Below are 57,671 nucleotides of genomic sequence, written 5' to 3'. Positions count from 1 at the left end.
ACAAAGCAGGGATGAAGGAATTCATATCAAAAATATTAGAAATTAATGGTGAATTCGTAAATATCAAAGCAACCACAGCGGAAAAATTAGGTTCTATTGGAAGAAATGAGGGAATAGCAACGTATGCTTCTGTGCTATTGCGTGCAAATTTTTATTGAAGGTAGAAACGAAATAACTTACTTGACAAACTCCACCATTTCACTTCCATTGCAAGGAAAGTGGGAAGGTTTGTCAAGAAATTTCTATGAGCTACTTTCGACATTAATAGCTGATTCAAGTCTTCTATTCAAAATTTTCAATATAAAATCCAATTCACTTGAGTTGTTATAACGTATCATGACTTTACCCTTAGAATTACTGTCATTAATTTTGATCTTTAAACCAAGTTGAGAAGATATAGCCCCTTCTAGTGCTGCCATATCTTGATTTTTAGTATATTTATGCTCTTTTTGATCGTTATTTTGTTGTAAGTCTTTTATCAATTTTTCAGTTTGTCTAACGCTCAGGCCCTGAGAAACTATTCTTTCTGCAAGACTTTCCGCATTTTCAACATTAATCAACGCCCTTGCATGGCCCATAGACAGTTTTTTCTCGTTGATCATTGTTATCACTCCATCAGGGAGTGATAACATTCGAGTCATATTGGTTATGTGACTGCGGCTTTTGCCTAACGTTGAAGCTAGTTCTTCGTGTGTATAGGAGAATTCATCTATTAGTTTCCTATACGCTTCACCTTCTTCTATTGGATTAATGTCTTGCCTCTGTATGTTCTCAATTATCGATACTTCTAAGCATTCCTTGTCATTTAAATCTTTTATGATGACTGGCACACTATCAAGATTTGCAATTTTACTTGCCCGCCAACGACGTTCCCCTGCTACTATTTCATAATCGTCATCATTTGGATCTTTGCGCACCACAATAGGCTGTATAATGCCATTTTTCTCTATCGAACTTGCAAGTCCTTTCAATGACTCTTCATCAAAATATTTTCTCGGCTGAAATTTGCTCGGATGCAGTAATGCAACGGGTAACCGATCTTCCTTATTATCATAATTATCGCCTATGAGGCCGGCAAGACCTCTACCTAAGCGCCTATTATCCTTCACGCCGTACCCTCACTTACCAGCTTTTTCTCTTTACAGATGCTCATGCGTTTCTTTAAAATTTCTTTTGCCAAACTTATATATGCTTGCGCACCAGGACACTTAAAATCATATACAATAGCGGGTTTTCCATGAGAAGGCGCTTCTGATAACCGTACGTTACGTGGAATAATGGTCTCATACAATGGGATGATAGTTTTATATACTTTATCATTTAAATACTGGCAAATATCATTTTTTATCTGCTCACTAAGTTTGTTGCGTCTGTCATACATTGTGAGCAATATTCCTTCTATTGCCAAGAAAGGGTTTAGGTTATTTCTTTTTATCAGCTCTACAGTCTTAACTAAATGGCTCAATCCTTCCAGAGCGAAAAATTCACACTGAAGAGGAACAATAATAGAGTTAGCAGCGGTCAAAGCATTGATAGTAAGTAGACCAAGTGATGGAGGGCAGTCGATGATTATGTACTCATAATTATCACGCACTTTCTCTAGAGTGTCTTTTAGTACGAATTTTCCCTGCTCAAGTTGTGATAGCTCAATTTCTGCAGCTGATAAGTCAACCACTGATGAAATTAACGATAAATTTGGAATTTCCTTTATATGAAAAATTGCCGACTCTACCAATTCACTTTCGTTGCTCAGCAGTATTTTGTATATATTTTTTTCTTCTCTACTACGATAAGAAACCCCGAGCCCTGTACTAGCATTCCCTTGGGGATCAAGATCTACCAATAAAGTAATTTTTCCTACAGCAGCAAAGGCTGTCGATAAATTTATACTAGTTGTGGTTTTACCAACTCCACCCTTTTGATTTACTATTGCAATGATCTTGCTCACGCCTTTTATCTTATGTATAAAATAACTCTATTGTATATATGCAAGAAATTTTTGCATTAGAAAAATTTTTTTGTTGCCAATCATGCTCAAAGTAAACTGCCTTTTTTTGTATTGTGTAACACACTTTGAACCTTATTTCCTAACTCATTCAGAGTAAATGGTTTGGGTAAAAAATGGAAGTCTTCTATATTGATTTCATCGCTCTTTAAAAAAGCATCCTCTGCATAACCAGAAATAAAAATAACTTTGATGTTTGGCCTATGTATCAATGTTTCTTTAACTATTTCTGGACCACTCACCTCTGGCATGATTACATCAGTGATTATTAGATCTATGTGTTGATTTTTTTTTCTAATGATCTCTAGTGCCTCGCTGCCTATACTCGCTTCTATTACATTAAATCCTTTTCTTGTAAGAGCCTTAGCAGTAAATTCCCTTACTGAATCTTCATCTTCAATTAATAAAATTATACCATTACCTTTAATCTCTACCGGTTTCTCTATTTCTTGACTATCTTCCTCTTTATCATTTTCATCCGATATGTAAACTATGGGCAAAAATATGCTAAATTTAGTTCCATGATTCACTTTGCTAGCAACATAGATGTATCCTTCGGTTTGTTTAATAATGCCATATACAGTAGAGAGGCCAAGACCTGTACCAGAAGTAATATCTTTGGTAGAAAAAAATGGATCAAATGCCTTTTCAATTATATCACTCGTCATTCCACATCCAGTATCAATCACTTCAATCACAACATAATTCCCATGTTCAATCGTTTCCTTATCTGGAGAAAACATATCTTGAGGTGTAGAATTTAATGAATCAACCTTTTGATTAAAGGTTCGTATAGTTAACTCTCCCCCCTTTTCCATAGCAGCACCAGCATTAACTGCTAAGTTAAGCATCACTTGCTCTAATTGTCCTTGGTCAGCCCTAACAGCACCCAAATCGCTACCATAATAAATATTAAATTTTATATTTTCACCTATTAATCTTTTGATCATTTCATAAAGATTAGCTATCGTACCATTTACATTCATAATCTTTGGCTGCAAAGTCTGTCTTCTTGAAAAAGCAAGCAGTTGTCTTACCAAATTTGACCCACGTTTTGCATTTTGCTGTATCTGTATTATATCTCCAAAAGATGGATCGCTAGCTGAGTGCTGGAGTAAAAGCAAATCACAAAATCCTATTATTCCGGTTAATATATTATTGAAATCATGTGCAATACCACCTGCTAACTGCCCTATAGCTTGCACCTTTTGATAATGCTCAAGTTTTATCTCTAGTTTTTTACGTTCAGTATTATCAATAAAATAACAAAGTATGAACATCACTTTATTATGAAGAAACTTATTAAAATATATTTTCATGTTATTACCGCCATTGAGCTGCACATCAAAGGACGCATTATTTATCCTATTACTTGAAAAATATTCACGCACTTTCATATGATAACCATCTGATATCAATGCAAAGATAGAACCATTATTTGACCCCGCAAGTTTTACTAATGCTATATTTTTCTTTATAAAATTGCCATTTATGTCGCATTGTGCAATAGCAATTGACGAATTTGTAAAACAAGGGTGTAGTTGATAATCAACAATATTTGATTCAGTTGGTGTTATAAAGCCGTGTATATAGCTATGATTATATTTATCACAAAATGTAGCAGTACTCATATAAGCCTTAAATGGAGCACCGCTTATAGTAAAAAACATAATTTCATTTTTGGTTATTGTATCGTCATACTTCGATTGAGATATAAAATCATTGATTGAGCTACCTTTTTCCAATTTTTTTAGTTCAAACATGTCTAAAAATCTTTTATTTACAGATAAGATACCTCCTTTTGTATTTGCAACGTAAGTTGCTATATTGTGTTTCTCTATCAACTCTTCATATACCTGCTCTTTGTTTACCTGTGTTGCCTTCAGTACAAAATATCCATTCGGTCTTGCTATTGGGGCTAATGATAAATTTAAAGTCTTATTACTATTTATAGCAATTTGTGGATTATCCGGTATTGGTTCAGAGAGCAAAAGAAAGTTAGATATTCTACTCTTCTTGCTTAAGGAAATGCATACTTTTACAGAAGTGTTATTTCTTAACGCATGATAGAGTGATTTTCTGTCTTTTTCTGAAACATCTCCTGCTTCAAGAATTTTATCTAGCGTAACATCATCGTTTATGTGATCTTTAAACCTTTCGTAGAACCTCGCATCAGCATAAATAATACCCTCATCTTTATGTAAAATGAGACAAAACTCTGTATTATGATTCAGCGCATTTGCAAATATTGCATTTTGAAACTCTATGATATTAAGTAGATGCTTGTAACGTTTTATATTATATACCACAAAGAGAGTCATTAGAGTGCTAATTAATAAATTAATCTCTATATTAACATGCTGACTATATACATTAGAAAAATAGAGTACTGATATTGCTATTGGAGGTAAGAACATAATGACTGCCATCACAATAATTGACATCCCATAATTTCTTAGTATGAAGTCAACTCTGTTCTCTTTTTTGTTATCTATGTATCTTTTACTCATTATTATTGCTTGGCATCCTTGCACATATAAAAATATTCTACTATATTGATTTAATTATTATAGATTTATTAACATCCTTGATGGGTAGTTACTATCCCAATCTAATTAAGTCCTGTAAATATAGAGTACAATAATATTAATAAGCCAACAGAAGGCATTATGGAAAAACAAAAGACACAAGCATTTGAATGGTTCTGCGCACTGAGAAACAAGATCACCGAATCTTTCTTATCAATTGAGGTACAGTCATTCACAAAACCAAAAATCGAAAAAAGAAAGTGGAACCGACCAGGTGGAGGAAGTGGTGAATCTATAATTATCTTTGGTAATATTTTTGAAAAAGTTGGAGTAAACGTTTCAAGGGTATACGGAAAGCTCGCAGACTCAGCCATTAATGAAATTCCTGGTGCAAGTGAAAGCAATGGAGAGTTTTGGGCAAGCGGTATATCTTTAGTGTCTCACATGCAATCTCCCCTTATCCCTGCAGCACATATGAACACAAGGCTGATATATACCTCAAAACAATGGTTTGGTGGAGGAATGGACTTTACTCCAATTTATAAAGATGAGGGAGATTGCAAGTATATTCACGAATCAATTAAAGCAACTTGCGATGAGTTCAACATCGAATATTATCCGAAATTTAAAAAGCAATGTGATGATTACTTTTTTTTACAACATAGAAAAGAGCCACGTGGTATTGGTGGAATTTTTTATGACAATCTAACTTCTGGCAACTGGAAAAATGATTTTGAGTTCACAAAAGCAGTAGGTGAAGCCTTTTTAGAAATTTACTTACACATCATACACAAACATATGCAGAAATCTTGGACAAAAGAACAACGAGAAGAACAATTGATAAAACGTGGCAGATATGTGGAGTTCAATCTTCTTTATGATCGTGGTACAAGGTTTGGTTTAATGACTAATGGTAACCCCGATGCAATTATGATGTCGATGCCGCCTCTTGTTAAGTGGGTGTGAAAAGCGGTTATTAATATAAAATAAATCATTATAGTTTAAAATTGTACCACAATGGTGAGCTTTTATATAGAGGGGTACAATCATGGGTATAGTAGATAGTTTTTTAATTAAATCCGCTAGAAATAGCAATATAAGAGGCGTGAGGCTAGCTTTAAGTCTTCATAATATAGTAAACAGCTTTGAAAAACTCTTTTCTAGAATTAATCCTTTTAGGAACAAGGGGTCATTTGACTTGAATAATGATCAAACTTTAAATCGAGCTTTAGAGTATGCAGTAACAAATCTTGATCATAATGTAATGACGTTACTTATTAGTGCTGGAGCAAATATTAATGAAATAAATAATAGTATAGGAAATGTAATCCTTCAATACAAAAGAGCATCAGAAGCTATGCAGTACGGAGATAAGGACAGTCTCAAAGATCGTAAAGAAAAATGTTGTTTAGTGCTTGGTGAGCTAATAAAAAAAGAAAGAAAAGAAATATTGGAGATTTTGAAACAAACGGAAAGTTGTGACAAGCTTAAAGAGGAAGTAGAGCTAAAATTTAAGGCCAACTCACCTAAAAAACCTCCTAGAATTTTTGAGCACGATGATATTTTACTTTTAAAAGAGCCCATTTATGATGAGGTATATGACGCTAAGGTTAGTAACTCATTAGAAGAGTTGAGCGTATCGGAAGAATCCATTTATGCTGAAGTATATGATTTGCATAAAAGATCTACTGAAAATTTATCATTGAAAGATAGTGGTTGTTCTAGTATATCAGGAGAACCTATTTATGAAGATGTAGATGATTTCTCAGAGCAAAAAAAGCCCACTAGCTTAAATCATAAAGAGCAACCAGAGCCTATTTATGCTAAGGTAGATTTATCGAAAAAGAGATCAGAAAGACAAGCAAAACATATAAAAGATAATTCTGGGACTTATCATGGATTAGCGCAGGATAAAGTGAATAATTTGCAAGTAAAACTAAATGAGCAAAGTGCTAATAAGCCAGCGAGTCAGCAAATCAAGACCAAGGCTGGCTTTAACGTAAAAGAAATAAGGCAAAATTTTGAGCGTAGAGATTCTGGATACGATTCTGGCTATGATTCAGATACAAAAGTTGAACAAAAATTAGAATTAGGATCTAAAGCTCCTAAATCTGAGATAGGTTCAGTAAGCATTGAACATGGGGTAATAGGAGGCTGTCGATATAAAATCACTGATATATCACTCTAACTGTGTGATTCAAAATAATTGAATTGACTTTATATGTATAATCGATATAACTCAGTTAGATTCAAGTCGACTCTTTCGTCTAGTGGTTAGGACACCACCCTTTCACGGTGGTAACACGGGTTCAAATCCCGTAAGAGTCACTCAAACAGAATGCAAATAACTAAAGTTTTGAATGAAAAAAATTAGGCTTTATGTTGAAGAAGCTTTATCACAAAATGTAAGTTTGGCGCTTCATCCACGACAAAGTCACTATATTTACAATGTAATGCGGCTTAAGAAGCATGATAACATCTATCTTTTTAATGGAAAGGATGGAGAATGGTTAGGAGGAGTAGTGAATATATCAAGTAAATCGACAAAAATTATAATAAAAGAACGCACTAAACAACAACAACATGAAAAAAATCTATATTTGTATTGTGCTCTGGTAAAAAGCGGCGCCTTAAGCAACATAGTAAGACAAGCAACTGAAATGGGAGTAACCTGCATTCAATTTATTTCAACAGAACGTACAGTAGTAAAAAACATTAACCTAAGTAGAGCGAAATTACAGGCAATTGAAGCTGCGGAACAATCTGGTAGGATAAGTATACCAGAGATTTTGCTTCCCATTGATTTTTATGAATTACCCGATTCTCAGAATAAAAATTTTGTTTTGTGTGATGAAACAGGTGAAGGAAAACCTCCTAACAAAGTTCTAAAAGGCAAGAAAAACGTTGCTATTATTGTGGGCCCCGAAGGTGGTTTTTCATCTTGCGAACTTGATTCTGCCAATAAATTTTGTCAGAAACTGAGTCTAGGAAAAAGAATTTTGAGAGTTGATACTGCTGTAGTTGCTGCATTAACCTTCACCAATTGGTATAGCTAGATTTTTTAATATGGCTAGTGCAACTTGACACTCTATATAAAGAAATCTGCATTATATTTTTCCTAAAAGAAATAAATGAAACTTGCATTTTTCCGAACTATCGATACTCTTAGTAAAGAAGTCGGGGCGTAGCGCAGCCTGGTAGCGCATTTGGTTTGGGACCAAAGGGTCGGGAGTTCAAATCTCTCCGCCCCGAGATTAGAAAAATTACAAGAGCACTGTAACCTAAGAGCAATTTTTATCAGCAAGTAAATGATTGACAGCAGAATGAAGCTTTTTTCATATAAATCACTGCATATCATATTCTATCGCTCAAGTTTATAAAATAATTGACAATGTTAATTTTCTAATTTATAAATGGATTTTGAAGTGATTACCGAAGGAGGTATAGAGTTTGATTGAAGTATCAGTCCATTATGGTGATGTAGATAGAGCTTTTCCAGTGTTGAAAAAAATAATTCAAAAGGAAGGAAGAGGGCTCAAAATGAAAAAAAAATATCACGAAAAGAAATCAGAGAAAACAGCTAAAAAAAAAGCTGAAGCAAGGAAAAAGAGATATCAGCAAGAATGCAGAAGACAGCGTTATGGTTGGTAGTTTTTACTAAGGTTAATAATTAGTTATCTTATGAATATTCACGAATATCAAGCAAAGGAAATTTTACACAAGTTTAATGTTCCGGTACCAAAGGGTTTTGTTGCTACATCTGCAGAAGAAGTAGCAACTCAAATAAATCAACTAAAATCTGACGTGTTTGTGGTTAAAGCTCAGATTCATGCAGGTGGTAGGGGTAAGGCTGGTGGCGTAAAGCTGGCAAAGTCAACTAAAGAAGCTCAACAACTTGTAAAGGACATGCTTGGCATAACTTTAGTTACTCATCAAACAGGGTCAAGCGGACAGCAGGTAAAGAAAGTATACATTGAAGAAGGTTCAAGCATTAAAAAAGAGTACTATTTGAGTCTAGTAGTCGATCCAAAGCTTAGTAGGCTAGTATTTATATTTTCTTCAGAAGGTGGAATGGATATCGAAGAAGTGGCAAAAAATTCTCCTACAAAAATTGTGAAATTTGATATTGACCCTGCTACTGGTTTTACAAATCTTGATAGCAGTAAACTTGCCAATAATTTTAATTTGAATTCAGAACAAATAGAAAGAATAACAAATATTGCAAAAAATATATATGATGCGTTTATTACAACTGATGCAAGCCAAATAGAAATTAACCCACTAGTTGAAACAAATTCCGGGGATTTTGTTGCACTTGATGCTAAAATTAATTTTGATGACAACGCTTTATATCGTCATCCAGAAATCGTGCAGCTTCGTGATTATGATGAAGAAGTTAAAGACGAGATAGAAGCTTCAAAACATGGACTTAGTTACATCAAAATGGATGGCAATATTGGTTGCATGGTGAACGGTGCAGGTCTTGCTATGGCAACAATGGATATAATAAAGTACTATGGAGCAGAGCCTGCTAACTTTCTAGATGTTGGTGGTGGAGCAAGTAAGGAAACTGTCACTGAAGCATTTAAAATTATATTATCTGATAGTAATGTACGAGGAATTTTGGTTAATATATTTGGCGGTATAATGCGTTGTGATATCATTGCAAATGGAATAGTTGAAGCTGCAAAAGAAATAGATATTAAGGTCCCTTTAGTGGTTAGATTATCAGGCACTAACTTTAAAGAAGGAAAAAGAATTTTAGAAGAGTCAGGGCTAAATATTATTGCTGCAGACGAACTTGACGAGGCTGCACAGAAAATAGTACAAGAGGTGAAGTAGAGTATGTCTGTTTTAGTAAATAAAGATACAAGATTAATATGCCAGGGTTTTACTGGTGCACAAGGTACGTTCCATTCAGAACAAGCTATTGACTACGGGACGAAAATGGTTAGCGGTGTAACTCCTGGAAAGGGTGATAGCACTCACCTTAATTTACCAGTTTTTAATACTGTAGCAGAAGCTAGAGAAAAAACTGATGCGAATGCTACGGTAATATATGTACCTGCTAAATTTGCAGCTGATGCAATACTTGAGGCAATAGATGCAGAGATAGAATTAATAGTTTGCATCACAGAGGGCATTCCTATACTTGACATGGCAAAAGTGAAGCATGCACTTACTGGCTCAAAAAGCCGATTGATTGGGCCAAACTGTCCAGGAATTATTACACCCGAAGAATGCAAAATAGGAATTATGCCAGGACATATTCACAAACGTGGACATATAGGAATTATGTCTCGCTCTGGAACTTTAACTTATGAAGCGGTAGCACAAACAACAGCTGTTGGTTTCGGTCAATCAACATGTATAGGAATTGGAGGCGATCCTGTTCATGGCATGACGTTTGTTGACTGTATGGAGTTATTTTTAAAAGATGACGATACTCATGGTATTGTAGTTATTGGTGAAATAGGTGGAAATGAAGAAGAGGATGTATCACATTTTATAAAGGCGGAAAAAACTAAAAAACCAATCATTGGATTTGTGGCAGGCCAAACAGCACCTCCAGGAAGACGTATGGGGCATGCTGGGGCTATTATCTCTTCTAGTGGCGGAAGTGCTGGTGCAAAATTAGAAGTTATGCGGAGTGCTGGAATTGCAATTGCAGAAACCCCTGCAGTGATTGGCAAAAAGGTGTTAGAAGTAATGAGTCAATGCCTGGCCTAAGTCATAAGAACCCTATATCGCCAGTCATAAATATATTTCCTGGCCACTCAATCAGTAACTGACCTCCTGGTAAATGCACTGAAGTTTGTTTAGTAGCCAAACACTTACGAAGTATAGATGCAACAAATGCTGCACAAGCCGCACTACCACATGAAGCAGTAATACCTGTTCCTCTTTCCCAAACTCTTAAGTTTATTTCTCCAGATTTTTCTATTTGTGCAATACTAACATTTGTTTTCTGAGGAAATAATTCGTGATTTTCTAGCTTTGGTCCTAAATTCTGCAATGGTATTTCGCTTATGTTATCAACAAAAAAAACTATATGAGGGTTACCAATATTTACTGCAACTGGCTCTTTCAGTATTTCAAGCTCTATAGGTAGATAAAGGGGATCGCATTCACAAGAAAGAGGAATTTCATTCCATTTAAGCAGTGGTTTACCCATATTGACCTTTATTGATTTATCACCTACTTTAAAACATTCTAAGATACGATTATTTAGCAGCTCAATAGTGATATATTCAGTACCTTTTTCTAACATTATCAAATATCCAACACAGCGTGCTGCGTTTCCACACATTTCAGCTCGACTACCGTCAGCATTGTAGATATGCATAAAGCAGTTTGCAGCATTAGACATTGTTATAATTATCACTTGATCACAACTGCCTTGATCAGCAATTTGTCTATAATTCCAGTCTAAATTATTTGCTGAACGTGAGTCTATGATAACAAAACTATTGCCAGTACCGTGCATCTTTACAAACGGGATCTTGTCTGTTAGGTTACTTACCATTATAGCAAAATTATATAAGTGAAAATCTTTCTTCTAATTACAGCTGTTTTGTATTCTATAGTTTTCTGTAATGTGAGTGCTAAGTCAATACCGGAGAACGGCAAAATGCTCTTTTGGCAAACTGGAGTTAGAAAGGGAGCAAATTTTTTCAATAGAAAAGTTGATAGTGACTTAATCAAAGCAGCAAAGGAATACAAAATTGGTTTTATTCGTCTTGCTCCTGACAAATTTGAAACTACGCAACGTGACTTCCTCTTAGGAAATGCAGACAATTATCCGGGCCTGATTTCCAAAGACCTGAAAGTTCTGAAAGATGTTTTAGATGCTTTTCATCAACAAAAAATACCAGTAGTATTAACGATGCTTAGTTTACCTGGATCTAGATGGAAGCAAAATAATAACGATAAAGATGATTTACGTTTATGGTCAGATCAAGCTTTTCAAAAACAAGCAGCAAAATTTTGGCAAGATCTTGCGAAAGAGCTTAAAGATCATCCTGCTATTGTTGGATATAATATCTTAAATGAACCACATCCAGAAAGGCTTTATAATACTGCAGATTCGGCTATTTATAACGTAGAACAAAGCAAAGTTCAGAAGAATCTATTTGGCTTTTATAGCAGCGTGGTAAACAGTGTCCGCCAAGTTGACTCAGAGACCCCAATAATACTTGATAGCAGCAGTTATGCTGACTCTAATACTTTTGATAAATTCAAACCAGTTGATGATTCTAATATTCTTTATTCTTTTCACATGTATGAGCCCTTTGCTTATACAAACTTAAAATTAAACCAGGGTAACTTTGCCTACCCTGGGCATATTCAATCTTCTGATACAAATAAAATGGAGCATTGGGATAAGAATCAGTTAAAATCATATATAGAACCAGTCAAAGTTTTCCAAGAGAGATATAATAATATACCAAATTATAAGATCTTTGTTGGAGAGTTTGGCGGGCATCGCTGTTCAAAAGGATTAAAGAACTATTTTCGAGATCTTACTTCTATTTTTAATGAATATAATTGGCATTTTGCTGTTTATGGCTTTCGAGAAGATATGTGGGATGGATTATGAACTTGGAAGTAAGAAATTACCGTGGAAAGATTGGCAAGCAATTGAAGAGGGTAGGATGAAAAAAAGTTATTTGCCAGATAATCCAGTTTTTAAGATATTAAGAGAAGAATGGTCAAGTCAGCTCGCTGGCCATTCGTCATAAAAGAATATTTCTTTTATTGATCTTCTTTGTTTTTCTTTGACTTCAGCACCCTCTTTTTCGTAACCAACTGCTATCACTGACATTACATTAAAATCATCAGGTATATTGAATCTCTTAACTATTTTATCTCTATCAAATCCACCCATTTGATGAGCCATTAAGTTCATATCTGCAGCCTGCAGCATAAGTGCATAATTTGCTGCACCAGTATCATGCTTAGCCCAAAAATTTTCTCCTTTACCTTGTTTACGGAAGTTCTTAGCGCTTAGAGATATAATTAGTATTTGTGCATCTTTTGCCCACTTTTGATTAGATTCATCAAGGCAATCGAGCAATTTTTTCCATGCGCTTTGATTGTTCTGTTTGTTGCATATCACATATCGCCAAGGTTCATCACCAAAACACGAGGGTGTTAGCCTTACAGCTTCTATTAAAATATCCATTTCTTTCTGAGATATTGCTCTTGTATTATCGTATGAACGTCCGCTGTGTCTTGCTTTCATCAACGATAATAGATCTTGTTTACTCATCATTTTTAAATAGTGCATAAATAATTCATTGTAGCGCAATATAAGTAAAATTTAAATTGCAAAACCTCTTATACACATATATTACATTTAGTAAGTTATTTTTATTGGGAAGATATGTTTATAACACAATCAAGCAGTAGGTCAACACTGGCTGAAATATTGTCTTGCGTTTTACTTTTATTCTTGATGGCTCAAATAAGCATACCATTGCAGCCTGTGCCTATCACATTGCAAACTTTAGGATTAATGCTTATTGGGCTTAAATTTAACCGCAGAACAGCATTCTATTCTGTGCTTACATATCTATCACTTGGTGCAGCAGGATTTCCTGTTTTTGCGAATTTTTCTGGTGGTCATTACATTTTTCTCGGGCCAACAGGTGGATATTTGATTGGCTGTTTAGTTGCTGTTGTAGTAATGAGCAGAGTAAATGAATTACTGAACTCTAAATATAAATTATTTATGTGTAATTCTTTAAGTTGTCTGGCGGGTACAGTCGTAATCTTTATTTGTGGTATTAGTTGGCTTACTATTTACGTGGGTCTGAAACAAGCAATAATGGTAGGTGTTTTACCATTCATCCTTCCTGGTTTGGTAAAAATTTTTCTACTTGTAGCAGCTTTGCAGTATTTGAAAAAGTGATAAGGTTTCGTCCTCATCATTTTATGTGCACCCTTGCATTTCAAGGGTATGGGTATTCTCAGGGTTTTGTAGAAAATTATAAAAAGATAGCAAGTGAAGTGGTTAGCGATCCCAACACTCAAATCGAAGTAGTCGGCAATCTTGATAGTATCTGTAGTGCTTGTCCAAATCAGACAAAACAAGGTGAGTGCACCACACAAGCTAAAGTTTTAGAGCTAGATAGAAGGCATATGGAAATTTTAGGAATAAAAATTGGCAAAATTTTGACCTGGAGTGAAGCAGTAAAAAGAATTAGAAAGAAAATGTCTTTAGAGAAATTCGACTACGCATGTGAGGGGTGTAATTGGCAACCATATGGAATGTGTAGAAGTGCTCTTTTAACTCATTCTAAATAGTATCTGCCAATTAATAATATCTTTATTATTATATTAGATAAGTAATTTAGCATTTATGAATTTGTAATGTGTTACGTATAGTTCAAAGAAATAAGATTTACTGGTTACGCGCTGCAGCCAATGCCACAATACTAGGATCTATGTTTGTCTGCATGTTAATTTGCGTTGTGATTTTATGGAGGTCTTCTGTTACCTATGCTAGTGAAAATTTGGAGATACAGAAGGTCTTTGATAGTGTTGTCAAGCATATAAAAGCTGATAAACAATATAAAGATCTTGATGTTATCGAGAGAAAAAGTGACAAATTTAATATCAAAATTTCGCAGAATTCTGGCAAGAATTTTGACATATACTCTATTTTAAAAAAAGCAAAAGATTCCTTTGAGTTAGGAGATAGTGAAACAGCTACTTCTCTCCTCAATCAGATTATCGCAAAATTTCCTTATCATGAAAGTGCTTTAATTGGACTAGGGAATATCTATTACGCTAACAAAGAATTTAAAAAAGCTGTAGAGATTTACACAAGATTGTTAAAAGAATATTCTAGCAACCCTTATGTATTAAAGAATTTTCTGACGATAATCTCACAATATGATCCTAATTTAGCATTGAGTGAAATGTTGAAATTGTATGATATACTCAGAAATAGCGCCCCTTTATCAGCAAATTTAGGTTTGATCTATATGAAAAAAGGGGATTACGTAAAAGCTAAAGAATATATGAAAGCAGCAATTTCTTTAGATCAAAACAATATTTTTTATACCTATAATTTAGCTGTTATTCTAGATAAGCTCTCAGATTTTAAAAATGCCACAGCATGTTATTCAAAGTTGTTGAACATGTCAAAAAATGCAAGTGAAAGAATACCTTTATACAAGGTAGCAGCAAGGCTAAAATTTATACAACTCCATAGTGCGCACCCAGCGATTCCATAAGAGTTGCTTGTATCGCTATTTTTGTTTACAACAACAACATTGAACTATAGAATTATATCTAGAGGGGCAATTAGCTCAGCTGGTAGAGCATCTCGTTTACACCGAGGAGGTCGGCAGTTCAAGTCTGTCATTGCCCATTAGCCTAGTTGAATATTAATATTACAATTATTTCAATCAAAGTATAGAAAATGCAAGACAACATAGTACCAGTTTCAATAGTGAAAGAGCTAGAGGATTCTTATCTCTCCTACGCAATGAGTGTGATCATAAGTCGAGCTATACCTGATGTGCGAGATGGATTTAAACCTGTTCATAGGCGCATATTATACGCAATGTCGAGGGCTGGGTTCGATGCCGGTAAACCGTATAAAAAAGCAGCTCGTATAGTCGGGGATGTAATGGGAAAATATCACCCACATGGTGACATGGCTATCTATGACTCCTTGGTCAGGATGGCTCAAGATTTTTCTCTTCTTTTACCACTTATTGATGGGCAAGGTAACTTTGGTTCGATAGATGGAGATCCGCCAGCTTCAATGCGATATACAGAAGCAAGGCTCCACAGAGTGTCGCATTTTTTACTAAATGATATTGACGAAGATACAGTTGATTTTAGGCCAAACTATGATGGAAATGAAACAGAGCCTGTTGTACTGCCTGCAGAATTTCCGAATCTATTGGTAAATGGTGCAAGCGGTGTTGCAGTTGGTATGGCAACCAATATTCCTTCTCACAACCTTGGAGAAATAATAGATGCTTGTATGTTATATATAGATAATCCTGAAGTTACTTTGGATGAGTTACTTGAAGTGATGCCAGGACCGGATTTCCCAACTGGAGGAACGATTCTTGGAAGGTCTGGAATAAGATCAGCATTTGCAACTGGTCGTGGCTCAATTGTTGTGCAAGGCAAGACTCACATAGAAGACCTGCCACAAGATAGGCAAGCAATAGTGATTGATGAAATACCTTACCAGGTAAATAAAGTAAAATTAATTGAGAAGATAGGTGAGCTTGTAAAAGAAAAAAGAATTGATGGCATAACAGAAATTAGGGATGAGTCTGATAAGTCTGGTATTAGGGTAGTAATTGACCTCAGAAGAAATGCTGAAGCAAGTTTTATACTTAATCAAATATTAGGACTAACTCCTCTAAGAAGTAGTTTTAGTGTTAACACTCTAGTCCTCAACAATAACAGGCCTGCTTTGATGTCATTAAAAGAAATCATAGCTGCTTTTGTTGATTTTAGAAAAGAAGTATTAATCAGGAGAACAGAATTTCGTCTAAGAAAAACGAGGGAAAAAGCTCATATATACATAGGGCTCTACATTGCGGTCCTCAGCATAGATGAAGTGATAAAAATCATCCGTGGTGCAAAAGATCCTGTGGAAGCAAGTAGAGAACTTTTAAATAAAGAATGGAAAACTTCAGCTGAGATAAACACAATTATTGGATTAATCTCAGATAGCATGAGCTTTTTGAAAGACGGAGTGTATAGATTAACTGAGCTGCAAGCGAAAGCTATTCTTGACATGAAATTGCAACGTTTAACAGGCCTTGAAAAAGACAAATTAGAAGCTGAGCTAAGTTCAATGATCAACCTGATAAAAGAATATATCGCTTTTCTTGGCTCAGGAGAGAAGTTGATGAAAGAAATAAAAAACAATCTACAAGAAATAAAGAACAGATTTGCTGTGCCGCGAAAAACTTCAATAGAGGAATCAGATACGGACATTGAAGCTGAAGATCTAATTCCACAAGAGGATATGGTGATAACCGTAACTATGAATGGTTATATCAAGCGTGTGAAGCTTTCTCATTATAGAACTCAGCGTCGTGGTGGAAAAGGAAAGCTAGGACAAGGATTAAAAGAAGAGGATGTAACCACAAAATTATTTGTTGGGAATACCCACACTAGCCTTTTATTCTTTTCTAATATTGGCCGAGTTTATAGATTAAAAGTTTATAAGTTACCTCTTGCAGAGCCAACTGCACGTGGAAGAGCACTTGTTAATATATTCCCGCTTAGCGATGGTGAAACTATAACTAATATAATGCCATTACCAAGTGAAAATGACGAAAATCAAAACATAGTTTTTGCTACTGCTCATGGGAACATAAGGCGCAACTCTTTAGCGGATTTTCACTATATTCCAAGCAATGGAAAAATAGCAATCAAGCTCGATGAAGGAGATAAGTTAATATCAGTTAAAGTATGCAATGAAATTGATCATGTTTTTCTTTCAACAAGATTCGGCAAAAGTATCAGATTTGTTGTAAGTGATGTGCGTCAATTTAAAAGTCGCAATTCAGATGGCGTAAGAGGTATCAAACTTGCAAAGAATGACAGCGTGATATCTATGACCATATTAAATGGGATAGGTGTAGCAACAGAAACAAAAGAACTTTACTTAAAAGTTCCACTTGCAAAAAGACTGGGGACTGCAATTAATAACTCCTTTGATTCTAAATTGGAAAAGACTTTGAATGATTTAGGAATAGATAACGAATTATTCTTAAAACTTGCAGTGAATGAGGAGTTTATATTAACTATTACCGAAAATGGCTTTGGTAAAAGAACTTCTGCGTATGAGTATAGAATAACTAACAGGGGTGGTGTTGGTATCACCAATATTCTTACTACCAACAGAAACGGTAATGTTGTTGCTAGTTTTCCAGTTGAGCAGGGTGATAATATCATGCTTATTACAGATAAAGGAAAGTTAATTCGTATTTCAGTAAATGATATCAGAATTGCAGGACGTAGCACTCAAGGAGTCACTCTGTTTAAAACAGAGAGTAGAGAAAAGGTGGTGTCAGTAGCGAAAATTGAGGATCCCGATTCCACTGAAGATAGTATTTCCGAAATTGAAAACTCTGTTTCTTCTTAACTGTATAGCAAAGGTTAAGCAAATAGTGCAAATTTCTATTGATTAATCTATAATATTTAAATTAAAATATATGTCTATGTTCAAGTAGAGATTGATGGATAAGAAGTTAACTAAAAATAAAAAATCATTGACGAATGAGAAGAATAAAAAAACATCTCTTGTTAAAGATTTTGCCAAAAATAAGAGTAGAAGAGATTTTATCACATTAACTACGTGTGCCATGGCAGGTATAGGAGCTGCAAGCGGTCTTTGGCCATTGGTTAAGTCTATGAATCCTTCTGCTGAGGTTTTAGCGATGTCTACGGTTGAGGTTAATCTATCTGATATTCAAGAAGGACAAGGAAAAAAGGTAAAATGGCAAGGTAAGCCAGTATTTATCCGCAAGCGCACAAAACAAGAGATTGAGGCTGCAAGAGCCATAAATGCAGAAAATTTGAGAGATCCTGAATCAGATGAAAAAAGAGTATACAAAGGAAAAGATGAATGGTTAATTATGATTGGAATATGCACCCATCTTGGATGTGTACCAGTTGATCACGCTACAAAAGACGGCAACGGTTGGTTCTGCCCTTGTCACGGTTCATATTATGACACATCAGGCCGAGTAATTGGCGGTCCTGCACCAAAGAACATGGCTATACCTGACTACTTTTTTCCAAGTGAAAATATTGTAGTAATTGGCAAGAAGGCTTAACGGATTTTCATAATTAAAGTAATAAAAGTATATTGCATTTCAAGAAGCACACTGACTTCATAGGCAAAGCTCTTGAAGTCTATCAAGCTAATTTTATACTATGCACATATTCGGGTGATAATTAAGAAACTTGCCTGCCAAATCTTCAGAGTTGACAGCTAAATTTAAAACTTGCTCCTTTACGTCAGAAAAATTCTGACTAACTTGCTTAAAGTTATTTTCTAACTCTTCGAGGATGGAGCTGAAATTAAAAAAACTTTTCTGCATTTTATCAAGATTTTGAGTTATATAGCTTAATACATAAAGATAGAGACAAGAGGGGAAGAGATATGGTAAAGCAAGAAAAAGCTGAAAGTGAGGTTCTGGTTAGAAGTGTTAAACGACCTAAAAGAGAGAGGAGTAGAGGGTATTCTGATTGCATGTGTTAAAAAGTTTTCCTGCGTTATAAATAGCTAAAGCAGAAATGTATAGTACATCAGATAAGAAACTTACTGAAGCAGCAAAAACTTTCATAAGTGATCTGAAGAAAGTATATCAGGCTTCAAGCAGAGAAATCGCTGAAAATTATTTGCTTGAGCTGATGGGTGAAAAATATCCTTTGGTCATAAAATCGTGGCAAAACAATTGGAAAAATTTGTCTAGTATTCAGGGCCAGTTAGGCGGCTCCACTAATTCTATCGAGGAAGAAAATTTGCTAAAATCAAAGGTTCATTTACCAGCTTGTACAAGTTGGTATATTGTGCTATAAAAAGACAGAGCAAAATGGACTACAGCTTTGCCTTTTAACTATCTCTCAGCTCAATATTTTCTTTCCTAATAGATTAAAAATTGAGTTGAACTAAAAATCCGGTTTGAACACTCCCAAAAAGTAGCGTGCCACCCTTTCGATAGTAATTTTCACATCAAAACGCTCCTCAAATGTATCAACTCAGTCCACTCGATCCTATGATTCCTTCTCCACTCGCTCGTTCAGGACTTGGAATACCTAATTCAGAACTTGGCTTCATTGCTTCAACTTTCTCGTTAACCTTTTTTTCTACATCTTCTATGTCACTACCAATGAACATAATTGCAGATTGAAAGTCATTCATAAGTTCCTCAAGTGCTCCTTGATCATCTAGATGAGTACTAAGACCTTTGTTCAGAAGTCTACTCATATTATCTTCTGAAAATGTTTGAATAGTTCCATTCTTTACTAACTCTTGTATAGCAGATCGCTGCTCTTCATTTCGGAGCATTTCTATTATTTTTACTTTATTATTAAGAGTTGTTCTTTCTTCTCCAGTAGCTTTAAGACCCTGTTTTGTCAAATTGCTTATTAACTTTCCAAAATTATTCTCTCTTGCTTGAATTGTAGGTAATTTATCGATCACATCTTTCACAAAACTTTTCACTGCTTTTCCTGCTTCAACCGCACCTTCTTTTATCTCACCTCTATTCTGATATATAAGATAACCAATAGCAGCTATAGCAACTAGTGCTACAAACCCTAAGAACCTGTACGTGATCTCAAAAAAAGGATAGAATGAGAGGATAAAGTATATAAAGTAGGATATGCGAAATTTATATCCAAGTGATATAAGTCGAGAAAAGTTTGAGATTATTGTAGCAGATCTGGAGTCTTGCAGGAAGAGAACAAAGCCAAGAACACTTGATTTATATGATGTATTTTGTGGAGTATTATACGTCTTAAAAAGTGGCTGCCAGTGGAGAATGTTACCAAAAGAGTTTCCAAAATGGCGGAATTGTTACGACTATTTTAAGAAGTGGAGTGAAAAAGCAGATGCAAATAAAGAAAGTGTTCTGGAGCTGGTATTAAAAAAAAATAGTTGGCGTGGTCCGACAAAACAATGGTCGGAAAGAAAAAACCAGCTTCTGCATAATTGATGCACAAAGCGTAAAAAATGCAGATACTGCTGAAGAAAAAGGCTATGATGCAGGCAAAAAGTTTCAGGAATAAAACGCCATATTGCGTTAGATACGCAAGGTTTACCCCACGCAATTTATATAACAACGGCAGAAATAACTGATCGTAGTAGCGCTGTGAGAATGGTTAAAAATGCTAAAGAAAACCTATCTGAAGTTAAAAATATACTAGTTGATGCTGGCTACACAGGAGAAAATTTTGCAACACAAATAAAAGCAACTATTGGCGCTACCGTTGAAGTAATAAAGCGAAACGAATTACACACCTTTGTCGTATTGCCGAAAAGATGGGTTGTTGAGAGATCTTTTGCTTGGTTGCAAAAATGTAGGCGATTGTGGAAAAATTGCGAGCGGAAACTCAACACTAGCCTGCAAATGGTCGTTCTTGCTTTCGCTGCTTTGCTTCTGAAAAGATTATGAACAGGCTCTAAGAATGCTGCCCCACCAACAATTAATGCACCGGTCACTCCTCCTACTGTTAATAAACCTGCTAGTGCACCTGTTAGTGTTGTCACTGCTGCTCCACTTATCAATCCTTGAGCTAACAGTTGATTGCCTAAAGTTTCAAGCTCTTTCTCCATGCCTTTTACTTTATTTACTTGTTCAAGAAGTGTTTTTAATTGATTATCGTCTTTCTCAAGATGATCCTTTACAATATCTATTGTGACCTTCAAAAGATCTGGATTTTGCACCAGCAATTGAGACACATGTTTGATGGTTGATTCATTAAAAGTTTCACCTTTTTTTTCAAAGCCTTTCAGTGTTAATTGATCCTGCAATTTTTGTAACAAATCTTCTTTTTCACTAATATATCTTACTACATTTTCAATGAACCCGTCCGAATTGGTTGGATTTGCTGTACCACCTTGTACCATATTCAATTCCCATCAATTATAAATATGCCTAATTATACATACTAATTATTAATTATATTATAATTAACATAAAATAATTACTCCTTTCCAAATATGGAATTTATATTACAATACCTAGATTATATGAAATCAAGGTATTTTATGGGTGAGAAAAAATTAAGAGCTGCTGTGGTTTTATCAGGATGCGGCCACCTCGACGGTACAGAGGTGAGAGAAGCAGTCTTAACTCTGCTTGTATTTGATCAGCAGGAAGTTGAAGTCACGTGCTTTGCTCCTGATGTTGATATTACACAAGTTATGAACCACAAAACAAAAGAGGCGGTAAAAGAAAAAAGGAATGTACTTGTAGAATCAGCAAGAATTGCAAGAGGTGAGATAAATGATTTAAGAGAAGCTAAAGCTGAAAATTTTGACATGCTAGTCGTACCTGGTGGATATGGAGTTGCGAAAAATTTATCTGACTTAGCTGAAAATAAAACAGTAATGCCTGAGTTTGAAAGATTAGTCTCAGAGTTCTTTGTTGCAAAAAAGCCAATAGGAACTATATGTATATCTCCAGCCATTATTGTTTTAATTTTAAGTAGCAAGATAGGTAAAGAAGAAAGTAAGATTAAGGTAACTATAGGAGACGACAAAGACCAGTTGATAGAGAAGCTCGGCGGCGAACATATAACATGCGATACAAAGCTATCAATAGAAGACGAGAAGTATAATATATTTTCCTGTTCTGCTTATATGCGTAGTGATGAAAGTACATACTCTGTATATCAAGGAATAAAACACATGATTGACAGCATGGTGAAAAAAATTAATAAAAAAACCAAACAACCGTTTCTCTAAAGTGTAGTTTCTTATACAGTTAATTATGTTATACTTCCAGTTGCATTATTGTTATAGCCAAAGTAATCTGTAATTGCTTATTAAGGGCAAGCTATATTTAGTATGTAAGTTTAGTTCTTTTTTTATAGATGTAAATATGTCAGATCTTTTTTATATTGAAAGTGAGTGTTGTATAGATGGTCAGTGTGATACTTATGAAGGAAAAGTGAGTTTTAATGATGTCATGTTAGGCAAGTTTAGTCTAAATTCAGACAGTGAAAAAAAAGCTATAGTAAATCTAGACATCATTACATTCGATATCCATATTGCCATGGATGACCAAGATGGAAGGACAATAACAAGAGACCTCAAGGATCCTGAATTTGTAATTAAAGATGACGGTTCCTGGTATATTAATAAGAATCTTGGTAATGATAAATTTGAAATTATAGTAAAGCAGCTATGATATGAAACATAGTGAGCGGAGCTTACTTTTTAGCAATGTTTACATACTTACTTAAAAAATGGAGATTATCTTAGCTGAACCACGTGGTTTCTGTGCAGGAGTTAAAAGAGCTGTAGACATATTAGCAATTACTTTAGAGAAATACAAAAATGAACGCCAAGTTTATGTACTACACGAAATCGTTCATAATAAGTATATAGTAGAGGACTTCAAGAAACAAGGAGTGGTTTTTGTAAGCAGCATAGAAGACATTAAAGACAATAGAGGAATATTGATCTTTAGCGCACATGGAGTATCGAAAAGCATAGAGGATGAGGCAAAAAGAAAGGGTGTTCAAGTAATTGATGCAACATGTCCACTAGTTAGCAAAGTACATAAAGAAGCAAAAAGGTATGAGGATAGTGGTAAAGAATTAATTCTAATTGGACATGCAAATCATCCAGAAGTTAAAGGAATTATAGGAAGAGTAAGTAATCCTATATCTCTAGTGCAAACTATGCAAGACGTATACAATTTACAAATCAAAGATCCAGATAATTTATCTTATGTAACACAAACCACGTTAAGTATTGACGATACCAAAGAAATTATTGCTACACTGAAGCTCAGATTTCCAAGCATTACAGGCCCCGACTTAAAAGATATATGCTATGCAACACAAAATAGGCAGAACGCTGTTAAAAAATTGGCTAAAATTACAGACGTAGTGTTAATTGTAGGAAGCAAAAACAGTTCAAATTCAAACCGTTTATTAGACCTGTGCATTTCCACAGGAAAAAGAGCCTATTTGATTGATAATTATAAATGTATGAACAAAAATTGGTTGCAGGGCGCAGAAAAAATAGGAATTACTGCAGGTGCTTCTGCTCCTGATATATTAGTTGATGAGCTAGTAAATTACTTAAAAATAAATATGAATACAAAAGTTTCAGTCATGCCAGATGGATTCACTGAAAATGTTCAGTTCAAGTATACTAAATGGTAATGTGCAACAACGTGCGTCAAATCAAGTCTTTAGCTCAATTCAATTTTCAGTCTGTTGGAGAATAAAATATCAAGCTGAGATATAATTAATCCTCGTTTGTCAGGTTAAGTTGTGTCTAGCACAAATATAAAAAACCTTCATCATACAAAAGGGTTAATATTACTACTAATTTTATCAAAAACTTATAATATAAGTAATATTGTCATCTAATGTTTAATGAATTTCAATAAATTACCTTTTTAATTCTAGATGAGTATACACTTTGTTAATATGTTTGGGTCAAAACCCAAAAGTAAGTTTATGCTTTCTATAGGAAAAGAAGGCACAATGTTACTATATTTTAAAAATGATACTTTAAATAAAAGATATTTTGCTAAGGACAAAAATAATAAAGTTGTTTCTGACTTAATTTCATGTCTCTCATCAGATAAAAAAGCACCCTTATATCTGGTTCTCAATCACACTGATCAGAACTATTTGCTACAGTCTATCCCAAGAGTAAATAGGATTAGTGCTTATCTATCAGCAAAAACAAAAGTAGAGCATTTTGCTCATAATAACGATATAAATTCTATTCTCTTGGTCGAAAAGCCGAATAAATTTAATCAAAACTGGTGGTATCTACTTGTTTCATCAAAAGCAAATCATCTAATAGAATATTGGTTGGACGTGTTTGTTGAAATAGGATCTAACTTTAAAGGAATATTAATGTTTCCTATAGAACTAGTCAGTATAGCAAAAAAGATTCTACATAAAGATCCTAGTAACTGGAAAATTATAGTTGCTGCAACTAAAACAGGTGGCTATAGACAAGTGGTTCTTAAAGAGAACAAAATGATATTTACACGTTTAATACCATTTACTAATGATAATTTACCAGGAATCATTGCTGGTGAAATATATCAGGAAGTGAAAAATACAATTCAATCTTTAACTAAGTTTGGATTTGAAAAAAATGACCCTGTTGACCTCTGCATTATAGTATCAGAAGCTATTAAATCTAGTTTATCAGTTATAAATTTTTCAGAGAATAGTGTGAACATATTGACTCCATATGAGCTAGGTAAAATATTGGGAACAGAATTAGCTATAAGCGAAAAAGATAGCTTTTGTGATACTATAATTTTGTTCCATAGCTTTAAGGATAAGCCAATAAATATTTTTAATACAAAAGAAACTAAAGAATTTTATCTATTTAATTATCTTTATTTAAATTCTCCTCAATTTTTTCTATACCTTGTCTTGGTTCTAGTTATAGTTAACACCTTTTGTTTGCGAAATTTGTATTCTAATTTCAATATTGCTGATAATTTATCTGCGAGACAGAGCATTTTAAATAATAAACTAGCAAAACTTAGTCAAAGCTATAATGTAAAAAAGATAGATGAAGTTTATGATTTTATTAATATAAATAATATTTTAGCAAAAATAGAGTACTCTCCTCTCACGCAAGTTAAGTATGTAGAAAAGTTAAAAGTATCAGGTGTAGAGCTTCAATTATTTGAGTGGAATTATAATGAGGCAAAAAGTTATATTACCACAACTTTAAGGTTTAATTTTCAATCTGGTAAAGACATTTCTTATCAATACGAGAAACTACAGGAAAACTTAAACGATAATTTTCGTACCCATGATGTTAGTATTTCTAGCTTACCTACTACTAAAGAGAAAAATCTATCTATTGATATTGAAATAGGAGAGGCAATGTAAACTGATGATTATCTCTCAATTAAAAAGAAAAGCCGCAATTCATTTTATATCTTACTTATCGTTATCTATTGTATTAATAGGGTTATCAACGTGCTTTATTATCTATAACAAGAAGGTTTATAATAAAAATCAAGTTGCGATCGAGGAAATACGTTCTATTAACTTACAGATTACTGAAATTCAAAAAAAGGAAGTTATTCTAAATAAAAATCTAGATTTATGGAAAAGAATTTCTTCTTCAAATTTGCATAGTAGTAGATATATTGCAAATTTAAATTTTGAGCTTAACAAGCTATATAAAAGATACTACATATTAGAACCTGAAATATCAATTTCTATACCTAAAGAAGCCGGATTCCACAGTAAAAATGAACGCACAAAAGTAATAAGAAGTGAAGTGGTTCTAAGTTTAAGCTCAATTAGCGATAAGCATATTTTTTTCTTTCTACAGTCTATTCCAAATCTGCCTGGTTATGTTATGATCAGATCTCTTACCTTGAATAAGCAGAGAAATATAGATGCTGCAATTATAAACCAGATTTTAAGTGGTAATATGATAGAGATAGTGAGAGCTAGTATAGTTTTTGATTGGTATACCATATTAAGTAAATGAATATAAAGTTGTTTTTTATTTTTACGCTGCTATTTTTTAATGTTAGTGCATATTGCAATTGCGAAGATCTTGTAGAAAATATAGGGATTTGTAAAAAATATTCTTGCCAACAGCATATTAGTAATGAAGATTTTATTGAGCATAAAATATTAGGGTTAAATAGTGAAAATTTATGTGTCTATATAGAAAGACAAGGCAATGATGAAATGGTCTGTCATCATTCCAATAATGGAATGATTATAGAAAAGAAGTACTTAAAAAGTATTTTAAAAGTTGGAAATCAAGAAATAAATGACTTTATTGATATAGCAAATTTGCGTGCGAAGGAGTGTTTTTTTATCAACAATTATTATATAGATCGAGACGATATAATAAAAGAGGCAGCAGAGAGTACTTTATCGCAATATGGTAACATAAAAAGCATTTTTTTTGATGAAGAGCAGGTTAATAGAATAGTTAGTGAGATGGAAAAGTTTAACTTACAGTCTTCAGGAGTTACAGAGGAAGAAAATTTCAATTGTAAAGTAGTCAGTTTAGATTCAATTTTATACTTTTCCCCCGATACATGGAAAATATGGGTAAATGGAAAGTTGTTCATAAATACTAAGGATTTAAAAGTGCAATCAGTAACTGAAAATTATGTAACTTTTTCATGGGCTGTAGACCAAAAGATAACAAAAGAACGGATAAGCAATTCTAAAAATATACATTTTGGACATGGAGGTATTATGTTTACGCTTTATCCAGAACAAAAATTTGATTTAGATAGTTTATCTATTAAATAATCTAATATATCTGCGTTTGTAGCTCAGTTGGATAGAGCGTTGCCCTCCGGAGGCAAAGGTCGTGGGTTCGAATCCCTCCAAGCGCGTTTTTAATTAAATTTGACAATAATACTCTCACATAAGATAATAAAAAGATTTATTTTAAAGCATAATTATGTCCAGTGGTACTATAAATAAAGTCATATTAGTTGGTAATTTAGGAAAAGATCCTGAAATTAGGACTACACAAAATGGAAAAGAGATGGCAAGTTTTTCGATAGCCACGTCTGAAAGTTGGACTGACAAATTTTCTGGTACTCGCTCTGAAAAGACAGAATGGCATAATATTGTAATTTTTAGTGAAGGACTAGTAAAAATTGTTAAAGACTTTGCACGGAAAGGTAGTAAAGTGTACGTTGAAGGCTCTCTGAGAACTAGAAAATGGACTGACCAAAATGGTAGTGAAAGGTATACGACAGAGGTAGTGCTATATAACTTTAATAGTGCCCTTACCCTTTTAGATTCACGAAACAGTATGTCAAATTCTGATTACAAACCAAGTGAATACAAACAAAATGAAACAGAACAAAAAGATAAACACGGAAGTTTTGACAACGATATAAAAGACGAACTAATCGATGATGAAATACCATTTTAATAACTTCAATTGAAATCTACATTTTTATGGACTGCTTGTGTTACTCCTTTTAATTGCAATGGAGATAGTATAGATTACCAAAGCTTGCAGTGTTTGCTTACAATACAAGCTGAAGCTAGAAATGGTATAATATTACTGGGTAGTACCGGTGAAAGTTTATCACTTACTGATTATGAAAAGCGTACATTAGTTAAATTTGTATGTAAACTAAAATTAAATACGAAAGTCATAATTGGTGTACCAGGAGTGAATCTATATCAGACTCTTGAATGGCTTGATTTTTGCAAGGATATGCCTATTTATGGTTATTTAATGACAACTCCCATTTACACAAAGCCCGGAATCATGGGACAGACTTTATGGTTTGAAAAGCTGCTTGAAAAATCACATGTACCAGCCATGCTTTACAATATTCCATCAAGAGCGGGAATAAATCTTCATCCTGAAACTGCACATAACTTATCTGACCATAAAAAATTTTGGGCTATCAAAGACTCAAGTGGAACTGTTGATACTTTAACTCAGTATAAGAAAGTTGCTCCAAATATTGAGGTATTTTGTGGAGATGATAATATGATATCCGATATGGCTGCTGAGGGTGCGTCTGGTCTAGTTTCTGTTGTTGCCAATGTTTGGCCAAGTGTAGTACATAAATATGTTAAGCAATGCATGAGTGGCAAGAACCCTCAAGCAGACAGTTGGCAACAAGCTTGCAAAGCTCTATTTACTGCCAGCAATCCAATACCTACTAAAGCACTCTTGCATGATACTGGGCTCATAAAACACAAAACTGTTCGTCTACCACTCAGCACAGAAGACTTGCCTTCTGTTGAGAAACTGAGGCAAGTCAATAAAATGATTCTTGGATGGAAAGAACTGACTAATTAGTAGGACAAGGACTATGACCAGTACCATCAACTTTCACACCGCTGTCAACTGAACTACCTGGCTGTTTATTTCCTTCTGGAAAAAAGCACTCAATTGCTTTATTAATTAAGAAACTTAAAGGAATACAAGCAATCACACTCACTACAAAAGTTAAAGCACCTATAGCTGCGGGTGATGTAAAACCAAGAGCAACTAGTCCTGCTCCAACTCCAAAAAAAACACCAATACTACTGATAGTATTTGCATAATTTTTAATTTTATATTCAGCGCTGTTGCTATATTCTCTCAAAATTTGTTCATGTTCTTTGGACATGCCTTTTGGTATATCTTTGAGATTTGTAGTTTTTGAGAAAAAACAAGCCTTGATTAAGCCTACTAATAACATTGCAGAACCAATGATTCCACCTGCAATGAGAGGTGGCAAGTTAACATAACTTAGAGCTAAACCTGCAAGAGCCCCAGTAACAGCGCCCATTCCTAGTGCTATTGTTAGTATCACTATTGTGCCTGCTGCTAGTTCTAGTTTTATCCAATTTTCTTTTCTAGGTTACTTTTTGCTTGCCTCGCCTCTTTTAACTGTTCTCTTGTATAGCTCATAGTATGTACCTTTACTTAAAATTAATAATATAATACTAGCATTTTTAGTTTATATAGTCAATTTATTAAGTAATTTTAATTGACTTTCAGCAAACTTTAGCCTTATATGTATGGTCCCAGAGTGTAATGATATATAAAACATGAGAACAAAAGGAGAGTAGACCAGGAGAACTTCCCTCCTGGCCCCTTCCAGAACCCTACGTGAAACTCGCGCTTCATAAGGCTCCCACTAGTCATTGCCCTAACCCTATACTCAATTTCCAGTGCACAAACAGACTTGGTCTGCTCTTTGCAGTTCTTTCTAGTACCTTAGCTGCTTTGGTTTTGTGTCCTCTCAGCTTTTTGTACTTTGTCTGGAACCACTTTCTGAGTTTCCTATTAAACATTCTTATTATGCTATCTAGTGCAGTTATATGATGCTTCCCGTAATAGTTAAACCATCCTCTCAGGATTGGATTACATATTCGTGATATATCTTCTATTTCCAAGTTTGTTCTTCTAGCAAATTTCCAGCTTCTAATTTCTTTCTTCATCTTGTTCAGACTTTCTTTACTTACAGTTGGAGTAAAGCTTACAAACAGACTACTATCTTTTCTATTTCGTACAAGTCTTTTTCGAAATTCATATCCAAGAAATGTAAATGATACATTCTCATGATTATCCCTTCGTTTTCCATCTTGACAATAGATAATTTTGGTCTTCGTATGTTTTATTTCCAATTTGCAAATCTTCAGTCTCTGTTCAAGTTGACCAAGAATTAGTTGTGCTTGACTCTTGCTTACACAATGTATAACACCATCATCAGCATATCTTGCACACTTTACACTTGGATATTCTCTTCTCATCCACATATCAAAGCTGTAGTGCATAAATAGGTTGCTTAAGATAGGACTTACTACACCCCCTTGCGGCACCCCACTGAGACGCTTTATTTTTGTCCCATCTTTTTGCTGTATCTCTGCACTTAGCCATCTTTGTATATATAAGAGAACCCACTTATTTGTGGTATGCTTTCTGACTGCTTTCATCAGTAGATTGTGGTCTATGTTGTCAAACATTCCCTTGATGTCGAACTCTATTAACCAATCTTGGTCGAAGCATCGCCTTCTCGTTTTTCCTATGGCATCTAATGCTGACTTATTTGGCCTATAACCATATGAATCCTCATCAAATACCTTCTCAAGTTCTGGTTCTAAAACACTTCTCACCACTTCCTGTGCTATACGATCGGCAACAGTTGGTATCCCAAGTGTCCTTGTTCCTCCTTCTGTCTTAATTATATCACAAGCCTTGACTGCTGGTGGAAAATAACTACCAGAAGATAGCCTATTCCATAGCTTGTAAAGGTTCTTGCTTAAGTCTTGATCAAACTTTTCAATTGTTAGATCATCAATACCTGCTCCTCCTCTGTTTTCTTTAACTTTTTTATAAGCCGAAAACACTAGAGATTTCGGTATATCAAAAGGCTTTGTTCGTTCAATCATTTTCATCCTCCTTCAAGTTGAATGATTTACTAAAGTCGACTAGCTCAACCCCTTCGCTCCATAGTCATTACAACCACTTCTTCACTACTACAAGTTGATCCGCCCCAGTGATTTGCATTGCTACTCTAAAGCTTGAGGATTAGCCTCTTGCTTATCTCGCTTTTCATCAAATCGACTGGTTCCTGCAGTTCCTTATTAAAGCCCAGATCAGACTCGCGCCACCTTTATGCCGAACACCACCTACACAGTAATCAGGTTTCTTGTAAGCTCATTAAGAGGAGAACGACTCACTCCTCCTTTCGATGTTCACTTCCCTTTTCGACACGTTCATCAGTGGTTCACTTACGTTCGCCTTTCTGATCCACACCTTCCAGCTCTTACGCTGATTTTTCCTTAACGCTTATGACCCTATCTCTTAAATAGAGCCACTTAAGGTGGTTTGAAACCTGCTCCTGAAAACCGACTTCGAAGGACCTTCCTTCATCTTCAATAAAGCTTCTCACAAACATTACTTTGTTTGTTACTGCAGCACACTGCCATTAAAGGAGAACTTATGATTACTGGATATATCAGAACAACAGAGACAATTCATAAAGCAATGTAAACTTTCTAAGTACTATAACCTCAACTCTAAAACTATTGTAAAACAGAAAAAAGCATTCATTTAAAAGAAAAATAACAGCTCCATATACTATTAAAGTGATAATACTTATAATGTTAGATGTGACACCAAATCTAATTTGAAATATAACTTATTTACTCAGCTTCTTTTGAAACTACTGTGAACATAATATCTATAGATAAAACATCGCATTACCACGCCACTAACGAGTAGCAGAATGACAAGTTTTTCAAACTAGTCCGGTAAAAATCTCAGTCAGTTCAGCTGTATGCTTTTAACTTTCCCAAAAAGAGAATTAACCATATGAAATTCTTGTTGATATGACTTAATGAATAATTATTTTAGGTTACTAATTTATTTTAAGAAACTTTGATGATATTTAGCCCACTTATTTTTCTATTTTCCATGTCACGATGAGCCTCTATTATTTCATCAAATTTATATTTTTTATTAATTCGTACAATTAAAAGTTTTTTTCTTATCATTTCAAAAATTTCCATTGCAGTAAGCACTAACGTAAGTCTATTGTGCTTGTAGTGATATATCGAAGTTCCAGCTGCAAATAACGAACGCGAACTAAGTAAAGAGAAATTAATAGGAGCATTACCTGATATCTGCCCATAGGAAACATATATGCCAAACTTACCTAAAGATTCAAAAGAGAGCTTGCTTGTAGCGTAACCTATAGGGTCATACACCGCACCTACTCCTCTATTTTTCGTAATCTCCATGATTTTAGAAACGAAGTCTTTATCATTGTAGTTTATTGCGTATGTGCAGCCACTTTGTAAAGCTATCTTTATTTTTTCGTCAGAGCTTATAGAACCTATCACTACACCTTTTTTATCCTTTGCCCATTGGCATATTATTTGCCCCAAACCACCATTAGCTCCATGAACTAGTACAAAAGCACCAGGCCTGATTCTATAAGATTGATTAACTAAATAGTGAGCTGTCATACCTTTAAACAATACTGCAGCAGCAACTTCATCAGGTATATCATTCGGAATTTTTATCAAATATTTCTGGTGTACAATGCGCTTTTCACAATATGCCCCTGGAGGAGCTGTGCAATATCCAACTCTATCTCCAACCTTAAGTCCATCACTAATTTTTTTACCAAGCTTTTCAACAACTCCTACTGCCTCTACTCCAAGTACTGATGGCAGATCTTTAATTTTGCGTGTACCTTTTCTGTGTTCTAAATCATAACGATTTAAGCCGATAGTTGTATGACGTATTAAGACTTCCTCATCTTTTGGCTCACCTATGCTCTTATCTACAAATTCTAATACTTCTGGCCCCCCAGTTTTTTTAATTTGTATAGCTCTAACCATGATAAATGTAAGACAAAAACTTTAATTATGTTATCTAGCAATTAATATTTTGCAAAATGTTATTTAGAGTTTATACACTACATAAGCGTATTGTTAATAGTTTTGAGGCACAAATTATGACAAACAGAGAAACTTGGCTTTATGGTGTTTTATTCAATGTGTTGTGTGAAGTGGATGAAGATGACGATTTAGATACTAATAATAAAAATAAAAGAAAGGTTAAAATGTAAAATGCAAAAATCAGATAAAAAAGGAGACTATTGTAAATATTTATATACTTCTTGGGAAAAAAGGATTTGATATTAATCACAGATTTGACTTGAAAGATTATGATGGCTTTCCAATAGATAGTCTTTTTTCCATCGCCATTAACTATAAACCGTACACTTTAACAAATCTAGCGCAAGTTTTAATAAAAGCAGGAACTAATGTGCAAAACGAAAAGGATATTTACATATCTGTGTTTTGACCCATTCTCCGGACATATTAAAGGCTCTCATAAAAGCGGGAGTGAATGATAGCCCAGATGAAAACTACAATGGAAACACTGCTTTAGAGTGTGTTGCTGAATTATATTGTAAGGATAAGTCAATTGAACGCAAAAATTGCTGTGAGATTCTAATTAAGCATACATTAGAAAAAAATCCCAACATAGAAATACCAGATTCTGTAAAAAATAATAAGGAGTTGGCTCAATGTTGGAATGCTTGTGAAGCAAATAATGAAGGATGGGAATTAGCAACAACGAACACTGAAACACAAGTAGTCAGTGTGCAAAAAGCAAATAAGAGCTCCTGCTCAATTCAATAGACCTGTTGCATAACTATTATTTTAATCACAATAGGAAAAGGTTTGTTATTTAAGCTTAAAAAACGTATACGATAGTGTTATTTCACTTAAATCTTTTGTACTATTGTCACGCATTATCTCAGGATCTATGTAAAAGGACACTGGCATAGCTGCTTTTTGTTTTGGCTGCAAAATTTGTTCTTCAAAGCAGAAGCATGCAACTTTATTGAAATACTTACCTGCTTTAAAAGGTGTGACATTATACACTGCCATTCCAAGCGAAGGCTGATCAGATAAATTTTCTGCATAATAAAACACTAAACTTTGTTGCCCTATATTCGTATCAATGTAGTTAGTTTCTGATTTAAAATTCCAAGGCAGACCGGACATTACATCAGCATTGAAGTAAATCCTGATTTTTTGGTCAGTTGCATTTATTGTTGTATTAGTTGCTTTTCTCGTTGTGCCACCATATCCAGTAGCTTTGCAAAAGATGCTATACAATGGCACCGAAGCATACGCAAGACACAGCATCAATACCACTAAAGATATTAGAAAGAAAGCTATAGAACCCTTACTATCCCTCCTTACAAAGGGGAACACCTAATCCCTATTATTAAATAAGTTAAGTAACCTAAGTAAATTGAGGAATATGTTAATAAAGTCAAAATAAAGGTTAGTTGCACCAAGTACTGCCAGCTTAGTAGTTGCAACCTCTGAGCCATCATTATACCTATAATAAACATCTTTAATTCTCTGAGCATCGTATGCGGTCATTAAAGTAAACACTATTACTGACACAAATGATATTGCAAAATAGAGTGGACTACTCCCAAGGAACAGATTAACTATAGATGCAATGATTAATCCCCAGATTCCCATAATCAAAAAAGAACCCATACTGGTCAGATCTTTTTTTGTAGTATTACCATACAAAGCCATAGAACCAAACATGATCGATGTAATGAAAAATGCTCTCGCTATATTTTCTGCAGTATAAATTATAAAGATATGAGATAAAGAAATTCCCATTAAAACTGAGAATAGAAAAAATACAGTAAGTGTTGACTGAGCACTTAGGTGTTGAAGCCTAAAAGACATATAAAACACCAATGCAACTGGAGATAGCATTACCACAAGCGATAGAACAGGATTGGAATAAATCACCTGGAAAAGACCAGAAAACACTGTTAAAAACGCAACAAGCCCTGTAACACCTAAAGCTAAAGCCATATAATTGTATACTTTAGTTAGGTAACTCCTGAGTCCAGTACTATAATAAACGCCCTGAGAGCGAATATCCTGTTCGTTTTTCATATAAGACATATGTAACTCCTTATTATCTCTTGATGATATATTATAATACAATACAGCATTTTTATCAATTATAAAATGACATACTGCAATTGCAATTGAATGGTGTGGTGTGCAATTAGAGAATTTCTTCCATAACTATAAGCAAGTCGGGTTTCAGTAGCATATAACTATTATAACAATTCTTGCCAATAGAAACTATTTTCACCATTCCATTTATCATGATTAAAGAGAAATAGTGAAAGTGGTTTTTGCATTTACTAAGGCATTCTTCTTATAGATACTATGCCAACAATCTACTATTTTTTCTATGTCTCGCGGTTTAATCTCTGGACCTATACTGATTCTAATTGAACATTCTGCTTGCTCTTTTGTTGCTCCCATTGCAAGCAAAACATGAGAAGGCCCAACTTTTCCAGAAGAACATGCAGAACCATTGCTGACTGCAATATTATTTAAGTCAAAGTGCATGAGCTGCAGATCATTCTTCACTCTTGGCATATAAATGAAACTTGTATTTGGCAATCTTTTAGAATTTTTGCCAAAGATCTTGATATCACTGACAAGACTTAATAACTCACACTCCAATTGATCACGCAGCTTCTCTACTTCATCCATTTTTGATAGAAGGTTTGGAATGTTTTGCAATGCAGCAGAAAGACCTACTATTGCAACAATATTTTCTGTACCACCACGCAATCCTTTTTCTTGCCCACCACCTATTATAGTAGGTTCTATTACAAGCTTTTTGTCAAATATTAAAACTCCACTACCTGCTATACCACCAAATTTGTGAGCAGATAAAGTAAGTAAATCCACTTCTAAATCTTCCATATTTAATTCGATTTTTCCAACACTTTGAGCAGCGTCAGTGTGACAGATTGCCCCGAATTTATGTGCCATTTTAGCTATTTCCTTAACAGGCTGGATAACTCCAGTTTCGTTATTAGCTATCATCACTGAAATTATTACTTTATTCCCTTCAAGTTCGCTTAGAATTTTTTCTAGCTCTAAAAAGTCAACAATACCCTCTTGATTAACGGGTATTATATGTGGATTATATGCAGAATTAAGAATTGAAGGATGCTCTGTAGCTGAAATTACATGCAGATAGCCTTTCATTCCTCTCATGACGAGGTTGTTTGCTTCAGTTGCACCAGACGTAAAAACTATTTCTTTATCATCTGGAATGCTAAGAGCATCAAGTACGTTATCTCTTACCTCTTTAAGAATCTTCCTCGCTTCTTGTCCTCTTTTATGCAGCGATGATGGATTTAGTGTTTGTTTTGACAAAATCTCAAGTATACTTTTTTTTACATTTTTACTCACTGGAGCAGTTGCATTATAATCAGCATACACGTAACTACTATCTTCCAGGGAGAATAAACTCACAGGCTTATTTGTCACTTACCATCAACCAATTATGTATGTTAACTTTAACACGATAAAAATTTATTGCAAAAACAGCGAAATTAATACATAATTAATAAACAATTTACATTATCAATCCCTGTCAAAACAGGTTTTTATTAGGAGTTATCATGGTAGAAGTCTTTTTAAATAATTCAACAAAAAAGATAGAAGGTAGATACCATCAAAGCAAAGATGCCAATGCACCGGTTGTGCTAATTTTACATCACCATCCCCAATATGGTGGTAGTATGGATAGTAAGATTATACATAGTATATATGAATCTTTTATCGATAATAACTTTTCTGCATTGACAATTAATTTTCGTGGCGTCGGAAAATCTACCGGAACTTTTGATAAGGGTATAGGAGAATTAACTGATGCTGCAGTAGCTATTGATTGGCTTCAGGAGCATAACTCTAACAACGTTCCAATTTGGATAGTCGGTTTTTCTTTTGGAGCATGGGTAGCTATGCAGTTGACAATGCGCCGTCCAGAGATAGTAAGTTTTGTTGCCCTTTCTCTTCCAGCAACTAAGTACGATTTCTCTTTTCTCTCTCCTTGCCCAGTTCCTGGACTTATAATACAAAGTAATAATGATACAATTTCAGAAGAAAGCGATGTAACAGAATTAGCACAAAGGTTAATAAATTCGGTAAAAAACAACCATATGGAATACCATATAGTAGACGATACTAACCACTTTCTAAGGGATAAAGAAGAGGAAGTAGCTCAAATTATAGATAATTATATAAAACTACGTTTAAACAGTGCAGCTACTTCTCCTCAGAAAGCTAAAAAAGAGATAAGGGTAAAAGAATATGCCTAACTTTACAAATGAGAGAAATGAATGTATTAATACAAATAAAAAAAGTCTTGTTATGTTTAGGCAATTATTATTTCTCGTTTTAGCGATATTTATGCTGTCAGGATGCTTTCTAAGTAAACAGCGTAAGTTAAAGAGTCCGTGTATAAAAAGCAATGAAGGCATTTCATGCGAATTATACTCCGTTAATGATCATTGGTTAAATAAGTACAAGTTATAGGTAGCTTTGTATTGCTTCTTCCATTCACAACTTTACTAATGATCGGTTTTTTAACTGAAAAATGTGATCTGCTTTTTCTGCAAGGATATAGTTGTGTGTTACTATAAGCATAGAGCTATTATTTTCCTTTACATATGAATGTAATAGCAAAAACACATTCAAAGAATTTGTTGGGTCTAAATTTCCCGTTGGCTCATCTGCAAGTAAAAGCTTTGGAGAGTTTACAATGCTTCTTGCAATTGCAACCCTCTGCCTTTCTCCACCAGAAATTTCAGATACCATACTACTTGCTTTACTTTCCAGACCAAATTTTTCTAATATTGCTTGCGATTTTTTTTTTGCTTCAGCTTTGCTTCTTCTCGCAATAAGCTGAGGAAGCATAACGTTTTCCAACACTGATAACTCTTGTAATAAATAGTGAAATTGATAAACAAAGCTAAGAAAATTTCTTCTTACATGAGTTTTATATTTATTGCTGGCTTGCGTGCAATTTACCCCATCTATTGTCACTACACCTAAAGTTGGCTCATCCAGTAGGCCTGCGATTTGTAATATAGTTGTTTTTCCTGATCCCGAACTACCAATCAATGCAACTACTTGCCCCCTTGTAAGACTCAGATTGATATCTTCTACAATAGCAGGACTTTTTTTGAAGCTCTTACTTACAGAAGCTAGCTCTAGTGTTACACCACTACCCATATTATAAAAAGATCCAAGAGGGAGAATTAGACCGAGAAACTGTTACCACACCCACATCGAGACTTAGCGAGAGCATTCTTGATTTGAAAACCAGAACCACTGAGATCTTCAGTATAATCTATAGTTGAATTATTTAAAAATTTTGCTGAACAATTATCAACCATTAACACAGGGTTTCCATTCTCATCATTAATTACTATATCTTTACCTTTTTCACTAAAACTGGAGTGGCTTCTATAATCCTCGCTATCTTCGTCATCGTCAAAATCGTCGTCTTCATCATCGTCAAAATCGTCACCCAAAGACATCTTCTTATTTATTTGATCCATAAGAAAATTATACTTGAAGCCAGAGCATCCACCACCTGAAACTGCAACCCGCAAAACAGAACTCTCATCTCCTTCCTGTTCTACAAGGGAGTGGATTTTCCTTAATGCATTGTCAGTTAAGCTAATATTGTAATCTATTGACATAACAACTACCGTCCATTATTGATAACCTATTATAGTAGAAATTTTACATGTCAAACAATAATTTTCTATTAAGTTACGCGTGCTTTCCAAATAAAACAAAAGGAAGAAATTTTAAAGAGCCAGAAGATGAAAATCGCAGCTGCTTTCAGCGTGATAGGGACCGAATTATTCACTCTAATGCGTTTAGGAAACTAGGATACAAAACACAAGTTTTTATCAATTATGAACATGACTACTATCGCACTCGGCTAACTCATAGCCTTGAAGTTGCACAAATTGCAAGATCCATCGCACGCAGGCTTAGATTAGATGAGGACATCACTGAATGCATAGCGCTTGCACATGACCTTGGTCATCCTCCATTTGGTCACACAGGTGAGGATGCTCTAGTTCAAGTTGATAAGGAGAAGTATAAGTTTGATCATAATGTTCAAGCTATAAGGATTTTAACTTATCTTGAAAAAAAACATGCTGACTTTAATGGCATGAATCTAAGTTGGGAAGTGATTGAAGGTGTTGCAAAGCATAACGGTCCCTTGCTTGGTCAAAACGCGGAGTCTTCTACAAATAATCAGCTGTTATTAAAATATAATGAAAAATATGATCTAAAACTTGAGGAATTTTCAAGCATTGAAGCACAAGTTGCTTCAATTGCCGATGATATTGCTTACAGTGTTCACGATCTTGATGATGCACTCAGGGCAAATTTAGTAACCATCGAAGATTTGCTTAATGTTCCCTTAATTGGCAAAATGTTTAAAGGCGTAAGGAGTGAATACTCAGACTTGCCTCAGAGCAAACTCATACATGAATCACTGAGTAGAACTATAGGAATTATGATAAATGATGTCGTTTTTCAGACTGAAAGAAATATTGAAGATCACAAAATAAAAAGCGTAGAAGATGTAAGAGGTCTAAATATAATGCTAGTCACATTTTCACCAGAAATTGCAAATGCCACAAAAGAGATAAAAAAATTTAACATGGAAAAAATATACAGAAGCTACAAATTGAATAGAACAATGAACAAAGCAAAACGTATAGTACAGGAGCTTTTTCAATGCTTTTATGAAAACCCAGGGTTATTACCTATAGAGTGGAACAAGCTTGCTTGTGAATCTCAGCGTTCAGTAATAATATGTGATTATATCTCAGGTATGACAGATAGATTTGCCATACACGAACACAGAAGAATTTTTGATACCTCATACGAAATGACTTCTTTCTAATGACTGATGATTATTTCATGTCGATCGCATTAAAACTTGCAGAAAAAAGTCTTGGAAGTGTTGCACCAAACCCTGCTGTTGGGTGTGTCATTGTAAAAGACGGTATAGTGATCGGTGAAGGCTACACAGGAATCGGTGGACGTCCACATGCAGAAGTAGTTGCTTTACAAAATGCTAAAGACTTAACTCATGGTGCAGTTATGTACGTCACTCTCGAACCATGTTGCCACTTTGGAGTTACAGAACCTTGCACTGCAGAAATCATAAAATCAGAAATAAGAAAGGTAGTGATTGCAGCAATTGACCCAGATAATAGAGTTTTAGGCAGAGGCATAAAAGCCTTAGTAGATGCAGGAATTGAAGTAAAACAAGGTATTATGCAGAAAGAAGCAGAGAAGCTGAATGTTGGCTTTTTTACCACCAAAAAACTTCACAGACCATTCATAGCTTGCAAAATCGCAACAACTCTTGATGGGAAAATCGCAACACTTACAGGCAACAGCAAATGGATAACAAGTGAAGATACAAGAAATTGGGTGCATGAACTCAGAGCAAAATACGATGCAATTATGATTGGCAGCAATACCCTTGTTAGTGACGATCCACTCTTAACTTGCAGATTACCAAGACTCAAAGACAGGTCGCCAATAAGGCTAATTATCGATAGCCAAGGGAGATTGAAGGAAGAGCATAATATTGCAAAAACTGCAGACAAAGTAATAACTTGGGTAATCACAAATAAGGAAGTAGAGAGAAAAATAAAAGACATTAATTATTTGATAGTTAATACACCTCCTGTCATCCCAGTGCCCAGACCAGAAAACTTCAAGCAATTGCATAATGAAAACTGGTCACGCGCTGGAATGACATCGGAACCTGATGTTATTGGCAAAGTCTGCTTAAAGGACATGGCATCAAAACTTGTTTCAGAAATTGGTATAACAAGGTTATTAGTTGAAGGTGGAGGAATATTAATTACAGAGCTACTGAAGTATAATTTAATCGACAGGCTGATAATCTGCCGTAGTGGTAAAATTTTAGGCAACGATGCCACTCCTTTTATAGGGAATTTAGGAATTCAATTCATTAACAACTGTTATCAGTTCAAAAAAGTAGAGATAATAGAGTTCAGTGAGGATGTAGTTGAAATGTGGGATAGAGTATAGTAGTTTTATATTCTTGAAAGAAAGAGGTAGAAGTCTCTACCTCTTTACCATTTAGTTTTTTTGAAATCCTTTACTTTCAAATATTTGAACAACTTGAGGATCTTCCAATGAATTCTTAAGTGCTTCACTAAATTTACCTGAATCCAATTTGTTAGTCACTTCAGACTTGTCAGCTTTATTATTCAACTCAGTCTTGTCAGCTTTTGCATCCAGCGCAGATATATCAGCTTTGTTATTCAATTCAGCTTTAGTAGCTAAATCTTTAATTTTTTCTTCAATTTCTGTTTTAGCTGCTGTTTCAGCGCCTGCTTTAGCTTCACTTATTTCTTCATTCTTATGCATTTGCTGATATGAAGCACAAGCTGCTGCAGCAAAATATATAGCTGCAATAAATAGAACTGCAATTGCAGCAAAGAGACAAATAATAAAAATTGCAAGCTCAGGGCCACTAGGACCTAAAAAAACTAAAGGTGGAGGAGTTCCTTTAAGATTCCGTATTATTGTTATTGCTGTTGCTAAAGATGCAATTGCAAATGTAGCTTCAACACCCATTTTTGTTATAGGCACTATGTTTTTTAATTTCCATATACTTGTAGTCATAATTACTTAGCTAAGATTAATAATAAAATTAATTTTATATTAACAAATTAATATTTTACCTACTTTCTAAATTGTTACTAATTATATAAGATTGATATATGATAAATGGTTGGCTCAATTTTGATAAACCAATAGGAATGAGTTCTGCACAAGCTGTAACTCAAATTAAAAGGATTTTTGGAATAAAAAAAGCCGGACATTTGGGAACACTTGATCCTTTGGCTTCAGGTATATTACCGATCGCTCTTGGTGAAGCAACAAAAACTATACCGTATTTATCTTGTAACTTAAAGGCATACAATTTCACAATCAAATGGGGAAAGCAAACAACTACGGATGATTTGGGTGGTGATATCATTAGAACTAGCACTATAAAACCTGAATATAACCAAATAAATTGTGTGATTAAGGATTTTATTGGTGAGATAACACAAACTCCTCCTCAATTTTCAGCAGTAAAAATCAAGGGAGCAAGAGCATATAAATTAGCAAGAAGTGGGCAAAAGGTAAATATAAAACCTCGACAAGTCAAAATACATGAACTGAAGATGATATTTTTGGACACCATAAATAATAGTGCCGATCTTTCTATGATCTGCGGTAGCGGCGTATATGTAAGATCAATTGCTCGGGATCTTGGCATTGCATTAAATTGTTTTGGACATATTACACAATTAAGAAGAACGATGGTAGGTGATTTTAAGGAAGATGAATCAGTGACAATTGAGCAACTTACTAAAAAAAACACAACAACTTACTCTCCGATGTCATCCCAGTGTCAAGCACTGGGATCGAGATATACAAATACTTACAAATCATGTAATGGACAAAAGATTCTAGGAGCATATGTCAAAAACAATGTTCGTGATGCAATAAGCTTGATCCCAGTGCTTGACACTGGGATGGCAGAAGATGATGGAGGTAATACAAAAAGTTTCATCATCCCCATTGAATCTGCTTTAAAATCGATGTTCAAAGTTGAAATTTCCTTGGAGGAGGCGGAGAAAATCAGAAAAGGTCAAGAAATTATATTAAATAACTTGCGTGGTTTAAAGAATTATGATATTTTTTTGTACGATAGTGGGTGATGTGCCCATTGCAATTTGCAGTTTTACTCATGGTTATGTGAAGCCTGTTCGTGTTTTTAATATTTTGAAATGAGGTTTAGATGTCAATAACATCCAAAAAGAAAAAAAGTTTGATTAGTACATATGCAATTAAAGAAGATGATACAGGTTCATCTTTTGTACAGTGTGCAATTTTAACCGAGAGAATCAGTAATTTAACTGAGCATTTTAAAACGCATAAGCATGACCATAATTCTAAGCGCGGTTTACTTGTATTGATAGGTAGAAGGCGCAAGCACTTAAATTATATAAAACGTAAATTTGGTAATGAAGCCTATCAAGAGTTAATAGAGAAGTTAGGCATTAGAAAATAATCGAGGAATTTTGTATGTTTGAAATTATAAAAAAATCTATAGATTGGGAGGGGCGTACCTTATCTTTAGAAACTGGGAAAATAGCACGTCAAGCTGATGGTTCGGTAGTTGTAAATTATGGAGATACTTCTATCTTAGTCACTGTTGTACGAAAAAAGAAGGAAGAAAGTGTTGATTTTCTCCCTTTAAATGTGCAGTTTATTGCAAAAAGTTATGCCATGGGTAAGATTCCTGGTGGTTTTTTCAAAAGAGAAGGAAAACCATCTGATAGAGAAACTTTAATTTCAAGAGTAATAGATAGAAGTATAAGACCGTTATTTCCTGAAGGTTTTCATGATGAAATTAGTGTAGTATGTAATCTATTAACTTACGATACGGTCAATTCTCCTGAAGTACCAGCATTGATAGGTACCGTCGCAGCTCTTGCAATTTCTGGTGTTCCTTTCCACTTTACTATAGCTGGAGTTATAGTCGGTTGTGATGAAAATAACAATTATATACTCAATCCTTCCGTTCAAGAGATGAAAGCAAGCAACTTGGATCTGTTTTTGTCTGGTGATGAAAATTCGATCTTAATGGTCGAATCGGAAGTCAAAGAGCTCTCTGAAGAAAATGTTTTGAGTGCAATAAAATTCGGCCATGAACATCTTCAACCTGTTATTAAGCTTATAAAAGAATTTGCTGATACAGTAGGCAATAAACCTGAAAGCTTTGCTCCTGTTGATATATCAGGTATAACTCAAGAACTTGAGAAATATCGCAAAGACTTTGAAGAAGCATATTCAAAAACAGTAAAACAAGAGCGGGTTCAAGCTCTAGAAGTGGTCAGGAATAATATATTGAATACTCTTAAAGAGGCTGGAAAAGACGAAAAGTTAATTACTTATGCAGTAAAAAGCTTTGAAAGATCTTTAGTGCGTGAAATGATTAGAAAGAAAAGTGTGAGGATAGACAGCCGTAAGTACGATGAAATACGCCAGATAGAAATTGAGGCTGACATTCTACCAAAGACTCACGGTTCTGCGCTATTTACAAGGGGTGCCACTCAGGCATTAGTTGTTACTGCTCTTGGTACTACACAAGATGAGCAAATTGTGGATGACATTGAAGGGGATAGACGTGAACATTTTATGTTGCATTATAATTTTCCTCCATTTGCTGTTGGAGAGGCTTCTGCTATACGCGCACCAGGAAGGAGAGAAATTGGTCATGGTAAACTTGCTTGGAAAGCAATTCATCCTGTTTTACCTGATAAATCTGAATTTCCTTATACAATAAGGGTAGTATCTGAGATTATGGAATCTGATGGTTCTTCTTCTATGGCAACAGTTTGTGGAACTTCAATTGCATTAATGGATACAGGTGTGCCAATAAAGGCTCCCGTTGCAGGAATTGCTATGGGTCTCATCAAAGACAAAAATGAGCATATAATACTTTCTGATATACTGGGCGATGAAGACTATCTTGGTGATATGGATTTCAAAGTAGCAGGAACTAGTGAAGGGATTACAGCACTGCAGATGGATATGAAAATTCCTGGTATAAGCTTTGAAATTGTTGAAAAATCTTTAGAACAAGCAAAAGTCGGAAGATTACATATCTTAGAAAAAATGAATGCAGTAATTTCAGAACATCGTAAGGATATAAAAGATCATGTACCAAGAGTGTTATCGTTTTATATAGATAAAGATAAAATTTCTGCAGCTATTGGTGCTAAAGGAAAAAATATACGCAGTGTATGTGAAAGAAGTAATGCAAAAATTGAAATAGCGGATGACGGTAAAGTTTCTGTTTTTGCCATTAGTAGTACTGAAGCTGAAGCTGCAAAGGATATGATGATTGATTCAATAACAGAACTAGAACAAGGTTCTATAATTGATGCTAAAGTTGTAAAGATAGAGAAGTCTATTGTAGAGTTAGAACTTCTTAATGGAAGAAAAGGAAAAATGCATATAAGCGAGGTAGCTAATCAACATGTAGAGTCCATTGAGGATATACTTAAACAGGGTGATACCTTCAAAGCTTTGATAATTGACTTTGAAAAAGGTGGATGTCCAAAATTATCAAGACGTCGTGTTGATCAAGAAACAGGTGAATTTTTTGAAGGTAAGCTTTACAATGAAGAAAGGAGAGATGGTTTAAATAATAGGGATAATTATTATAACAACTCGTTTAATAAAAAACCTGGAGAGAATTATCATAGTAATAGACCTACTCGTCCTCGTTCTGGTTTTAGTAATAGAAACAGACCAAAATTTGGTAATAATGACTCGTCATCAGGTTTCTATTGAGGTTGAACTTACTTTCTATTATCTCAGTGTCGAAGCACTGGGATAATAGGAATTTTTAAAACTGACAAGATAACAAAAATGGTTTGTGTTATCTGTAACCCCAACTATGGATTAAATAAGGCAGAAAACCCACTAGAGTAGCAGACTTCGGAAATTCTCACCATAATTCTATTATACCATCAATCCCCTTGCAAAAATTTCAAAGCTTTTTACCTACTTTATCTGCCGCTTTATAAATCTGAATTTTCTAAATTGCCAACATATGACCGATTTATCGCTCTTAAATCACGAGTTTTATGGTATTTAGCATTACTTTTGCAATGGTTCTGCAAACAAGCAAAAATGACAGGTATTCCTTACATAGACACTTCTACAATCGCTGTTTGCCACAAAAAAAGGATCTCCAAGAACAAAGTTTTTGATGGTTTGGCAGAAATTAGTAAGAGCACATACGGTTGGTTTTTTGGCTTCAAATTGCACTTGGTAATTAATGAAATTGGAGAAATTCAAGCTCTTACTCTAACTAAAGGTAATGTTGATGACAGAAAACCTTTGCCAATTCTTACTAAAAGACTGACCGGACTTTTGTTCGGAGATAAGGGCTATATAAAGAAAGAGCTCTTTGAGAGACTCTTCGATAGAGGCCTAAAACTCGTCACTAAAGTAAAAAAAGGTATGAAAAACGTACTCATTACACTTAAAGAGAAGATTTTACTAAGGAAAAGATCGATTATTGAGACTGTTTTCGACTCCTTGAAAAACAAATTTGAGATTGAGCACACAAGACACAGATCGCCAACAAATTTCCTAATTCATGTTTTTTCTGTTCTGATTTCCTATTCCATGCAGTCGAAAAAGCCCTCTATTTCTATGCCTTTCTTTGCTGGCTAATCCATAGTTGGGGTCTGTAGGGTTATAACGCAAGATTTTTAAGATCGTTTATAGCCTTTTTCATGTCTTCAGCTTTAAATATTGCTGATCCAGCAACTAATATATTTGCACCTGCTTTTATTATATCAGCTGCGTTAGAAAAGTTAACTCCACCATCTACTGAAACTTGCGTTTTAAGGTTACGTTCTTGTATCATTTTCTTCACGGTAGATATCTTACTCAACTGCGAATGAATAAACTCCTGTCCTCCAAATCCAGGATTGACTGTCATAATTAGCACAATATCTAGCTCATCTATTATATATTCAAGCACGCTTGGAGAAGTTGAAGGAACAATTGAAACTCCAACTTGTATTGTTTTTTTTGTATCATTTATGTTTTTATATGATTTTATCCTTTTTACTAGCCTCTCAAGATGTATCTCTGCTTCTGCATGTATAGTGATAATATCAGCACCAGCATTTATAAAGCTTTCAATATGGTCACCAGGAGATTTAACCATTAAGTGTACATCAAAAGGAAGATTGCTATATTTACGTATTGCAGAGATAACATTCGGACCTATTGTAATATTTGGAACAAAATTTCCATCCATAACGTCTATGTGTATATAATCTACATCTAAGTCGCTAATTCTTTTTACTTCCTCTCCTAATTTTGCAAAGTCTGCTGAAAGTATAGAAGGTGCAATTTTTATACCCATGGGTTACTTTCTACCAAAAATAAAAAAGTAACTTATTTTTTAAACTCTGTCATCCCAATACCACATGAGTCTCATTTAGAAATTTTTTTATATCCTACGTGTAATTGCAACCTTTGAATTATCTTGTTCAGGTTGAACCATAAATAGTTTTCACCACAAAAAATTGTTAGCATAAGTAAAAAAACGTAGTGCTTGTAATTCATCCAATATTTTCCTCTGCCCATACATCTGGCCATTGTAATACTCATTAGACTTCTTTCTTCGCCTTTTCTAAATATTCCAACACAGTTTCATGCAGCGCAGTCCAAGACATTTGCTTTTCCATATTCGGTATAAATTTTTGTTTCCAAGTGTCCTTAAATTCTTGAAACCACTGCTTCTCAAAGTTTTGGAAATCAGATAAAACTTCTGACCTAAATCCATTAATTAAATTCGAAACTTCTATAGCCTTTTCAGGGCTTATAGACTTAAAAGACAATATTTCATTCTTTAAAACATCTAGCTTCTCAAATGAATTAAGCTTAAATGGAATATAAAGCGAGGATCTTATATTATACCTTAGATAAGAGTCGTAATATAGCTTAATCTTGTACATGAGCATAGCAAATGCACTAGAAGAAATATTATTTTCATATTCTGCAAGAGAAGATAATAAACGCTTGTAATCCTCTTCATTCAAAAATGGTGGTTGTAAACTTGATTCAATTTTATTATTAAAAGATGTGAATCTGTTGAAAACACAATTGCCATATTCGCTTAAAAATTCAGGCAAAATATCTTCCTGTTCTAATTTTAGAGGCAAGTCTTTTCTAATCTCTTTCGGCAAATGATGCATTGAAAACTGATTAATAACCCACGCAAAATTCCCATCAAACTCATTTGAGTAATCAGCATTATTGTCAGCGTTACCTTCTTTATCATTCCAAGGCAGTATTTTATAAAAAAAATTGTTCAACCTTTTTTTTAATTTCAAAATATTTTCACTCTTATCACCTACCTTATACAAAACCTCATTTACTTTTTGTTCTGCGTCTTGAGGACTGATTCTATCACCTATATGCAATCCAATACCACTTTTCTCTAATAACTGCCAATCAAATAACTTATGTGGATCAGGCTTACGCATTGCGTAACCTTCAATTGCTGAGTTGTACACTATAGTGCCTATCTCAGCGTGACTAAATATCATATCTTTTCTAATCTTAAAGCGCTTCATGAGGTACAAAATCAGATCTTTGACAGATTTCATTTGCTCTTCTGGAAAAGGCTCAAGCCCTGTGTTTACAATCTCTATACCTATAGAATAATCATTCAGTTTTCGTAGCTCTTCAACCACATTATCTACTTGAACTTTCGCATAACTTATACCAGCATGCCATGCTCGTTTTTCAAGTGGAACCATCAGAGTAATGCTACCATCTCTATCAACAATAAGCTGTACTGATATCCCTGAAGAATTTAATGCGTATTTTGTACTTTTTAATGTTGGTGATTCGGTATGGTGCACCACCACCATCAACACTTTTTTGCCTTCTCTATCATCATAATTTAAACTCGGTGCAGGATCTAAAAATATTGGATTTTTTAATGATGTTTTCAAATCTTGAAAATCGTTCTCAATATCACTTAAACAAGATTGTTGTCCATATAAAAGAGGCGCTACAAGCAGCAACAGAAATAAAACAGACAAACATTTTTTTACTATAAGTTTCATGTAGCTCTACAAATTGCCCTTAATATAACTAAATTAGCATAACACACATAAAATGTTTACTTTTTTTCAGCCAATCAAGACTTGCTACAGCTACAATTAATACTCTTATCATTACATTTTGGTGTTAAGTCAGGATAGAATGTGAGTATAGTGTCATTCTTTCTCACAAACACTGATTGATAATTGGCATCTTCCATTTTATACAGACACATTCCATCTTCTCCCAATTCCTTAAACGCCTTAGTTGCAGAAACTAAAATATCATCAGCATGAAGGTTATGTGCATACCCATTTGGGCACTTAACTTTTACTTCTCCACCCTTACCTAAGTATTTCATTCCAAACGTGTAAACAGGTGGCTTAATATCTAATTTATTGCACAGAGATTTATTACCCCAAATTGCGCCCGCCCACTTATTTTCTTGAGCCTCAACATATCTACCTACAAAATGCATACCACCAAGTCCCAATCTATCTGGTTCACCACAAAAAATATGTCCAAATCCTATAGTTTCTTTCTCAACTCCGCTATTTGTAAACCAAATCTTAGTCAATTCATCTTTAAATAACCCCAAGCCTGCATTTGGTGTAGCCACTTGATGATCGAGCTTATCGTATATCCTTTTCAGCACTTCTTGATGCTGCGGACAATCAAGTAAAATTCTGAAATCTTCTTCATCAGGGTGTGTTCCCCAATCTCCACAAACCCTTAACACTCCTCTATCAAAATCAGTCAACTCTGGAAGTGGTGGAATATAGTCTGGATCTGAAGAATCTGTTTTGAAAAACGGCTCAAAGCTAATTTGTGAATTTGTATCGTTGAGATAATGCTCCTTAATGTAAAAAACAAATCCTATTACTGGTATTATTAAGCACAAGATTAACTTAGCTATTTTCGACATAATCATATTCATAAAGAAGCTAGGGTATAAGCAACAACTTAAAAAAGTTTTAATCTAATGTTGATCGCAGTCCTGGCATCTCATCACCACTTAGCCAACTTAAAAACGCTCCCCCACCAGTTGAAATATATGTAAAATCTTTATCGGCAAGACCTGCAGTATTTATTGCAGATAGACTATCTCCTCCTCCTATTACACTGGTTAATTTTCCTTCGTGTGTCAAATCACTTACTACTCTCATCACCTCTACTGTACCATTTGCAAAAGCTGAATGTTCAAAAACACCAATAGGTCCGTTCCACAGCAGAGTTTTACTGCTTGCTATTATACCGCTTATTGTGCTTAAAGTTTGAGGTCCGATATCTAAAATTATATCATCATCCAAAACGGATTCGGTTTTTCTTAAAACGCCAGTGCTATAATCAGAATTTACTGCAACCAAAACGTCTTCTGGCACAACTATTTTGCAATTGTTTTTATTTGCCGTCTCAACAATATCGTGCAGAAGATCATCAACGCCATTTTGAAAAAAAGACTTGCCTATATTAACTTTATTAAATAACAAAAAATTATTAGCAATTGCGCCGCCCAGAATAAGGTAATCAACCTTTTCTGCTAGCTTTATAAGCATTTTTATTTTAGTTGATATTTTAGCTCCACCAACTATCGCAGTAATAGGTTTAGCGTCAAACGATATAGCTTGCTCAAGATACTTTAGCTCATCTTGCAAGCAAAATCCTGCATAAGAAGGTAAAAATTCCGTAATGCGTGAAATAGAAGCGTGAGCTCTGTGAGAGCAAGAAAACGCATCATTTATATATATATCTGCTAGAGATGCTAATTGTTTAGCAAAATTTGAATCATTCTGCTCTTCTTCTTTATAAAACCTCAGATTCTCTAGTAATATTAGATCTCCTCCATCCATCGCATTTATTGCTCTTTGTACTCTCTCACCAATACAATCATCAATAAATTTCACTTCTTTGCTTAGCAGCCGCGATAAAGTTTCAACTACGTTTTTTAGCGATAGGTTACTGTCTTTTGCTTTTGGACGCCCAAAATGTGAGATAATAATAACTTTTGAACCTGCATTTGCTAAATATTGAATGGTAGGTAGAGCTCTCAAAATACGAGTGGCATCACAAATTCTTTCATTTTTTATAGGAACATTGAAGTCGACCCTGAGTAGAACATTTTTATTGTGAAAATCACAACTCTCTATACTAGGTACATTTATCATAAAATTAAAGAGCTATAAAATCACTATACAATAGTTTAATCCAAAGTAAAGGAAGGAAATTCCAATGCTAAATAAATTAATAAATAGGAAAATTACTACAAATACTTTCAACTTTATTTTTCACTGCTTTTTCAACATCAGGGCTATTTCCATCAATTAATCCCTGAATTATTTCATTTATCAGATCAGCTATCTCTTTAAAATCTTTTTTCTCAAGTCCGCGTGTTGTCTCAGCAGCGGTACCAAAACGGAGCCCTGAAGTAATGGTTGGTTTTTCTGTGTCAAACGGCACGGAGTTTTTATTGCAGGTAATGCCAGCCCTCTCAAGGCTATCTACAACGTCCTTTCCAGTCAATTTTTGCGATCTTAAGTCCACCAGCACTATATGAGAGTCAGTGCCACCGGTTATAATGTCGAGTCCATGCTTTTGCAATTCTTGAGCTAGTACTTTCGCATTTTCCAAGATTTTCTTGCTATAAGTTTTAAACTCTGGCGCTAATGCTTCTTTAAATGCAACAGCTTTTGCAGCTATCACATGCATAAGCGGCCCACCTTGCAACCCTGGAAAAACCGCAGACCTAATTTTTTTATGTAATGCTTCATCATTTGTCATTACCAATCCGCCACGAGGACCTCGTAGAGTCTTGTGAGTTGTTGAAGTTATAACATGCGCATATTTGGCAGGTGATGGGTAACAACCTGCAGCAATAAGCCCTGAATAGTGAGCAATATCTGCAAGCAGATATGCACCAACTTTATTCGCAATTTCGCGAAAGCGCTCGAAATCTATTTCTCTTGGATAAGCAGAGGCACCAGCAATAATTAATTTTGGCTTATGCTCCAGCGCTAACCTCTCCACCTCATCCATATCGAGTAGATAAGTATCTCTATTAACTGTATACTGGATCGACTTAAACCACTTACCAGAAAGGTTTGGTGCTGCACCATGAGTTAAATGTCCACCACAATTCAGTGACAATCCAAGTATTGTATCACCCGGAGTAAGTAGTGAAGCAAACACTGCTTGATTTGCCTGAGAACCAGAGTGAGGTTGAACATTTGCAAATTTAACACCAAACAGCTTACAAAGCCTTTCTATAGCCAGATTTTCAACTTCATCTACATACTCACAGCCACAGTAATATCTTTTACCAGGATAACCTTCTGCATATTTATTAGTCAGAAAAGAACCCTGTGCTTCCATCACTGCTTTACTTGCAAAATTCTCCGATGCAATCAATTGCAACTGCGATCTTTGACGCTGCAGTTCCTTCTCTATAGATAGATAAACTTCATTATCACAAGACTTTAAATTATTTTCAGAGTTACAAATCCTTTCTGAAGCAATTGTCATAAGACCTTTTCCTTAACCACATAAATCCAAAAACAGCCAAAAGCAGACATACAGGAATAATTGATATCGCTTTTACGAGCAATTCAGTACCATACAAAGGATTTCCTTGTATTACCGTTCCATTCCAACATAAGTCTATTATTTTTGCAATTCCAGTATGAAAAAAATAGCCAAAAACCATAACTATCATGTTTGATACAGCTGTGGCCAAGCCTACCAAGTTATTGTTTACATAACTTATTGCCTTGTAAATAGTAATTACCTGATACCCAGATGCAAAGCCGATAACAAGAAGTGTAGGTAATGCAATATATAAACCGCCAACTTGTGTAAAAAGCAAAAGAAAGCTAGCGATCATTGCAAAAGAACACGCAATAATCACCTCGTAATGTTTGTCTGGATACTTCTCCAGTAAATAAGCGAGAAAGAATGATCCAGCCCCCATGCCTATGAACATGAGAGAGGAAAGTGAAGATGCCAAATCTCCGTTCATTTGATATGCTTCACATAAGAACGCTTTTGCCCAACCATCAGCAAAACCTTCTAGTGGCCCAACCATCAAGCCCCCAAAAAAGCTGATTAGAATGATATGTTTATTGAAAAGTACAGTTTTTAAATCTTGAAGTATGTTGTCATTTCTACTCTCCTCTATGTTACTGTTTGGCGTTATTAAAAGCAACAGCAGAGCAAGTAAACAACCAAATGCTGAGAAAGTGTATATAACATAATTCCAACCAAATTTATTGAGCAAGAAGTCTAGAGGTAATCCACCATAAATAGCTCCTAATAACCCTATTATTATAGATAAGCTAGCCATTCTTGCTGATTTTTCTTGTGAAAAATACATGCTTGCAACTTTGAAAAGTCCAATTGCTGAAGCAGACGATCCAATTCCGACAATCATTCTACCAAGTATTGAGTAATACCACTGATCAAAGCATATTAGTGGTAATGTCCCAGTAAACGTTAAGACAATACATGCAGGCAAAACAAACTTTGGCCCAAATCTATCAAGGGCAAGACCAACAGGTATGTGAGCAAGCGTATAGCCTATATAATATAGCCCACCAAATTGACCAACGTCTGTAATACTTATGTTGAATTTCGTTATTAACTCAGGTGCGATTATGTTTGGAATTACACGCAATATATATTGGTACGCATAGAACAATGATGCTAATAACCATATGAAAAAGTTTCTCTGCAATCCTAATATTACCTTAAAACAGGATTATATGTATTTTATCAGCAAGGAGCAACACTTTTGTAGATAGCTACTCTAATCCGAGTATCTTGCTAAAAGAGACCTTTTAGCATATCTATAACTGGTTCATGGATAAGGTATATGAAAAAAATTATACCACAGATGATAAGGATTTTTATAATTTTACCCTTGTTCATCTTAAGCTTTATTTTTTTTACTATAAGTTTTAGTTTTGTTACAAAATTCATTTTACTTACGCTTTTATTTCGTGATAACAATTATATTTTAAATAATATAATTTTCAATGAAATTCAGTATCAGAAACGCTGCAGTTAACTAAATATTAACCTTTTCGTGTGTAAAATATAATATAAAAGCAAGGTGAGTGAATGAATATAAACACAGCAGACAACACACTACAAAACTACACAACAAAATACATTGAACAAACATTTACCGCACACACAGGCAATAGATACGACAAGTTGTACAGGGAACTCTTAAGAAGCGTAGAAGAAATAATAAAGCTTACTATAAACGAAGCAAAACAATATGATGAAAGCCTAGAAGAATTACATAACGATTCAAGATTTAATAAGAAATTTGTTCAAGCCTTCGCCAAATATCAGGTGATGGAATTCTTAAACACTCATCCAAAGAAGAAAGAGATCGTTGCAGAATTTAACGATGAGCATCACATCAACGAAAGCGATTTAAAAATTTTAAAGGAAGGAAAAGATTTAGTGAATAAAATAAACGATATTAACTTAATCCAACAAAATGAGAAAAATGAAATATTGAACATTAGAAAGGTACTTTCTAAATCAATAGGAATGCCCTCTTCGAGAACTGAAAAATCCAAAGCAACTTTAGTAAAAAGTCCTGAAATGGTAAAATAGACGTACTTAATTTTTTTTAATTGGAAAATACTTTTAATCCTATGATACCCAGCACTACCAAAGCAAGGGAAAATAAACGCCCCAAATTTACTGGGTCATTAAAAAACATTATTCCTATTATCGCTGCACCTATAGAGCCTATACCAGTCCAAACTGCATAAGATGTTCCAAGAGGAATAGACTTCATTGCTAACGATAGCCAGTAAAGACTCACAGAACCGCTAACTAAAATAATTACTACAGGTATAAAACGAGTAAAGCCATTGCTATATTTCAGTGCTGTGGTCCATATTATTTCAACCAAACCAGCTAATAGCAAATACACCCAAGCCATAAATCAACTCTATCTTACTGAAATATCATACATAGGAATATTAAAAAGTTACCTTAGCATTTCGCATGCTTTAGTAATACTATCACATCCAATTTCTAATTGTTCCTGAGAGGTTGCATAAGAAATTCTGATAAAATTTTTCAGACCAAATGCAATTCCTGGAACAACAGCAACTAAATGATCTTCTAATAAATATTCGGCGAAATCAAGATCACTATTTATTACTTTACCACTTTTCGTGCTCTTATTCAACAAACCTTCACATGAGACAAACAAATAGAATGCACCTTGTGGAATAGATGCTGACAAACCTGAAGCAGAATTTAGCTTTTTTACTACAAAATCTCTACGGTCCCTAAAGATTTTTGTTCTTTCTTTCAAAAAACTATGATCACCGTTTAACGCTTCAATTGCTGCCGCTTGTGCTATTGAATTTGGGTTAGAGGTACTTTGAGACTGCAGTGTAGAAATAGCTTTTACTATATCACTCCTACCTGCAATATAGCCTATTCTCCAGCCCGTCATTGCATAGGCTTTTGATACTCCATTGACCACAAAAACTCTATCATAAAGTTTTTGCTCAACCTGAGCAATGGTAAAAAACTTTTCGTCGTATACTATGTGCTCATAAATATCATCTGTAACAACATTCACATGTGGATGTTTAAGCAATACTTGCGCTATGCTTTTCAATTCATCATATGTATAGACAATTCCTGCCGGATTATTTGGTGAGTTAAGAATTAACCACTTAGTTTTCTCAGTTATATTGCTTTCCAGTAACTCCGGTGTCAGCTTAAAGTTTTGTTTGCACTCCACAACAATTGGCAGACCGCCAAAAAGGCTTACCATATCAACATACGAAACCCAATAAGGAGCTGGTATTATAGCTTCATCTCCAGGGTTAATTGTTGCCATAAATAAGTTGAATAACACCTGCTTAGCGCCAGCGCCGACACAAATTTGATTCAGTGTATATTCTAGATTGTTATCCCTTTTTAACTTATTGATTATCGCCTCTTTAAGCTCACGCGTTCCATCAACAGCAGTATATTTAGTTTTGCCTTCATTTATCGATTGAATAGCTGCCTTTTTTATATGATCTGGAGTGTCAAAATCCGGCTCTCCCGCAGCTAAAACGCAAATTTTCTTTCCCTCGCTTTTTAATCTATTTGCCTTATCGGTCACAGCAATTGTAGGCGATGGTTTTATCAGAGACATCCTCTTTGCAAGGTCTGACATAATCTCACTAAAGTTAAATAAAAATGATAAACTCTACACAACAAAAAAGCTAGAAGTTTTATTATTTTACATAAAGGTTGGTGTTTTTATATTCTAAAATATATTAACTATAGATATAAAAAAGTTTAATAAATTGAAAAAGGCAAATAAATACCCGTATAGCGAGTTTTAATAATGTAAATTGATAATGCGCTAACAAGCGCGATTTAGCTGGATGTAGAAAAAATTAAAAGGCTTGTCTTGGAAGGGTTTTAGTAATTTCTTACCAGCTCCACTAATGCAGCAATATTTTCAATTGGAGTATCAGGAAGCACTCCATGTCCAAGATTAAATATAAAAGGTAACCCTCTAAAACAATCTATTATACGCTTTGCTTCTTCAATTGCTTCTGACTTATTGTAGGCCAAAAGACTAGGATTAAGGTTACCCTGTAGAGGAATTTTTAGATTTGCTTTTGCCCATTCTATTGGAACATTATAATCTATACTTACTGCAGATACGCCTGTTTGTTCGCAGTAAGCCTTATAAAAACTTCCAGCAGACCTTGGGAATCCTATTATTGGGAAATTGGGAAATCTACTCCTTATTGCTGAAACAATTTCCTTTGTTGGCTTGATGACGTATCTTTCAAACAGTTCTCCCTTCAATATACCAGCATTGCTGTCGAATAACTGAATGACATCTGCTCCAAACTCTATCTGTTTGATTAGATAAATAATTGTCGCTTCTGTTATTTTTTTAATTACTTCTTCTAGTTCTAGGGAACAGAAATGTAATACCTTAGAAAAAGTTTTACTACTACCACCCTCTATGATGTAGGAAGCTACCGTCCACGGCCCTCCAGCAAAGCCTATAAGGGACTTTTCCTCTGATAATTGGCTTCTTACTTTCCTGATGGCATTTAAGATTGGAAAGGTTTTAGTTTCAAATTCTTGTGAACTTTTTAACTCCTCAGAGCTTTTCACAGGTTTTATTATTGGACCCACACCGCGAATAAAATTCACATCACAACCTAAAACGTCAGCTATTATTAAAATGTCTGAAAAAATTATGGCTGCGTCCATATCAAATCTTTTTATTGGCTGTAGCGTCAGCTCTACCACTAAATCTATGCTATAGCATATCTCCATGAAATTACTCGTTTTTTCTACGGCTTTGCGATACTCAGGAAGAGATCTACCAGCCTGGCGCATTAACCAAATAGGTACTTTTTTATTTGGCTTATTCTGCTTAATAACTCTTACTATCGCTGTTTTGTTGCTTTCCAATCTATTTTATCTACTTTTTTCTATACTAAAGTATAGTAGTAATAATAGTTCTATCAATAAATTGTTATTAACTTAAAATTCAGTAAAAATTAGTGTTACTTAACTTGTGGATAAATATGTTAATAACTTCTATATACTATTGATTTTGCCTTATAATTTATGTGTATAAGTAAGATATTTATAATGTTAGTAATTTTCTTTTACGGAAAATACTTTACTATCATATATTGTTACACAATTATGTATATGTCTTTGAGAAAGTTGTTGATCAATTGTTAGTATTTTATATTAACAAATAATTCACAAATTAATTTGACATTATTCACATGCTTATTAAACATTTAATAACAGTTTTCTTGATAGATCTGATCTAAAGACATTTTCACCATTAAAGGGAATAAATTGAATAAGAAAAGAACCTTAGTAGAAAAAATAGTATACAGAACTTTTCTCTTCCTCTTCAATAAAACTTCTGTGTTAAAAAAGTGTGCGACTGAGGCATTAATGGGTGATCTGTCAGATCTTGACATACTTAATAGTCTATTAAAATTCCGTGATTGTAGTATCATGGATATAATGACTCCACGTAAGGAAATATGCTCAGTAGACATTAAATCAAGTAAGGATGAGTTAATAAAGAAGGTGAAAAACACTTGCTACACTAAAATACCAACTTATATAAATGACTTTGACAACGTAACAGGCTTTTTTTACGTAAAAGATGTTATTTTCAATAGGAATAAAAATTTTAACCTGGAAGATATTAAACAAAATATACTGTTTGTTCCAGCTTCGATGAAAACAACAGATCTTTTTGTTATGATGAAATCTTCTAAATTATATTTAGCTATTGTGTTGGATGAACATGGTGGAACTGATGGTTTAATTTCAATGACTGATCTTATAGAAGAATTAATACCAAACATTGATAACGGGAATGAGGTAAATTCAGAATACACCATTACTGAATTATCTCAAAGTAAGTTTGAAATGTCGGCAAGGACCCTTATAAAGGATATAGAAGAAAGTCTAAAAATAGAGTTGCGTGACTCTGAAGAAGATTACTCCACACTTAGTGGTTTGATTCTTTCAATTGCTGGTAAAATACCTTCTGTGGGTGAAGTCATAAGTTATAAAAATGGTATAAAATTTATCATCAAGGATGCAAATGAACGATATATTAACAAAATAATACTAGACTTAAGTGATTACAAAAATTAAATTTAATTTTTTTGGTAATAAGGTACTTTATCTTGGAAGTGAGAGATTGCAGTAGCCAGATGTGCAACTTAAATACGCGCTTAAGAGATTTCTTAATATGCAAAAATTTGTAGTTCTATACATTACTGTTTGAT

At 34.4% G+C, this 57,671-nt stretch carries 56 protein-coding genes, 4 tRNA genes and 4 pseudogenes (1 of these 64 only partly in view); 39 read left to right on the top strand and 25 right to left on the bottom strand.

What is annotated here, in order from left to right:
- A protein-coding gene (gene ispD, locus BWZ41_RS03025; RefSeq protein ID WP_029237641.1) for a 2-C-methyl-D-erythritol 4-phosphate cytidylyltransferase crosses the window boundary here: on the top strand, positions 1–158 show its end. 1,048 nt of this gene lie to the left of the window's left edge; the window shows 158 of its 1,206 coding nt (coding positions 1,049–1,206); its start codon lies off the left edge, out of view; it ends in the stop codon at positions 156–158.
- A gap of 84 nt (positions 159–242) precedes the next feature.
- Here ispD and BWZ41_RS03020 read toward each other — a convergent pair whose 3' ends face one another.
- The 3 genes from BWZ41_RS03020 to BWZ41_RS03010 all read right to left on the bottom strand — a co-directional run bounded on the left by BWZ41_RS03020 (position 243) and on the right by BWZ41_RS03010 (position 4,515).
- Positions 243–1,109 carry a ParB/RepB/Spo0J family partition protein gene (locus BWZ41_RS03020; protein WP_143689364.1) on the bottom strand — a complete coding sequence of 289 codons (867 nt, stop codon included), beginning with the start codon at positions 1,107–1,109 and terminating at the stop codon, positions 243–245.
- Positions 1,106–1,948, bottom strand: coding sequence for a ParA family protein (locus BWZ41_RS03015; RefSeq protein WP_143689363.1), 843 nt, complete (start codon positions 1,946–1,948; stop codon positions 1,106–1,108). The genes BWZ41_RS03020 and BWZ41_RS03015 overlap by 4 nt, the downstream gene beginning before the upstream one ends.
- A gap of 86 nt (positions 1,949–2,034) precedes the next feature.
- Positions 2,035–4,515: a response regulator gene (locus BWZ41_RS03010; protein ID WP_143689362.1), complete on the bottom strand. Its 2,481-nt coding sequence runs from the start codon at positions 4,513–4,515 to the stop codon at positions 2,035–2,037.
- A gap of 159 nt (positions 4,516–4,674) precedes the next feature.
- Between BWZ41_RS03010 and hemF the strand changes: the two genes are divergently transcribed.
- The 8 genes from hemF (at position 4,675) to sucD (ending at position 10,263) form a co-directional block, all read left to right on the top strand.
- A complete protein-coding gene (gene hemF / locus BWZ41_RS03005; RefSeq protein ID WP_063630881.1) occupies positions 4,675–5,499 on the top strand; it encodes an oxygen-dependent coproporphyrinogen oxidase in 825 nt (274 codons plus the stop codon).
- 82 nt (positions 5,500–5,581) lie between these two features.
- Entirely contained in the window at positions 5,582–6,721 is a 1,140-nt protein-coding gene (locus BWZ41_RS02995; protein WP_177429453.1) for a hypothetical protein, read from the top strand.
- Between the two features lie 68 nt (positions 6,722–6,789).
- A tRNA-Glu gene (locus BWZ41_RS02990) sits at positions 6,790–6,861 on the top strand.
- Between the two features lie 32 nt (positions 6,862–6,893).
- Positions 6,894–7,589, top strand: coding sequence for a 16S rRNA (uracil(1498)-N(3))-methyltransferase (locus BWZ41_RS02985; protein WP_143689361.1), 696 nt, complete (start codon positions 6,894–6,896; stop codon positions 7,587–7,589).
- A 122-nt stretch (positions 7,590–7,711) separates the two neighbouring features.
- Positions 7,712–7,785, top strand: a tRNA-Pro gene (locus BWZ41_RS02980).
- Between the two features lie 198 nt (positions 7,786–7,983).
- Entirely contained in the window at positions 7,984–8,184 is a 201-nt protein-coding gene (rpsU, locus tag BWZ41_RS02975) for a 30S ribosomal protein S21 (protein ID WP_143689360.1), read from the top strand.
- 30 nt (positions 8,185–8,214) lie between these two features.
- Positions 8,215–9,375, top strand: coding sequence for an ADP-forming succinate--CoA ligase subunit beta (sucC, locus tag BWZ41_RS02970; protein WP_143689359.1), 1,161 nt, complete (start codon positions 8,215–8,217; stop codon positions 9,373–9,375).
- Positions 9,376–9,378: 3 nt separating this feature from the next.
- Complete coding sequence (gene sucD, locus BWZ41_RS02965; protein WP_143689358.1) at positions 9,379–10,263, top strand: succinate--CoA ligase subunit alpha; 885 nt, start codon at positions 9,379–9,381, stop codon at positions 10,261–10,263.
- 1 nt (position 10,264) lies between these two features.
- Here sucD and dapF read toward each other — a convergent pair whose 3' ends face one another.
- Entirely contained in the window at positions 10,265–11,059 is a 795-nt protein-coding gene (gene dapF, locus BWZ41_RS02960) for a diaminopimelate epimerase (protein WP_143689357.1), read from the bottom strand.
- A 72-nt stretch (positions 11,060–11,131) separates the two neighbouring features.
- Between dapF and BWZ41_RS02955 the strand changes: the two genes are divergently transcribed.
- Both BWZ41_RS02955 and BWZ41_RS07855 read left to right on the top strand, forming a co-directional pair.
- Entirely contained in the window at positions 11,132–12,133 is a 1,002-nt protein-coding gene (locus BWZ41_RS02955; RefSeq protein ID WP_241653875.1) for a glycoside hydrolase family 5 protein, read from the top strand.
- Positions 12,123–12,275: a hypothetical protein gene (locus tag BWZ41_RS07855; RefSeq protein WP_241653874.1), complete on the top strand. Its 153-nt coding sequence runs from the start codon at positions 12,123–12,125 to the stop codon at positions 12,273–12,275. Before BWZ41_RS02955 ends, BWZ41_RS07855 begins: the two co-directional genes overlap by 11 nt.
- Here the strand turns inward: BWZ41_RS07855 and BWZ41_RS02950 are convergent.
- Positions 12,251–12,823 carry a nitroreductase family protein gene (locus BWZ41_RS02950; RefSeq protein WP_143689356.1) on the bottom strand — a complete coding sequence of 191 codons (573 nt, stop codon included), beginning with the start codon at positions 12,821–12,823 and terminating at the stop codon, positions 12,251–12,253. The genes BWZ41_RS07855 and BWZ41_RS02950 overlap by 25 nt on opposite strands.
- A gap of 96 nt (positions 12,824–12,919) precedes the next feature.
- Here BWZ41_RS02950 and BWZ41_RS02945 point away from each other — a divergent pair, with 96 nt between their 5' ends.
- The 6 genes from BWZ41_RS02945 to petA all read left to right on the top strand — a co-directional run bounded on the left by BWZ41_RS02945 (position 12,920) and on the right by petA (position 18,362).
- Positions 12,920–13,447, top strand: a complete 528-nt coding sequence (locus BWZ41_RS02945) for a biotin transporter BioY (RefSeq protein WP_143689355.1) — start codon at positions 12,920–12,922, stop codon at positions 13,445–13,447.
- A complete protein-coding gene (locus BWZ41_RS02940) occupies positions 13,444–13,842 on the top strand; it encodes a DUF1284 domain-containing protein (protein WP_143689354.1) in 399 nt (132 codons plus the stop codon). The genes BWZ41_RS02945 and BWZ41_RS02940 overlap by 4 nt, the downstream gene beginning before the upstream one ends.
- Before the next feature lie 68 nt (positions 13,843–13,910).
- Complete coding sequence (locus BWZ41_RS02935; protein ID WP_143689353.1) at positions 13,911–14,777, top strand: tetratricopeptide repeat protein; 867 nt, start codon at positions 13,911–13,913, stop codon at positions 14,775–14,777.
- Between the two features lie 64 nt (positions 14,778–14,841).
- Positions 14,842–14,914 (top strand) — tRNA-Val (locus tag BWZ41_RS02930).
- Positions 14,915–14,965: 51 nt separating this feature from the next.
- Positions 14,966–17,668 (top strand): DNA topoisomerase (ATP-hydrolyzing) subunit A, encoded by a 2,703-nt coding sequence (gene gyrA / locus BWZ41_RS02925; RefSeq protein WP_143689352.1) that lies wholly within the window; start codon positions 14,966–14,968, stop codon positions 17,666–17,668.
- A 94-nt stretch (positions 17,669–17,762) separates the two neighbouring features.
- A complete protein-coding gene (petA, locus tag BWZ41_RS02920; protein ID WP_006014178.1) occupies positions 17,763–18,362 on the top strand; it encodes a ubiquinol-cytochrome c reductase iron-sulfur subunit in 600 nt (199 codons plus the stop codon).
- A 93-nt stretch (positions 18,363–18,455) separates the two neighbouring features.
- Here the strand turns inward: petA and BWZ41_RS07660 are convergent, their stop codons facing one another.
- Positions 18,456–18,629 (bottom strand): hypothetical protein, encoded by a 174-nt coding sequence (locus BWZ41_RS07660; RefSeq protein ID WP_206663876.1) that lies wholly within the window; start codon positions 18,627–18,629, stop codon positions 18,456–18,458.
- Positions 18,630–18,722: 93 nt separating this feature from the next.
- Between BWZ41_RS07660 and BWZ41_RS02915 the strand changes: the two are divergent.
- Positions 18,723–19,204, top strand: a pseudogene (locus BWZ41_RS02915) (transposase); the annotation flags it as partial.
- An 81-nt stretch (positions 19,205–19,285) separates the two neighbouring features.
- On the opposite strand, the gene BWZ41_RS02910 reads toward BWZ41_RS02915, so the two are convergent.
- Complete coding sequence (locus BWZ41_RS02910) at positions 19,286–19,756, bottom strand: hypothetical protein (RefSeq protein ID WP_143689351.1); 471 nt, start codon at positions 19,754–19,756, stop codon at positions 19,286–19,288.
- Between the two features lie 160 nt (positions 19,757–19,916).
- Here BWZ41_RS02910 and BWZ41_RS02905 point away from each other — a divergent pair.
- The 10 genes and pseudogenes from BWZ41_RS02905 to dapA all read left to right on the top strand — a co-directional run bounded on the left by BWZ41_RS02905 (position 19,917) and on the right by dapA (position 28,066).
- Positions 19,917–20,708, top strand: a pseudogene (locus tag BWZ41_RS02905) (IS5 family transposase).
- 596 nt (positions 20,709–21,304) lie between these two features.
- Positions 21,305–22,003: an isoprenoid biosynthesis glyoxalase ElbB gene (gene elbB, locus BWZ41_RS02895; RefSeq protein WP_143689350.1), complete on the top strand. Its 699-nt coding sequence runs from the start codon at positions 21,305–21,307 to the stop codon at positions 22,001–22,003.
- A gap of 136 nt (positions 22,004–22,139) precedes the next feature.
- Positions 22,140–22,448, top strand: coding sequence for a hypothetical protein (locus BWZ41_RS02890; RefSeq protein WP_143689349.1), 309 nt, complete (start codon positions 22,140–22,142; stop codon positions 22,446–22,448).
- A gap of 58 nt (positions 22,449–22,506) precedes the next feature.
- Positions 22,507–23,433, top strand: a complete 927-nt coding sequence (gene ispH, locus BWZ41_RS02885; RefSeq protein WP_143689348.1) for a 4-hydroxy-3-methylbut-2-enyl diphosphate reductase — start codon at positions 22,507–22,509, stop codon at positions 23,431–23,433.
- Between the two features lie 249 nt (positions 23,434–23,682).
- A complete protein-coding gene (locus BWZ41_RS02880; RefSeq protein WP_143689347.1) occupies positions 23,683–25,143 on the top strand; it encodes a hypothetical protein in 1,461 nt (486 codons plus the stop codon).
- Between the two features lie 4 nt (positions 25,144–25,147).
- Positions 25,148–25,756, top strand: a complete 609-nt coding sequence (locus BWZ41_RS02875; RefSeq protein ID WP_143689346.1) for a hypothetical protein — start codon at positions 25,148–25,150, stop codon at positions 25,754–25,756.
- Positions 25,753–26,541, top strand: a complete 789-nt coding sequence (locus tag BWZ41_RS02870; protein ID WP_143689345.1) for a hypothetical protein — start codon at positions 25,753–25,755, stop codon at positions 26,539–26,541. The genes BWZ41_RS02875 and BWZ41_RS02870 overlap by 4 nt, the downstream gene beginning before the upstream one ends.
- A gap of 12 nt (positions 26,542–26,553) precedes the next feature.
- Positions 26,554–26,627, top strand: a tRNA-Arg gene (locus BWZ41_RS02865).
- Positions 26,628–26,695: 68 nt separating this feature from the next.
- On the top strand, positions 26,696–27,178 hold the full coding sequence (gene ssb, locus BWZ41_RS02860) for a single-stranded DNA-binding protein (RefSeq protein WP_006014313.1): 483 nt from the start codon (positions 26,696–26,698) through the stop codon (positions 27,176–27,178).
- Positions 27,179–27,187: 9 nt separating this feature from the next.
- Positions 27,188–28,066: a 4-hydroxy-tetrahydrodipicolinate synthase gene (dapA, locus tag BWZ41_RS02855; protein ID WP_143689344.1), complete on the top strand. Its 879-nt coding sequence runs from the start codon at positions 27,188–27,190 to the stop codon at positions 28,064–28,066.
- Here dapA and BWZ41_RS02850 read toward each other — a convergent pair.
- From BWZ41_RS02850 to BWZ41_RS02840, 3 genes are all read right to left on the bottom strand, one after another.
- On the bottom strand, positions 28,059–28,565 hold the full coding sequence (locus BWZ41_RS02850) for a hypothetical protein (protein ID WP_241653872.1): 507 nt from the start codon (positions 28,563–28,565) through the stop codon (positions 28,059–28,061). The genes dapA and BWZ41_RS02850 overlap by 8 nt on opposite strands.
- 331 nt (positions 28,566–28,896) lie before the next feature.
- The gene (ltrA, locus tag BWZ41_RS02845; protein WP_177429443.1) at positions 28,897–30,153 is read right to left on the bottom strand and encodes a group II intron reverse transcriptase/maturase; all 1,257 of its coding nucleotides are present in this window, start codon (positions 30,151–30,153) and stop codon (positions 28,897–28,899) included.
- Positions 30,154–31,128: 975 nt separating this feature from the next.
- Positions 31,129–32,106, bottom strand: coding sequence for a quinone oxidoreductase family protein (locus BWZ41_RS02840; RefSeq protein WP_143689343.1), 978 nt, complete (start codon positions 32,104–32,106; stop codon positions 31,129–31,131).
- Between the two features lie 319 nt (positions 32,107–32,425).
- Between BWZ41_RS02840 and BWZ41_RS07850 the strand changes: the two genes are divergently transcribed.
- Complete coding sequence (locus BWZ41_RS07850) at positions 32,426–32,575, top strand: hypothetical protein (protein WP_241653871.1); 150 nt, start codon at positions 32,426–32,428, stop codon at positions 32,573–32,575.
- Positions 32,572–32,916, top strand: a complete 345-nt coding sequence (locus BWZ41_RS07845; protein ID WP_241653870.1) for a hypothetical protein — start codon at positions 32,572–32,574, stop codon at positions 32,914–32,916. Before BWZ41_RS07850 ends, BWZ41_RS07845 begins: the two co-directional genes overlap by 4 nt.
- Positions 32,917–32,961: 45 nt before the next feature.
- Here the strand turns inward: BWZ41_RS07845 and BWZ41_RS02830 are convergent, their stop codons facing one another.
- From BWZ41_RS02830 to BWZ41_RS02820, 3 genes are all read right to left on the bottom strand, one after another.
- On the bottom strand, positions 32,962–33,498 hold the full coding sequence (locus tag BWZ41_RS02830) for a cytochrome c oxidase assembly protein (protein WP_017531930.1): 537 nt from the start codon (positions 33,496–33,498) through the stop codon (positions 32,962–32,964).
- Positions 33,499–34,221 carry a Bax inhibitor-1/YccA family protein gene (locus tag BWZ41_RS02825; protein WP_143689342.1) on the bottom strand — a complete coding sequence of 241 codons (723 nt, stop codon included), beginning with the start codon at positions 34,219–34,221 and terminating at the stop codon, positions 33,499–33,501.
- A gap of 213 nt (positions 34,222–34,434) precedes the next feature.
- On the bottom strand, positions 34,435–35,616 hold the full coding sequence (locus tag BWZ41_RS02820) for a cysteine desulfurase family protein (protein WP_143689341.1): 1,182 nt from the start codon (positions 35,614–35,616) through the stop codon (positions 34,435–34,437).
- A gap of 134 nt (positions 35,617–35,750) precedes the next feature.
- On the opposite strand from BWZ41_RS02820, the gene BWZ41_RS02815 reads away from it, so the two are divergent.
- The gene (locus tag BWZ41_RS02815) at positions 35,751–36,449 is read left to right on the top strand and encodes an alpha/beta hydrolase (protein ID WP_143689340.1); all 699 of its coding nucleotides are present in this window, start codon (positions 35,751–35,753) and stop codon (positions 36,447–36,449) included.
- A 241-nt stretch (positions 36,450–36,690) separates the two neighbouring features.
- Here the strand turns inward: BWZ41_RS02815 and BWZ41_RS02805 are convergent, their stop codons facing one another.
- Entirely contained in the window at positions 36,691–37,365 is a 675-nt protein-coding gene (locus tag BWZ41_RS02805) for an ABC transporter ATP-binding protein (RefSeq protein ID WP_143689338.1), read from the bottom strand.
- A gap of 26 nt (positions 37,366–37,391) precedes the next feature.
- Positions 37,392–37,838: a HesB/IscA family protein gene (locus BWZ41_RS02800; RefSeq protein WP_143689337.1), complete on the bottom strand. Its 447-nt coding sequence runs from the start codon at positions 37,836–37,838 to the stop codon at positions 37,392–37,394.
- Between the two features lie 47 nt (positions 37,839–37,885).
- On the opposite strand from BWZ41_RS02800, the gene BWZ41_RS02795 reads away from it, so the two are divergent.
- Complete coding sequence (locus tag BWZ41_RS02795; protein ID WP_143689336.1) at positions 37,886–39,067, top strand: deoxyguanosinetriphosphate triphosphohydrolase; 1,182 nt, start codon at positions 37,886–37,888, stop codon at positions 39,065–39,067.
- On the top strand, positions 39,067–40,233 hold the full coding sequence (gene ribD / locus BWZ41_RS02790; protein ID WP_143689335.1) for a bifunctional diaminohydroxyphosphoribosylaminopyrimidine deaminase/5-amino-6-(5-phosphoribosylamino)uracil reductase RibD: 1,167 nt from the start codon (positions 39,067–39,069) through the stop codon (positions 40,231–40,233). Before BWZ41_RS02795 ends, ribD begins: the two co-directional genes overlap by 1 nt.
- Before the next feature lie 51 nt (positions 40,234–40,284).
- Here ribD and BWZ41_RS02785 read toward each other — a convergent pair whose 3' ends face one another.
- Positions 40,285–40,833 carry a hypothetical protein gene (locus BWZ41_RS02785; protein WP_143689334.1) on the bottom strand — a complete coding sequence of 183 codons (549 nt, stop codon included), beginning with the start codon at positions 40,831–40,833 and terminating at the stop codon, positions 40,285–40,287.
- 98 nt (positions 40,834–40,931) lie between these two features.
- Here BWZ41_RS02785 and truB point away from each other — a divergent pair.
- From truB to BWZ41_RS02765, 4 genes and pseudogenes are all read left to right on the top strand, one after another.
- Positions 40,932–41,994 (top strand): annotated as a pseudogene (gene truB, locus BWZ41_RS02780) (tRNA pseudouridine(55) synthase TruB).
- Between the two features lie 7 nt (positions 41,995–42,001).
- Positions 42,002–42,274: a 30S ribosomal protein S15 gene (gene rpsO, locus BWZ41_RS02775; RefSeq protein WP_143689333.1), complete on the top strand. Its 273-nt coding sequence runs from the start codon at positions 42,002–42,004 to the stop codon at positions 42,272–42,274.
- 14 nt (positions 42,275–42,288) lie between these two features.
- Positions 42,289–44,565: a polyribonucleotide nucleotidyltransferase gene (gene pnp, locus BWZ41_RS02770; protein ID WP_177429452.1), complete on the top strand. Its 2,277-nt coding sequence runs from the start codon at positions 42,289–42,291 to the stop codon at positions 44,563–44,565.
- A gap of 147 nt (positions 44,566–44,712) precedes the next feature.
- A pseudogene (locus tag BWZ41_RS02765) lies at positions 44,713–45,456 on the top strand (IS982 family transposase); the annotation flags it as partial.
- Between the two features lie 22 nt (positions 45,457–45,478).
- Here the strand turns inward: BWZ41_RS02765 and rpe are convergent.
- From rpe to BWZ41_RS02735, 6 genes are all read right to left on the bottom strand, one after another.
- Complete coding sequence (rpe, locus tag BWZ41_RS02760) at positions 45,479–46,159, bottom strand: ribulose-phosphate 3-epimerase (RefSeq protein ID WP_143689332.1); 681 nt, start codon at positions 46,157–46,159, stop codon at positions 45,479–45,481.
- Between the two features lie 247 nt (positions 46,160–46,406).
- Entirely contained in the window at positions 46,407–47,873 is a 1,467-nt protein-coding gene (locus BWZ41_RS02755) for an N-acetylmuramoyl-L-alanine amidase (protein ID WP_143689331.1), read from the bottom strand.
- A gap of 74 nt (positions 47,874–47,947) precedes the next feature.
- The gene (locus tag BWZ41_RS02750; RefSeq protein WP_241653868.1) at positions 47,948–48,775 is read right to left on the bottom strand and encodes an EndoU domain-containing protein; all 828 of its coding nucleotides are present in this window, start codon (positions 48,773–48,775) and stop codon (positions 47,948–47,950) included.
- Between the two features lie 49 nt (positions 48,776–48,824).
- On the bottom strand, positions 48,825–50,012 hold the full coding sequence (locus BWZ41_RS02745) for a phosphoglycerate kinase (protein ID WP_177429462.1): 1,188 nt from the start codon (positions 50,010–50,012) through the stop codon (positions 48,825–48,827).
- Between the two features lie 79 nt (positions 50,013–50,091).
- Positions 50,092–51,369, bottom strand: coding sequence for a serine hydroxymethyltransferase (gene glyA / locus BWZ41_RS02740; RefSeq protein ID WP_143689328.1), 1,278 nt, complete (start codon positions 51,367–51,369; stop codon positions 50,092–50,094).
- Positions 51,341–52,576 carry an MFS transporter gene (locus tag BWZ41_RS02735; protein WP_143689327.1) on the bottom strand — a complete coding sequence of 412 codons (1,236 nt, stop codon included), beginning with the start codon at positions 52,574–52,576 and terminating at the stop codon, positions 51,341–51,343. Before BWZ41_RS02735 ends, glyA begins: the two co-directional genes overlap by 29 nt.
- A 386-nt stretch (positions 52,577–52,962) precedes the next feature.
- On the opposite strand from BWZ41_RS02735, the gene BWZ41_RS02730 reads away from it, so the two are divergent.
- Positions 52,963–53,472 (top strand): hypothetical protein, encoded by a 510-nt coding sequence (locus BWZ41_RS02730; protein ID WP_143689326.1) that lies wholly within the window; start codon positions 52,963–52,965, stop codon positions 53,470–53,472.
- A gap of 16 nt (positions 53,473–53,488) precedes the next feature.
- Here BWZ41_RS02730 and BWZ41_RS02725 read toward each other — a convergent pair whose 3' ends face one another.
- The 3 genes from BWZ41_RS02725 to hemE all read right to left on the bottom strand — a co-directional run bounded on the left by BWZ41_RS02725 (position 53,489) and on the right by hemE (position 56,316).
- Complete coding sequence (locus BWZ41_RS02725) at positions 53,489–53,806, bottom strand: DMT family transporter (protein ID WP_143689325.1); 318 nt, start codon at positions 53,804–53,806, stop codon at positions 53,489–53,491.
- A gap of 48 nt (positions 53,807–53,854) precedes the next feature.
- The gene (locus BWZ41_RS02720) at positions 53,855–55,048 is read right to left on the bottom strand and encodes a pyridoxal phosphate-dependent aminotransferase (protein WP_143689324.1); all 1,194 of its coding nucleotides are present in this window, start codon (positions 55,046–55,048) and stop codon (positions 53,855–53,857) included.
- Positions 55,049–55,299: 251 nt separating this feature from the next.
- Positions 55,300–56,316 (bottom strand): uroporphyrinogen decarboxylase, encoded by a 1,017-nt coding sequence (gene hemE, locus BWZ41_RS02715; RefSeq protein ID WP_143689323.1) that lies wholly within the window; start codon positions 56,314–56,316, stop codon positions 55,300–55,302.
- Positions 56,317–56,718: 402 nt separating this feature from the next.
- On the opposite strand from hemE, the gene BWZ41_RS02710 reads away from it, so the two are divergent.
- Positions 56,719–57,537, top strand: coding sequence for a transporter associated domain-containing protein (locus BWZ41_RS02710; protein WP_063630870.1), 819 nt, complete (start codon positions 56,719–56,721; stop codon positions 57,535–57,537).
- Positions 57,538–57,671 lie beyond the last annotated feature (134 nt).

Source organism: Wolbachia endosymbiont of Nilaparvata lugens (assembly GCF_007115045.1).
Classification (GTDB): Bacteria; Pseudomonadota; Alphaproteobacteria; order Rickettsiales; family Anaplasmataceae; genus Wolbachia.
This window is presented reverse-complemented; position numbering and strand designations above follow the sequence as displayed.

What these genes read in the sequence shown, in the direction of transcription:
- BWZ41_RS03010 (WP_143689362.1), bottom strand. Translation starts at nt 4,515, where the DNA reads ATGAGTAAAAGATACATAGATAACAAAAAAGAGAACAGAGTTGACTTC.
- hemF (WP_063630881.1), top strand. Translation starts at nt 4,675, where the DNA reads ATGGAAAAACAAAAGACACAAGCATTTGAATGGTTCTGCGCACTGAGA.
- BWZ41_RS02995 (WP_177429453.1), top strand. Translation starts at nt 5,582, where the DNA reads ATGGGTATAGTAGATAGTTTTTTAATTAAATCCGCTAGAAATAGCAAT.
- BWZ41_RS02985 (WP_143689361.1), top strand. Translation starts at nt 6,894, where the DNA reads ATGAAAAAAATTAGGCTTTATGTTGAAGAAGCTTTATCACAAAATGTA.
- sucC (WP_143689359.1), top strand. Translation starts at nt 8,215, where the DNA reads ATGAATATTCACGAATATCAAGCAAAGGAAATTTTACACAAGTTTAAT.
- sucD (WP_143689358.1), top strand. Translation starts at nt 9,379, where the DNA reads ATGTCTGTTTTAGTAAATAAAGATACAAGATTAATATGCCAGGGTTTT.
- dapF (WP_143689357.1), bottom strand. Translation starts at nt 11,059, where the DNA reads ATGGTAAGTAACCTAACAGACAAGATCCCGTTTGTAAAGATGCACGGT.
- BWZ41_RS07855 (WP_241653874.1), top strand. Translation starts at nt 12,123, where the DNA reads ATGGATTATGAACTTGGAAGTAAGAAATTACCGTGGAAAGATTGGCAA.
- BWZ41_RS02950 (WP_143689356.1), bottom strand. Translation starts at nt 12,823, where the DNA reads ATGCACTATTTAAAAATGATGAGTAAACAAGATCTATTATCGTTGATG.
- BWZ41_RS02945 (WP_143689355.1), top strand. Translation starts at nt 12,920, where the DNA reads ATGTTTATAACACAATCAAGCAGTAGGTCAACACTGGCTGAAATATTG.
- gyrA (WP_143689352.1), top strand. Translation starts at nt 14,966, where the DNA reads ATGCAAGACAACATAGTACCAGTTTCAATAGTGAAAGAGCTAGAGGAT.
- petA (WP_006014178.1), top strand. Translation starts at nt 17,763, where the DNA reads ATGGATAAGAAGTTAACTAAAAATAAAAAATCATTGACGAATGAGAAG.
- BWZ41_RS07660 (WP_206663876.1), bottom strand. Translation starts at nt 18,629, where the DNA reads ATGCAGAAAAGTTTTTTTAATTTCAGCTCCATCCTCGAAGAGTTAGAA.
- elbB (WP_143689350.1), top strand. Translation starts at nt 21,305, where the DNA reads ATGGGTGAGAAAAAATTAAGAGCTGCTGTGGTTTTATCAGGATGCGGC.
- BWZ41_RS02890 (WP_143689349.1), top strand. Translation starts at nt 22,140, where the DNA reads ATGTCAGATCTTTTTTATATTGAAAGTGAGTGTTGTATAGATGGTCAG.
- ispH (WP_143689348.1), top strand. Translation starts at nt 22,507, where the DNA reads ATGGAGATTATCTTAGCTGAACCACGTGGTTTCTGTGCAGGAGTTAAA.
- BWZ41_RS02880 (WP_143689347.1), top strand. Translation starts at nt 23,683, where the DNA reads ATGAGTATACACTTTGTTAATATGTTTGGGTCAAAACCCAAAAGTAAG.
- BWZ41_RS02875 (WP_143689346.1), top strand. Translation starts at nt 25,148, where the DNA reads ATGATTATCTCTCAATTAAAAAGAAAAGCCGCAATTCATTTTATATCT.
- BWZ41_RS02870 (WP_143689345.1), top strand. Translation starts at nt 25,753, where the DNA reads ATGAATATAAAGTTGTTTTTTATTTTTACGCTGCTATTTTTTAATGTT.
- ssb (WP_006014313.1), top strand. Translation starts at nt 26,696, where the DNA reads ATGTCCAGTGGTACTATAAATAAAGTCATATTAGTTGGTAATTTAGGA.
- ltrA (WP_177429443.1), bottom strand. Translation starts at nt 30,153, where the DNA reads ATGAAAATGATTGAACGAACAAAGCCTTTTGATATACCGAAATCTCTA.
- BWZ41_RS02840 (WP_143689343.1), bottom strand. Translation starts at nt 32,106, where the DNA reads ATGGTTAGAGCTATACAAATTAAAAAAACTGGGGGGCCAGAAGTATTA.
- BWZ41_RS02825 (WP_143689342.1), bottom strand. Translation starts at nt 34,221, where the DNA reads ATGTCTTATATGAAAAACGAACAGGATATTCGCTCTCAGGGCGTTTAT.
- BWZ41_RS02815 (WP_143689340.1), top strand. Translation starts at nt 35,751, where the DNA reads ATGGTAGAAGTCTTTTTAAATAATTCAACAAAAAAGATAGAAGGTAGA.
- BWZ41_RS02805 (WP_143689338.1), bottom strand. Translation starts at nt 37,365, where the DNA reads ATGGGTAGTGGTGTAACACTAGAGCTAGCTTCTGTAAGTAAGAGCTTC.
- BWZ41_RS02800 (WP_143689337.1), bottom strand. Translation starts at nt 37,838, where the DNA reads ATGTCAATAGATTACAATATTAGCTTAACTGACAATGCATTAAGGAAA.
- BWZ41_RS02795 (WP_143689336.1), top strand. Translation starts at nt 37,886, where the DNA reads ATGTCAAACAATAATTTTCTATTAAGTTACGCGTGCTTTCCAAATAAA.
- ribD (WP_143689335.1), top strand. Translation starts at nt 39,067, where the DNA reads ATGACTGATGATTATTTCATGTCGATCGCATTAAAACTTGCAGAAAAA.
- BWZ41_RS02785 (WP_143689334.1), bottom strand. Translation starts at nt 40,833, where the DNA reads ATGACTACAAGTATATGGAAATTAAAAAACATAGTGCCTATAACAAAA.
- rpsO (WP_143689333.1), top strand. Translation starts at nt 42,002, where the DNA reads ATGTCAATAACATCCAAAAAGAAAAAAAGTTTGATTAGTACATATGCA.
- pnp (WP_177429452.1), top strand. Translation starts at nt 42,289, where the DNA reads ATGTTTGAAATTATAAAAAAATCTATAGATTGGGAGGGGCGTACCTTA.
- rpe (WP_143689332.1), bottom strand. Translation starts at nt 46,159, where the DNA reads ATGGGTATAAAAATTGCACCTTCTATACTTTCAGCAGACTTTGCAAAA.
- BWZ41_RS02755 (WP_143689331.1), bottom strand. Translation starts at nt 47,873, where the DNA reads ATGAAACTTATAGTAAAAAAATGTTTGTCTGTTTTATTTCTGTTGCTG.
- BWZ41_RS02750 (WP_241653868.1), bottom strand. Translation starts at nt 48,775, where the DNA reads ATGTCGAAAATAGCTAAGTTAATCTTGTGCTTAATAATACCAGTAATA.
- glyA (WP_143689328.1), bottom strand. Translation starts at nt 51,369, where the DNA reads ATGACAATTGCTTCAGAAAGGATTTGTAACTCTGAAAATAATTTAAAG.
- BWZ41_RS02730 (WP_143689326.1), top strand. Translation starts at nt 52,963, where the DNA reads ATGAATATAAACACAGCAGACAACACACTACAAAACTACACAACAAAA.
- BWZ41_RS02725 (WP_143689325.1), bottom strand. Translation starts at nt 53,806, where the DNA reads ATGGCTTGGGTGTATTTGCTATTAGCTGGTTTGGTTGAAATAATATGG.
- BWZ41_RS02720 (WP_143689324.1), bottom strand. Translation starts at nt 55,048, where the DNA reads ATGTCAGACCTTGCAAAGAGGATGTCTCTGATAAAACCATCGCCTACA.